General features: G+C 39.5%; 51 protein-coding genes (2 of these 51 running past the window's edge). 30 read left to right on the forward strand and 21 right to left on the reverse strand.

What is annotated here, in order from left to right; genetic code table 11:
• On the forward strand, positions 1 to 693 hold the 3' portion of the coding sequence (locus tag ACOQO5_RS02395; protein ID WP_420580080.1) for an ion transporter. Its footprint begins 144 nt before the window's first position; only the last 693 of its 837 coding nucleotides appear in the window; its start codon lies off the left edge, out of view; it ends in the stop codon at positions 691 to 693.
• A gap of 6 nt (positions 694 to 699) precedes the next feature.
• On the opposite strand, the gene ACOQO5_RS02400 is transcribed toward ACOQO5_RS02395, so the two are convergent.
• Genes ACOQO5_RS02400 through ACOQO5_RS02410 form a run of 3 tightly spaced genes read right to left on the reverse strand, consistent with a single transcriptional unit; the run spans position 700 to position 5,656 of the window.
• Positions 700 to 2,808, reverse strand: coding sequence for a PDC sensor domain-containing protein (locus ACOQO5_RS02400; protein ID WP_420580081.1), 2,109 nt, complete (start codon positions 2,806 to 2,808; stop codon positions 700 to 702).
• Between the two features lie 16 nt (positions 2,809 to 2,824).
• Entirely contained in the window at positions 2,825 to 4,933 is a 2,109-nt protein-coding gene (locus ACOQO5_RS02405; protein WP_420580082.1) for a hypothetical protein, read from the reverse strand.
• Between the two features lie 30 nt (positions 4,934 to 4,963).
• Positions 4,964 to 5,656, reverse strand: a complete 693-nt coding sequence (locus ACOQO5_RS02410; RefSeq protein ID WP_420580083.1) for a hypothetical protein — start codon at positions 5,654 to 5,656, stop codon at positions 4,964 to 4,966.
• A gap of 197 nt (positions 5,657 to 5,853) precedes the next feature.
• Here ACOQO5_RS02410 and ACOQO5_RS02415 point away from each other — a divergent pair, with 197 nt between their 5' ends.
• From ACOQO5_RS02415 to ACOQO5_RS02425, 3 genes are all read left to right on the forward strand, one after another.
• A complete protein-coding gene (locus ACOQO5_RS02415; protein WP_420580084.1) occupies positions 5,854 to 7,512 on the forward strand; it encodes a S41 family peptidase in 1,659 nt (552 codons plus the stop codon).
• A 46-nt stretch (positions 7,513 to 7,558) separates the two neighbouring features.
• Entirely contained in the window at positions 7,559 to 8,473 is a 915-nt protein-coding gene (locus ACOQO5_RS02420; RefSeq protein WP_420580085.1) for a bile acid:sodium symporter family protein, read from the forward strand.
• 85 nt (positions 8,474 to 8,558) lie between these two features.
• Positions 8,559 to 8,777 (forward strand): hypothetical protein, encoded by a 219-nt coding sequence (locus tag ACOQO5_RS02425; protein ID WP_420580086.1) that lies wholly within the window; start codon positions 8,559 to 8,561, stop codon positions 8,775 to 8,777.
• Between the two features lie 322 nt (positions 8,778 to 9,099).
• On the opposite strand, the gene hemB is transcribed toward ACOQO5_RS02425, so the two are convergent.
• Positions 9,100 to 10,071, reverse strand: a complete 972-nt coding sequence (hemB, locus tag ACOQO5_RS02430; RefSeq protein ID WP_420580087.1) for a porphobilinogen synthase — start codon at positions 10,069 to 10,071, stop codon at positions 9,100 to 9,102.
• 257 nt (positions 10,072 to 10,328) lie between these two features.
• Here hemB and ACOQO5_RS02435 point away from each other — a divergent pair, with 257 nt between their 5' ends.
• From ACOQO5_RS02435 to ACOQO5_RS02455, 5 genes are all read left to right on the forward strand, one after another.
• On the forward strand, positions 10,329 to 11,504 hold the full coding sequence (locus tag ACOQO5_RS02435; RefSeq protein ID WP_420580088.1) for an aspartyl protease family protein: 1,176 nt from the start codon (positions 10,329 to 10,331) through the stop codon (positions 11,502 to 11,504).
• A gap of 177 nt (positions 11,505 to 11,681) precedes the next feature.
• Positions 11,682 to 15,050, forward strand: coding sequence for a methylmalonyl-CoA mutase family protein (locus tag ACOQO5_RS02440; RefSeq protein ID WP_420580089.1), 3,369 nt, complete (start codon positions 11,682 to 11,684; stop codon positions 15,048 to 15,050).
• A gap of 22 nt (positions 15,051 to 15,072) precedes the next feature.
• Positions 15,073 to 15,900 carry a helix-turn-helix domain-containing protein gene (locus tag ACOQO5_RS02445; RefSeq protein WP_420580090.1) on the forward strand — a complete coding sequence of 276 codons (828 nt, stop codon included), beginning with the start codon at positions 15,073 to 15,075 and terminating at the stop codon, positions 15,898 to 15,900.
• 122 nt (positions 15,901 to 16,022) lie between these two features.
• Positions 16,023 to 16,724, forward strand: coding sequence for a hypothetical protein (locus tag ACOQO5_RS02450; protein WP_420580091.1), 702 nt, complete (start codon positions 16,023 to 16,025; stop codon positions 16,722 to 16,724).
• 252 nt (positions 16,725 to 16,976) lie between these two features.
• The gene (locus tag ACOQO5_RS02455) at positions 16,977 to 17,549 is read left to right on the forward strand and encodes a hypothetical protein (protein ID WP_420580092.1); all 573 of its coding nucleotides are present in this window, start codon (positions 16,977 to 16,979) and stop codon (positions 17,547 to 17,549) included.
• Between the two features lie 126 nt (positions 17,550 to 17,675).
• Here the strand turns inward: ACOQO5_RS02455 and ACOQO5_RS02460 are convergent, their stop codons facing one another.
• Positions 17,676 to 18,584, reverse strand: a complete 909-nt coding sequence (locus tag ACOQO5_RS02460; RefSeq protein WP_420580093.1) for a DMT family transporter — start codon at positions 18,582 to 18,584, stop codon at positions 17,676 to 17,678.
• A gap of 86 nt (positions 18,585 to 18,670) precedes the next feature.
• Positions 18,671 to 18,847, reverse strand: coding sequence for a hypothetical protein (locus tag ACOQO5_RS02465; RefSeq protein ID WP_420580094.1), 177 nt, complete (start codon positions 18,845 to 18,847; stop codon positions 18,671 to 18,673).
• Between the two features lie 150 nt (positions 18,848 to 18,997).
• On the opposite strand from ACOQO5_RS02465, the gene ACOQO5_RS02470 reads away from it, so the two are divergent.
• Positions 18,998 to 19,909 carry a LysR family transcriptional regulator gene (locus ACOQO5_RS02470; RefSeq protein ID WP_420580095.1) on the forward strand — a complete coding sequence of 304 codons (912 nt, stop codon included), beginning with the start codon at positions 18,998 to 19,000 and terminating at the stop codon, positions 19,907 to 19,909.
• 304 nt (positions 19,910 to 20,213) lie between these two features.
• Here ACOQO5_RS02470 and ACOQO5_RS02475 read toward each other — a convergent pair whose 3' ends face one another.
• Both ACOQO5_RS02475 and ACOQO5_RS02480 read right to left on the reverse strand, forming a co-directional pair.
• On the reverse strand, positions 20,214 to 20,801 hold the full coding sequence (locus ACOQO5_RS02475; RefSeq protein ID WP_420580096.1) for a transposase: 588 nt from the start codon (positions 20,799 to 20,801) through the stop codon (positions 20,214 to 20,216).
• Between the two features lie 205 nt (positions 20,802 to 21,006).
• Complete coding sequence (locus ACOQO5_RS02480; protein WP_420580192.1) at positions 21,007 to 21,423, reverse strand: histidine triad nucleotide-binding protein; 417 nt, start codon at positions 21,421 to 21,423, stop codon at positions 21,007 to 21,009.
• 148 nt (positions 21,424 to 21,571) lie between these two features.
• Between ACOQO5_RS02480 and ACOQO5_RS02485 the strand changes: the two genes are divergently transcribed.
• Together ACOQO5_RS02485 and ACOQO5_RS02490 are read left to right on the forward strand one after the other, a co-directional pair.
• Positions 21,572 to 23,737, forward strand: a complete 2,166-nt coding sequence (locus ACOQO5_RS02485; protein WP_420580097.1) for a S9 family peptidase — start codon at positions 21,572 to 21,574, stop codon at positions 23,735 to 23,737.
• A 3-nt stretch (positions 23,738 to 23,740) separates the two neighbouring features.
• Positions 23,741 to 24,166 (forward strand): secondary thiamine-phosphate synthase enzyme YjbQ, encoded by a 426-nt coding sequence (locus tag ACOQO5_RS02490; protein WP_420580098.1) that lies wholly within the window; start codon positions 23,741 to 23,743, stop codon positions 24,164 to 24,166.
• Here ACOQO5_RS02490 and ACOQO5_RS02495 read toward each other — a convergent pair.
• From ACOQO5_RS02495 to ACOQO5_RS02505, 3 genes are all read right to left on the reverse strand, one after another.
• The gene (locus tag ACOQO5_RS02495) at positions 24,163 to 25,641 is read right to left on the reverse strand and encodes a T9SS type A sorting domain-containing protein (protein WP_420580099.1); all 1,479 of its coding nucleotides are present in this window, start codon (positions 25,639 to 25,641) and stop codon (positions 24,163 to 24,165) included. The genes ACOQO5_RS02490 and ACOQO5_RS02495 overlap by 4 nt on opposite strands.
• A 291-nt stretch (positions 25,642 to 25,932) precedes the next feature.
• Positions 25,933 to 28,743 carry a DNA polymerase I gene (gene polA, locus ACOQO5_RS02500; RefSeq protein ID WP_420580100.1) on the reverse strand — a complete coding sequence of 937 codons (2,811 nt, stop codon included), beginning with the start codon at positions 28,741 to 28,743 and terminating at the stop codon, positions 25,933 to 25,935.
• Between the two features lie 304 nt (positions 28,744 to 29,047).
• Complete coding sequence (locus ACOQO5_RS02505; protein WP_420580101.1) at positions 29,048 to 29,527, reverse strand: hypothetical protein; 480 nt, start codon at positions 29,525 to 29,527, stop codon at positions 29,048 to 29,050.
• Between the two features lie 83 nt (positions 29,528 to 29,610).
• Here ACOQO5_RS02505 and ACOQO5_RS02510 point away from each other — a divergent pair, with 83 nt between their 5' ends.
• The 9 genes from ACOQO5_RS02510 (at position 29,611) to ACOQO5_RS02550 (ending at position 38,073) form a co-directional block, all read left to right on the forward strand.
• On the forward strand, positions 29,611 to 30,519 hold the full coding sequence (locus tag ACOQO5_RS02510) for a M20/M25/M40 family metallo-hydrolase (protein ID WP_420580193.1): 909 nt from the start codon (positions 29,611 to 29,613) through the stop codon (positions 30,517 to 30,519).
• Positions 30,516 to 31,046, forward strand: coding sequence for a hypoxanthine phosphoribosyltransferase (gene hpt, locus ACOQO5_RS02515; RefSeq protein ID WP_420580102.1), 531 nt, complete (start codon positions 30,516 to 30,518; stop codon positions 31,044 to 31,046). The genes ACOQO5_RS02510 and hpt overlap by 4 nt, the downstream gene beginning before the upstream one ends.
• Before the next feature lie 73 nt (positions 31,047 to 31,119).
• Complete coding sequence (locus ACOQO5_RS02520; protein WP_420580103.1) at positions 31,120 to 31,692, forward strand: adenylate kinase; 573 nt, start codon at positions 31,120 to 31,122, stop codon at positions 31,690 to 31,692.
• Positions 31,693 to 31,895: 203 nt separating this feature from the next.
• Positions 31,896 to 32,888, forward strand: coding sequence for a GTPase ObgE (gene obgE / locus ACOQO5_RS02525; RefSeq protein WP_420580104.1), 993 nt, complete (start codon positions 31,896 to 31,898; stop codon positions 32,886 to 32,888).
• A 105-nt stretch (positions 32,889 to 32,993) separates the two neighbouring features.
• On the forward strand, positions 32,994 to 33,584 hold the full coding sequence (locus ACOQO5_RS02530) for a nucleotide exchange factor GrpE (protein WP_420580105.1): 591 nt from the start codon (positions 32,994 to 32,996) through the stop codon (positions 33,582 to 33,584).
• 2 nt (positions 33,585 to 33,586) lie between these two features.
• Positions 33,587 to 34,723, forward strand: coding sequence for a molecular chaperone DnaJ (gene dnaJ / locus ACOQO5_RS02535; protein WP_420580106.1), 1,137 nt, complete (start codon positions 33,587 to 33,589; stop codon positions 34,721 to 34,723).
• Positions 34,724 to 34,902: 179 nt separating this feature from the next.
• On the forward strand, positions 34,903 to 35,793 hold the full coding sequence (locus tag ACOQO5_RS02540) for a hypothetical protein (protein ID WP_420580107.1): 891 nt from the start codon (positions 34,903 to 34,905) through the stop codon (positions 35,791 to 35,793).
• 65 nt (positions 35,794 to 35,858) lie between these two features.
• Positions 35,859 to 36,773 carry an ABC transporter ATP-binding protein gene (locus ACOQO5_RS02545; RefSeq protein WP_420580108.1) on the forward strand — a complete coding sequence of 305 codons (915 nt, stop codon included), beginning with the start codon at positions 35,859 to 35,861 and terminating at the stop codon, positions 36,771 to 36,773.
• The gene (locus ACOQO5_RS02550) at positions 36,766 to 38,073 is read left to right on the forward strand and encodes an ABC transporter permease (protein WP_420580109.1); all 1,308 of its coding nucleotides are present in this window, start codon (positions 36,766 to 36,768) and stop codon (positions 38,071 to 38,073) included. The genes ACOQO5_RS02545 and ACOQO5_RS02550 overlap by 8 nt, the downstream gene beginning before the upstream one ends.
• A gap of 43 nt (positions 38,074 to 38,116) precedes the next feature.
• Here the strand turns inward: ACOQO5_RS02550 and ACOQO5_RS02555 are convergent, their stop codons facing one another.
• Entirely contained in the window at positions 38,117 to 38,611 is a 495-nt protein-coding gene (locus ACOQO5_RS02555; protein ID WP_420580110.1) for an NUMOD4 domain-containing protein, read from the reverse strand.
• 167 nt (positions 38,612 to 38,778) lie between these two features.
• Here ACOQO5_RS02555 and ACOQO5_RS02560 point away from each other — a divergent pair, with 167 nt between their 5' ends.
• The 4 genes from ACOQO5_RS02560 to ppk2 (ACOQO5_RS02575) all read left to right on the forward strand — a co-directional run bounded on the left by ACOQO5_RS02560 (position 38,779) and on the right by ppk2 (ACOQO5_RS02575) (position 42,507).
• Positions 38,779 to 40,449: a formate--tetrahydrofolate ligase gene (locus tag ACOQO5_RS02560; protein WP_420580194.1), complete on the forward strand. Its 1,671-nt coding sequence runs from the start codon at positions 38,779 to 38,781 to the stop codon at positions 40,447 to 40,449.
• A gap of 99 nt (positions 40,450 to 40,548) precedes the next feature.
• The gene (locus tag ACOQO5_RS02565; protein ID WP_420580111.1) at positions 40,549 to 40,854 is read left to right on the forward strand and encodes a DUF4286 family protein; all 306 of its coding nucleotides are present in this window, start codon (positions 40,549 to 40,551) and stop codon (positions 40,852 to 40,854) included.
• A 14-nt stretch (positions 40,855 to 40,868) separates the two neighbouring features.
• The gene (ppk2, locus tag ACOQO5_RS02570; RefSeq protein WP_420580112.1) at positions 40,869 to 41,717 is read left to right on the forward strand and encodes a polyphosphate kinase 2; all 849 of its coding nucleotides are present in this window, start codon (positions 40,869 to 40,871) and stop codon (positions 41,715 to 41,717) included.
• A 10-nt stretch (positions 41,718 to 41,727) separates the two neighbouring features.
• Positions 41,728 to 42,507 carry a polyphosphate kinase 2 gene (ppk2, locus tag ACOQO5_RS02575; RefSeq protein WP_420580113.1) on the forward strand — a complete coding sequence of 260 codons (780 nt, stop codon included), beginning with the start codon at positions 41,728 to 41,730 and terminating at the stop codon, positions 42,505 to 42,507.
• On the opposite strand, the gene ACOQO5_RS02580 is transcribed toward ppk2 (ACOQO5_RS02575), so the two are convergent.
• Positions 42,500 to 42,958, reverse strand: coding sequence for a GNAT family N-acetyltransferase (locus ACOQO5_RS02580; protein WP_420580114.1), 459 nt, complete (start codon positions 42,956 to 42,958; stop codon positions 42,500 to 42,502). The two genes, ppk2 (ACOQO5_RS02575) and ACOQO5_RS02580, sit on opposite strands and share 8 nt — an antisense overlap.
• 18 nt (positions 42,959 to 42,976) lie before the next feature.
• The gene (gene serS / locus ACOQO5_RS02585; protein WP_420580115.1) at positions 42,977 to 44,251 is read right to left on the reverse strand and encodes a serine--tRNA ligase; all 1,275 of its coding nucleotides are present in this window, start codon (positions 44,249 to 44,251) and stop codon (positions 42,977 to 42,979) included.
• Positions 44,252 to 44,550: 299 nt separating this feature from the next.
• Here serS and rho point away from each other — a divergent pair, with 299 nt between their 5' ends.
• Both rho and ACOQO5_RS02595 read left to right on the forward strand, forming a co-directional pair.
• Positions 44,551 to 46,158 carry a transcription termination factor Rho gene (rho, locus tag ACOQO5_RS02590; RefSeq protein ID WP_420580116.1) on the forward strand — a complete coding sequence of 536 codons (1,608 nt, stop codon included), beginning with the start codon at positions 44,551 to 44,553 and terminating at the stop codon, positions 46,156 to 46,158.
• A 287-nt stretch (positions 46,159 to 46,445) separates the two neighbouring features.
• Positions 46,446 to 47,183 (forward strand): hypothetical protein, encoded by a 738-nt coding sequence (locus ACOQO5_RS02595; RefSeq protein WP_420580117.1) that lies wholly within the window; start codon positions 46,446 to 46,448, stop codon positions 47,181 to 47,183.
• Positions 47,184 to 47,253: 70 nt separating this feature from the next.
• On the opposite strand, the gene recG is transcribed toward ACOQO5_RS02595, so the two are convergent.
• From recG to mutY, 5 genes are read right to left on the reverse strand one after another with little or no spacing between them, the layout of a single operon-like run.
• Entirely contained in the window at positions 47,254 to 49,350 is a 2,097-nt protein-coding gene (gene recG / locus ACOQO5_RS02600) for an ATP-dependent DNA helicase RecG (protein WP_420580118.1), read from the reverse strand.
• Between the two features lie 9 nt (positions 49,351 to 49,359).
• Positions 49,360 to 49,935, reverse strand: a complete 576-nt coding sequence (gene gldD, locus ACOQO5_RS02605) for a gliding motility lipoprotein GldD (RefSeq protein ID WP_420580119.1) — start codon at positions 49,933 to 49,935, stop codon at positions 49,360 to 49,362.
• The gene (gene gldE / locus ACOQO5_RS02610; RefSeq protein ID WP_420580120.1) at positions 49,932 to 51,254 is read right to left on the reverse strand and encodes a gliding motility-associated protein GldE; all 1,323 of its coding nucleotides are present in this window, start codon (positions 51,252 to 51,254) and stop codon (positions 49,932 to 49,934) included. The genes gldD and gldE overlap by 4 nt, the downstream gene beginning before the upstream one ends.
• A 22-nt stretch (positions 51,255 to 51,276) precedes the next feature.
• Entirely contained in the window at positions 51,277 to 51,723 is a 447-nt protein-coding gene (locus ACOQO5_RS02615; RefSeq protein ID WP_420580121.1) for a single-stranded DNA-binding protein, read from the reverse strand.
• A gap of 36 nt (positions 51,724 to 51,759) precedes the next feature.
• A complete protein-coding gene (gene mutY / locus ACOQO5_RS02620; protein WP_420580122.1) occupies positions 51,760 to 52,842 on the reverse strand; it encodes an A/G-specific adenine glycosylase in 1,083 nt (360 codons plus the stop codon).
• Between the two features lie 105 nt (positions 52,843 to 52,947).
• On the opposite strand from mutY, the gene ACOQO5_RS02625 reads away from it, so the two are divergent.
• A complete protein-coding gene (locus ACOQO5_RS02625; protein ID WP_348180714.1) occupies positions 52,948 to 53,238 on the forward strand; it encodes an HU family DNA-binding protein in 291 nt (96 codons plus the stop codon).
• Positions 53,239 to 53,683: 445 nt separating this feature from the next.
• Positions 53,684 to 55,234 (forward strand): Rne/Rng family ribonuclease, encoded by a 1,551-nt coding sequence (locus tag ACOQO5_RS02630; RefSeq protein ID WP_420580123.1) that lies wholly within the window; start codon positions 53,684 to 53,686, stop codon positions 55,232 to 55,234.
• Positions 55,235 to 55,252: 18 nt separating this feature from the next.
• Here ACOQO5_RS02630 and ACOQO5_RS02635 read toward each other — a convergent pair whose 3' ends face one another.
• On the reverse strand, positions 55,253 to 55,885 hold the full coding sequence (locus ACOQO5_RS02635; RefSeq protein WP_420580124.1) for a porin family protein: 633 nt from the start codon (positions 55,883 to 55,885) through the stop codon (positions 55,253 to 55,255).
• An 88-nt stretch (positions 55,886 to 55,973) separates the two neighbouring features.
• On the opposite strand from ACOQO5_RS02635, the gene ACOQO5_RS02640 reads away from it, so the two are divergent.
• Positions 55,974 to 57,002, forward strand: a complete 1,029-nt coding sequence (locus ACOQO5_RS02640; RefSeq protein ID WP_420580125.1) for a gliding motility lipoprotein GldB — start codon at positions 55,974 to 55,976, stop codon at positions 57,000 to 57,002.
• Here ACOQO5_RS02640 and ACOQO5_RS02645 read toward each other — a convergent pair.
• Positions 56,995 to 57,671: the 3' portion of a glycosyltransferase family 4 protein gene (locus ACOQO5_RS02645; protein WP_420580126.1), read on the reverse strand. Its footprint extends 496 nt past the window's final position; only the last 677 of its 1,173 coding nucleotides appear in the window; the start codon falls outside the window, past its right edge; the stop codon is at positions 56,995 to 56,997. The two genes, ACOQO5_RS02640 and ACOQO5_RS02645, sit on opposite strands and share 8 nt — an antisense overlap.

Consider the following 57,671-nt stretch of genomic DNA (forward strand, 5'->3'; position numbering starts at 1 on the left):
AGTGTCAATGACATAGAGGCTCACTACGGCAAAGAACTTAGAATGATAGAATGGGGCTTTACTTTTCTCTTTTCCGTCGAATACATTGCTCGAATATTATCTTCCCCAAGGCCTTTAAAATATGTCACCAGTTTTATGGGCATTGTAGATTTACTCTCTCTGATTCCTACTTATCTCAGTTTCTTTTTCGTCGGTACCCACTCTTTATCTGTGATTCGATCTTTTAGATTGATTCGTGTGTTCAGAATCTTAAAGCTCACACACTTTATGGGTGGAGCACAGCAACTAGGTACTGCGCTTTGGAGTAGCAGACACAAAATTGTCGTGTTTATGGGAACCGTAGTGTGTATAGTTGTGATAGCTGGCACCATGATGTATTTGATTGAAGGTGGCGAAAATGGTTTTACTAGCATTCCTAAAAGCATCTATTGGGCTATTGTGACAATTACTACAGTAGGATATGGTGACATTGCACCTCAGACCATTTTTGGCCAGACTGCTGCTTCGGTATTGATGATCCTCGGATATGCAATCATTGCTGTCCCCACTGGAATTGTGACTAGCCAAATGATGGCAGATGCCAAGAAAATTGGGACGATCACTTGCTCAAATTGTGGGGAAGAAGACCTGCCCAATCACTCGAGGTTTTGCTTAAATTGTGGTGCTGGATTTCGTCGGAAGTCAGAATCCTAGTTCACATTAAGTATAGAAAACGAGAAGAGTTATTGCCATCCAGGTGAAAAGTAAAACTGGCCAGTAAGAAATTTTAACCAACAGATTGTCTTGATAGTGTAAAAACCGTTTCTCATTCTTACTCTTGATAAAAGCTACTACATTGATGGCAAGCAATGCCATAATCACATACATGGTTAAATAAAAACTCTCTATGTAAGTAAGGGATGGTGTATTCAAACGCCTTCTAAGGTCTATGTGTGCTACCAGAAGCACAAAAAAGAATCCGGCACAACTCTGTACAGCGCCCATCATGCTTACGCCAGACTTATCATTTTTGTCCTTCGTATTGCTATAAAATATGAGGAAGATCATGGAAGCGACCACAAGAATAGGTATGATATTCATGACTAGAACGTTTAACAATCTACGTTTTAGGTTGATGGAGAATTTCATTATCGGAAATTCATTTAGACCACTAAATTTCTGGTGACCAAAACGATCATGAAAATTGACCAAATCAAATGAAAACTGCGTGGATAGCAGTTCTGAGTCATTTAAATAAATGTCTTGGTTGATACCTGGCGTACTATATGGCAATATATCAGAGTAACCATCCACATCTGGCACCAAGAGTATCCCAGAATCTACATCGGGATACATGATTTCGATTTTCACATCTCGGACATCGAATGGGTATTTTGAGTAGTCAAAAGGCATTTTCAACATCACCTTTACTGACCATGTATGTGTTATATAATTCTTGTCTTCTTTTTCTGAAATTTTAGTGATCAAAGTACGCCCAGCTAGAGCTTCCTGTGGAAACCTCAATCCGGCATCATAAAATCTTGCAAGCTGTTTGGGCCACTTTTGCCACACTTCTCCCCGAATAATGACATTATAAGAATCTCTAAACTCAAATTCTTCTACAAAAATACCAGTAGCTACTGGTATGAATTTTTGTAAGCCCAGCTTGAATACTTTTTGATTTTCGCTGTTTATAAATGCACCAAGGCTCGTTCTACTATCAATAAAAACTTCGGCATCATTCCCTTGTGCGTCATCATAATTGAGGTTGAGATACCACATCACAACAATGTTCCCGACAATCACGACAGAGAGGTAAATAGAAATGGACCAGAGCTTCCTTCTTGTGGAGGTATTTTTTTTGATCAGCAGCAATAACAATAAAAAAACAACTCCTGATACGCTCAAACAAATCCGCACCAATTTAAATTGAACAAGCCTTGCTCCTCCCAGTAGATCTGAAGAATTGAAAATCACGATGGTTTTCCAGTTCACATTAGGAATTTCTGCATAGAAGATATAGGACTGTTTTCCGGAATATCTACTATAGCTCATATTTCCACTTTTAGTCAAAGAAATGACATCAACAAAATCTTCAAATCCAAGCACTTCAGCCATTGTGGGCAATGACAAGTCAAGTATGTATTCCGATATGGGATGGGCAACGAGGTTTCCGGCTTCTGAAAAAACCATGATCGTTCCGGTCTGACCTACGGCTAGAGAATCCATTTTTGCTCCCATTTTTTTTAGATCCAAAGTCAGGGAAATGACACCAGAAGGCTGAGATTCGTCATCCAAATAAAATGGTATACCGTAATCTGCTACCAACAACTTTGCACCCGTTCCGAAATAGGGGTCTGTCCAATAAGGTCCATTTTCTTTCAAGGGCCCTAGATACCACTCGTTGGTCGCAATGGTATCCGAAGTATAATCATATTTTTCTTCTAGCTGGATCACTCTACCTTGACGCTTATCATAATAGGGTGAAAAAAGTTCAAATGTATCTTCGACCACTACTGGCTCATAGGCCACAGTAACCCCCTGAAGGTAATAGAGGTCTCTACTTGTACTTTCCACCAACTCTATTGTCTCCTCCTGAGACAGATTTTGAGACTCTACTATATCTTTTACTCTTTCTCCTTCGGCGATAATTTCATCTAAAATGGAAATAATCTCTTCTTGAACAAGATCTAAAGACTCCTGACCCAAACGCACGCTTTCTTTTTCACGACTGTTCATATAATCCATGTACTCATAGATAAAATATGAACTGACCAAAGTGAGTGCTATTGTTAAAAGAATATATGTCTTGCTTCTAATATAAATCATGTAATTGAGCAATCATCTAGTTATAAAATACTAATAGTGTAATCATCATCCAACAAAATAAAAGTACTGGCCAATAAGAAATTTTTACAATCAGGTTGTCTTCATAGTGAAGCAATCCGGATTGAGTTTTGCTCTTAGTGAATGCAACCACATTAATCGCCAATAAGGCCAAAATAACATACATGGTAAGGTAAAAGCTTTCTATATAAGTTAGTGAAGGTGTACTCAAACGTCTTCGGAGGCCTATGTGAGCTACAAGAAGTACAAAGAAGAATCCGGCCGAACTTTGCACTGCTCCCATCATACTCACACCTGACTTATCATCTTCATCCTTAGTGAGACTATAAAAAATCAGAAATATCATCGAAGCGACTACCAAAATTGGAATAATATTCATAACCATCACGTTCAACAATCTTCGCTTGAGATTTATCGAATATTTCATGATTGGAAATTGACTCAATCCATTGAACTTTTTGTTTCCAAAACGATCATGGAAATTCACCAAATTGAATGAAAATTGAGTGGACAACAGTTGCGAATCATTTAAGTAAATATCCTTATTGATTCCTGGAGAGCTATACGGGAGAATGTCTGAGTAGCCATCTACATCTGGAACAAGTAAAATACCCGATTCCACATCCGGATACATAATTTCGATTTTTACATCTCGAACATCAAACGGATATTTTGAATAGTCAAACGGCATTTTGAGCATTACCTTTACCGTCCAGGTATGAGTTACAAAATTCTTGTCTTCTTTTTCTGAAATCTTTGTAATTAATGTTCTCCCTGCTAAAGCTTCTTGAGGAAAACGGATCCCCGCGTCATAAAATCTTGCTAAATGTTTGGGCCATTTTTGCCAGACTTCTCCTCTAATAATCACATTGTAAGAGTCTCTAAACTCAAATTCTTCTACAAAAATACCTGTAGCGACCGGAATAAACTTTTGCAAGCCCAGTTGTGATACTTTTAGGTTCTCGTTGTTTATAAAAGCGGCTAAGCTGGTTCGGTTGTCTATGAAGATTTCGTTGCTTGTACTACGAGAATTGTTAAAATTGAGATTGAGATACCACATCACCATGATATTAACCACAATAATGATCGAGAGATACACAGAAATGGACCAAAGCTTTCGGTTGATACTCGCTTTAGGGTTGATAATAAAAAGAAAAATCATGAAAACTATACCTGACAAACCATGACAAATCCTAATCAATTTGAAATGCAGCTTTTCCGCAGGCCCAAGCAAATCCTCAGAATTGAAAACCACAAGGGTTTTCCATTGCACATGAGGAATTTCAGCATAGAAGGCATAAACCGTCCTTCCCAAATAACTAGTGTAGTCTGTATAACCTTCCTTAGTCAGTAGCATGATATCCACCATATCTGCCAAGCCCAATTCCTCAGCTATAGATTGTAAATCTACATCTAGTATGTATTCGGAAATGGGATGAGCAACAACGTGGCCACTTTCGGAAAAAATCATAGCCGTACCAGTCGAACCAATTGCCAGAGAATCCATTTTTGCCCCGAGCTTTTTGAGATCCATAATAAGAGATATGACACCAGAGGGCTTCTTAGACCCTTCAAGGTAAAACGGCAGTCCATAATCCGCTACTAAAACTTTTGCTGCTGTACCAAAGAAAGGATCGCTCCACTCTGGTCCTTCGTTTTGGAGAGGGCCATAATACCAAATATTTGTTGAAACCGTATCTGCAGTGTAATTATACTTTTCCTCAAGCTGAATAACTCTACCTTGATGTTTGTCATAAAAAGGAGCGAAAAACGCTCTCGTAGAGTCAAACTCATACGGTTCATAGGCAATAGCCACTGCCTGGAGGTAAAACAAATCCCTGCTACTTTTTTCAACTAGACTCCGTACTTCTTCTGCTGTCAAGTTCTGGTTTTCGACAATCTCTTTTAACTTGGCTCCTTCTTCAATTACACCATTCAGGATGTCTTCAACTTGACTATGCGCTTTTTGCAATGATTCATTCCCTGCTTCAATGCTATTCTCTCCTCTCTCATTCATATAGCTCATCAAATCATATATGAAAAAAGCAGTAAGTGCTACTAGCACTAGAGTGATGACAATAAAAGTTTTGTTACGAAAATTAATCATGAAACCCAGTCGGTTGCCCAAAGAAATACATTAACCATCGTTTCTTGATCCGTTGTATTTGAATCTTCTGGAAATACCCAAACCGAAAGTATAATCATTTCCAGCATCCAATAAGTATCCACCATTCAAATCAATTTGTGTTTCAGAGTTAATGAGGTAAATAAAAGAAGTGTGCAATTGCTTCCAATCTTCATGATGCCAGTATTCACCTGTCACAGTCACCTTATTACCAATTGCATAGGCTAAAGTGAGATCACCAAAATATCCTCCTGATGTATATCCAACATTAAAGTAACCCGTCAGGTTATCGGTGAGTCCTTTTTCAAATGAAGCTCGATAACCAATTAGATTTAACACATCATTCTCTATACCCACATCCATCGTAAATCCAACACCCAACTTTCCATCTTGTGGTTTAATCATCATCCACTTCAACCCAGCAATTACTTCTCTACTTTCTAATGTAGGAATCAAAAACCTAATTTCAGTAGACTTCGAAATAGAAGCCCTAATAAAAGCATCATACGCCCATTCGTTGCCTTTAATATCAGAATATTGAGCTCCTTGTTCCCATTGAAAACTATTTTCTGGCAATACCCAAGGCCCGATAGAAAGTGTTGGTCTTTCTGTGGATATTGACTCTTGAGCTATTGTATGCTGAGTTACGAGCAATAGCCCAAAGGAAAAAAGTAAGAGTTTAGATCTAAAGAAGATACTAGCCATGGTTTGAGTAATTTGTACGAATCCATTAATTTAAAACTTATCTGCTTCTTTATTATCTATTATAGAAATAATTCAAATCCATCGTTATAAAAGCTGCTTACCCAATTAATTCTTATTTTTGAATGACCAATTCTTGAAAATTACCATTTGGTAATTCCATTGGCAACAAATTTTCATTTTCTCGTTTAGATAAATATATGAAGTTGAAGGGTAAGGTAAAAAATGTTATAGCGCTGGGACTGGCAGTACCTACACTACTGCTTGGAATCTTTGCGTTTTCCTCAGAAGACAAACATTTTGAAATGGCGAAGAACCTTGAAATTTTCGCCTCACTTTATTCCGAAGTGAATAAATATTATGTGGATGATGTAAACCCTAATCAATTAATCAGGACAAGCATAGATGCCATGCTTGAAAAATTAGACCCATATACTGTCTATATTCCAGAAGATGATATTGAAGATTTCAGAACTAATGCTACTGGAGAATATGGAGGACTGGGAATTCAATCCAACAAAATCAATGAAAAGCATGTGGTATTGAACCTATATGAGAATTCTCCTGCTATGAAGGCAGGTATAAAAATAGGCGATGTAATCACTGCAGTGGATGGCGTTCCATTGGCCAATTTATCCGACGAGCAAGCAGGCAAATTAATGAAAGGCCAATCCGGCTCAGATATAAAAGTTGACATTTTGAGAAATGATAAGGAAGCACTTAGTTTTCTTACAAAAAGAGAGAAAATTATAATTCCAAACATCAGTTATAGTACTGTCCTTGAAAATTCTACTGGCTATTTAAGATTGAGTGAATTCACTAGAGACGCCGCTGAAGATGTTAAAAAAACCGTTCTTGAACTGAAGGAGGATGGGGCTACAAGCCTTATTATTGACTTAAGAGAAAATCCAGGCGGACTTTTAAATGAAGCTGTGGATATCTGCAATTTGTTTGTTCCCAAGGGTTCCAAAATTGTTGATACAAAAGGAAAAATAGAGGCACAAAGTCACTCCTACGAGGCTAACGCAGAACCATTAGATTTAAACATCCCTATTGCTGTGATTATTAACAATGGAAGTGCTTCGGCTTCCGAAATTGTTTCGGGTGTATTACAAGATTATGATCGTGGAGTAGTAATAGGACAAAAATCATATGGCAAAGGCCTTGTTCAGGTGTCAAGAAAATTGTCATTTAATTCACAGCTAAAAGTGACAACGGCAAAATACTACATTCCAAGTGGCAGGTGTATTCAAGCATTAGACTATGCCAAGAGGAAAGCAGATGGTAGTGCTACTAAAATGGCTGATTCATTGAAAACCGAATTTCGGACTACAAACAATAGAGTAGTATACGATGGAGATGGAATAGATCCTGATATCTTCATCGAAGAAGTTACTTCCTCATCATACGCCAAAAACTTATCAGAAAGTGGCTTGATTTTCGACTACGCAACCAAGTATTATTTTGATCATGATAGCATAGACTCTCCGCAAAATTTTAAGTTGTCTGATGAAGAGTATTTAGATTTTGTCGAATGGATGGAATCCAAAAGTTTTGACAATCCTTCTCAAGTAGAAAACACTTTGGAAGTATTGAAGCAAGCTGCGACAGAAGATGATGTTTATAACAAGTTGATCACTGAAATTGAAGACATAACTGCCTCTGTTGAAAAAATAAAATCTAACGGACTCACAGCTTTTGAATCAGAGATCAAGTCCATGCTAGAAAGGCAAATCATATTAAGGTATTATTACACCTCTGGTCTGGTAGAAGCAGCTCTCAACAAAGACAAAGAAATAAAGGAGGCACTCCGTGTTTTAGCTGACTCTGAAGCTTACACTGCAAAACTCGCCGGTTAGATTATCTCATCGTGATCTAATATATTACGCTTTCATTCCGACTCTTATGTACGAAAACCTGGATCATGTTGTCCTCTCTTTCAATAAAGAATCTTTGCTTTTGCTGAATGCATGCATTGCTCTCATCATGTTCGGGGTAGCACTTGATCTTAAAATAGAGGACTTTAAATATTTATTAAAATCGCCAAAAGCTATATTCGTTGGATTAACATCTCAGCTTATTCTTCTTCCGCTGCTCACTTTTGTTTTAGTGTACTTTCTAGAACCATCGCCCAGTATGGCTTTGGGCATGATGTTGGTTGCAGCATGTCCCGGTGGAAATGTCTCTAATTTTTACGCGAGCCTCTCTAATGGCAATATAGCTTTATCAGTAAGCCTTACGGCCATTACCTCTTCCATTGCATTTTTGGCTACGCCACTAAATTTTATGTTTTGGGCCAATCAATACGGACCAACCGCTGCAATTTTACAAGCAGTAGAACTTGACCTGCTAGATGTGATCGTAACGGTTGTTTTTATACTTGTTATTCCGCTATCGCTAGGCATGTATGTCAGTAAAAAATTTCCAAAAACCACAATAAGAATAGCTAAACCAATAAAGCGCCTTTCTATTTTAATTTTTGCTGGATTCGTGGTTGGTGCACTATCGTCAAATTTTGACCACTTCGTCAATTACATCCTGAATTTTCTGTTTCTAGTTCTGATTCATAATGCTCTAGCCTTAACCACAGGCTTTTCATTATCTAAAATTTTTAATCTAGGGCAAGCTGATACAAGGAGTATAACAATTGAAACAGGAATTCAAAATTCTGGTCTTGCTCTGGTTATCATCTTTGAGTATTTCAATGGATTGGGAGGCATGGCCATAATAGCCGCCTGGTGGGGGGTCTGGCACTTGATTTCAGGAGCTCTCATTTCATGGCAATGGTCCTCACGCCCATCACTGGCAATGCCCCAATAATTTTACTTTTACACCATTTTTTATAATTCCTTGTTTTTTGTATTTTTGGAATATTCCATTTACTAATTCTACTATCCCGACTAGAATGAAGACTGAGTTTATTTGGTACAATCCTGCTGAAAAAGAGTATCAGTTCGGAGACAAAGAACAATACATAGACGTTATTAGAAATAGTAACCAGTCTCACAATTTTGTCATTTTAGACCGATTCTCTAACCTCACGGTAGACTTCAGAAATAAGCTGATATCCAGGCTTAGATTTCTCAACTCAATGAGCAAATCTGGCGTTATGGAGTTTATTTAGACCCTTAGAATTTCTTGTCTCTCAAATGCGCTCATTGATCGAAGCTAATCTTCCTTTGATCGAATCACCGTTTTTTCATAGGAAGTGATCGAGTCTGATTACCTATCTGTCGAATATAAAATTTATATAAGGAATTGCTTGATATACTTGTATCAAGAAAGCGCAGTTTATGAGAATCCAAGTTCGTTAGTAGAACTTGGGTTTTCTTTTAAACTCAAGAAATTACCGCAAGGTCCGAATTAATTAGCTATTGGAAAGATTCGGAATAGGTCGTATGAATTGGAATTTTGAAACACTTTCTCAGATTTTGGGAAGGTGTTTTTTATTTCATCAACTGAGCAGCTTCCTTAGCAAAATAGGTCAATATTACTTTAGCTCCAGCTCGTTTCATACTCAGTAGGGCCTCCATCATAGTAGCATCATTATCTAGCCAACCTTTTTGTGCCGCAGCTTTAATCATAGCATATTCACCAGAAACGTTATAGGCAGTAACTGGAAGATCAAAATTATCTCTCAAAAGCTTTATCACATCCAAATAAGCCAAAGCAGGTTTGACCATAAGAAAATCAGCACCTTCTTCTTCGTCCAACTCCGCTTCTATGATAGCTTCACGCAAATTAGCAGGGTTCATCTGATAAGTTTTCTTATCGCCAGACTTAGGTGCAGAATCCAGAGCATCTCGAAAAGGTCCATAAAAAGCACTGGCATACTTCGCGGTATAAGACATAATTGAAGTATCCTCAAAACCATTGTCGTCCAAAATATCTCTAATGTATTCAACTCTCCCATCCATCATGTCCGATGGGCCTATAATATCTATTCCCGTTTCTGCTTGAGCCAGAGCCATAGCCCCCAATATTTCCAGCGATTCATCATTGAGTATATTGCCATCTTCATCCACGATCCCATCATGTCCATCCGTACTATATGGATCCATTGCTACATCCGTCATTATGCATGCCTCGGGAAATTTACTTTTGATTTCATCAAGAGCCATTAAGTAGAAAAAATCGGGGTTGTGGCTCTGAGTTGCCAGTTTATCCTTATACTTTTCATCTACTACAGGAAAAATATCAAAAGACCTAATTCCGAGATTCATACAAGTCTCTATTTCCTTCAGCATCAAGTCAACAGACAGCCTATGTATACCGGGCATCGATTCCACCTCAATTGATTTGGAATTACCCTCCAGCAAAAACATCGGATACATAAAATCCGAAGTAGAGAGCTTATTCTCTTCTACCATACTTCTAATCGCTGCAGTTTTTCTATTTCTTCTCGGTCGTCTTAGCATAGGGCTTTTTTTGCAAATGTAAAAAGATGACAGGAAACCCGTAGCCTAATCATTTTCTATGCAGTAAGAATTTGACATTCATCATAATTATCTGCCGCTTGTATAGCTATTTGACGTTTTTTATTGTAAATTATTAGTTTCTGTAAGGGATTCTTCTGTCCCGAATTGTTAAATACTCAGACACTGAGGCGAGAGATATGAAACAATTTAGAACATACTGCTTATTATTTTTCTTACTTTTTATAGGAAGGTTAGGTATGTCCCAACAGATAGGATTTGATATGCCACCAGATGTCCACAAGGTCATCATTCCTTTCGAGCGGTACAACAACCTTATGGTAATTCCGGTCACGATCAATCATTCTTTAACCCTTAAATTTATTTTAGATACAGGAGTTCAATATCCAATTCTCACCGAGAAAATGTTCGGGGATTACCTTAATCTAAACTACACTCGAAATATTACCATTCAAGGTCCTGGTTCTGCAGATTCTATAAAAGCCAAAGTCGCTCAGCAAATAACGCTCAGTCTGCCCGGAGGTATAGACTCTGGAATAAATCAAGCGCTCCTAGTACTTGAAGAAGATTATTTAAAGCTTAGAAATAATTTGGGGACAGATGTATTCGGAGTGATCGGGTATGATATTTTTAGTCGATTCATTGTCGAAATTAATTATGATGAAAACTATTTAGTGCTACACGAACCGAAGAAATTTCGAGCAAAAAGATCCTATAAAAGAATTCCTATGAAGGTGGTCAATACAAAACCATATATTGAATTGACCATAATGAAAAATGAAAATGAAGGACGTCGTATGCACTTGATGGTTGATTCGGGAGCTAGTCACGCGGTTTTGCTGGACAATCCTGAAGACGATTCATTAATTCCAAAACAGAACATTACCTCTGTGATTGGACGAGGACTTGGGGGAAATATTAAAGGATATCTCGGCCGAATGACTTCCATAAAAATGGGGAAATTTGAATTTGAAGAACCTATTGCTTCCTTTCCTGTTAGTGGTGATTATGGAGAAGCCATAAAAAGAGGCAGTAGAAATGGCACCGTAGGAGGGGAATTACTAAGCAGGTTCAATGTAGCGTTCGACTATTTTGGAGGCTACCTTTATTTGAGAAAGAGCAAAATGTATCATCAGGGATTCGAGCATGATATGAGCGGAATGAATATAGCTGCCTATGGAGAACAGTTAAATGAACTAAAAGTCAATCACGTACGTGATGACTCGCCAGCATACCGAGCAGGGATTCGTCAAGGTGATCAAATTGAATCTATTAATGGTTATTCTCTGGAAAGTTTAAAATTTTCCGATTTCTCTACTTTACTTAGAAATAAACCAGGTAAAAAAATTGTTATAAAGTATGTAAGAGACGGTGAGGTTCAAAAAACTTCATTTAAGCTTGAAAGATACATTTAGATCCCTTTGTCAGTTTTAGCGAAAATTCTCGTTTCAGAAATTCTGTTTTTCAACAAATAGACCTAATAATTCAGGCTATTCAATAGTTAAATGGCTTTTTAGCAAGACTCCTTTTTATAATTCAATCAGCGAAAAATAATTTATTAGTTAGTTTTGCGGTCTTAAAAATTCACAGGTATGACCCAAGACAAAATCGCTCCATATCAACCCAAAAATCACATTCGTATCGTTACTGCAGCTTCGCTATTTGATGGCCATGATGCAGCGATCAATATTATGCGAAGAATCATCCAATCTACGGGAGTAGAAGTGATTCACCTTGGGCATAATCGATCTGTAAATGAAATTGTGAATTGTGCCATTCAAGAGGATGCACAAGCCATAGCCATTACTTCGTATCAAGGTGGACATGTCGAGTATTTTAAGTACATGTACGATCTACTCAAGGAAAATGGAAGTGGACATATCAAAATTTTCGGTGGCGGTGGTGGAACCATTCTGCCTACTGAAATTGATGAATTGCATCAATATGGGATTTCAAGAATCTATTCTCCAGACGATGGTCGTGCCATGGGACTACAAGGCATGATTAATGATATGGTCAAATCCAGTGACTTTGCTATTGGAGAAAACTTAAATGGTGAATTCAAACAAGTAAATGAACAAGATGCCAAATCAATAGCCCGAATTATTTCGGCGGCTGAAAACTTTCCCGAGCAATCCGCTGATTTGCTAAAAGATATTGATCAAAAGTCTGAAACCTCGAAAACCCCGGTTTTAGGAATTACTGGTACAGGAGGTGCAGGAAAATCTTCTCTCGTAGATGAACTGGTTAGGAGATTCCTCATTGATTTCGAAGACAAAAAAATTGCCATTATTTCTGTAGATCCCTCAAAAAGAAAAACTGGAGGAGCCTTACTTGGTGACCGTATTCGGATGAATGCGATCAACAATTCAAGAGTCTACATGAGATCACTTGCGACCAGACAATCGAACCTGGCACTTTCAAAATATGTGCAAGAAGCTGTAAATGTGGTGAAAACAGCGGGTTATGATTTAGTGATTCTTGAAACCAGTGGCATTGGCCAATCTGACACTGAAATTATCGAGCATTCTGATCTCTCACTTTATGTAATGACTCCTGAATATGGAGCAGCTACTCAGCTGGAAAAAATCGACATGTTGGACTTCGCAGACATCATCGCGCTCAACAAATTCGACAAAAGAGGAGCGCTTGACGCCCTCCGTGATGTAAAAAAACAATATCAACGAAACCATCAGCTCTTCGATGCTAACGTAGATGACCTACCAGTTTTTGGAACCATAGCGTCTCAGTTCAATGACCCAGGCATGAACAAACTCTACAGAGTGATCATGGACTCCGTGGCGGAGAAAACTGGCGCCGATTTAAAATCTTCTTTTCAGGCATCTGAAGAAATGTCGGAGAAGGTATTTATCATTCCTCCTAAAAGAACTCGATACCTTTCTGAAATTTCAGATAGTATCAGAGAGTACGATCAGTGGGTAGAGAAGCAAAGAGAAATCGCACAAAATCTTTATGGAATTGACAAAACCATGCGTTTGTCACAGGATGAAGAACTCAATAAAAAACTAAAGGAGCTCTATAAAGAGACTTCACTTGATTTCGACCCAAGAAACCAGCAAATCCTTGACGAATGGCAAGCCAAAGTAGACAATTACAATTCAGAAGAGTTTGTCTATCAGGTAAGAGGCAAAGACATCAAAGTGCAAACCAAGACGGAGTCTCTATCCCACACGAAAATTCCAAAGGTATCCTTGCCAAAATATGAAGGCTGGGGAGACGTTTTGAAATGGAATCTACAGGAAAATGTGCCGGGTGAATTTCCGTATACCGCAGGCGTATTCCCTTTCAAAAGACAAGGCGAAGATCCTACTAGAATGTTTGCCGGCGAAGGCGGGCCTGAAAGAACAAATAGAAGGTTCCATTATGTATCCAAAGGGCTCCCTGCTGCCAGACTTTCTACTGCCTTTGACTCAGTAACACTCTATGGTGAAGATCCAGATCACCGTCCGGATATTTATGGTAAAATCGGAAACTCAGGGGTAAACATTTGCTGCCTGGACGATGCCAAAAAGTTATACTCAGGCTTCAATCTTTCGGCACCGACCACTTCGGTGTCCATGACTATCAATGGTCCTGCAGCGACCATTGCAGCCTTCTTCATGAATGCCGCTATTGACCAGCAGTGCGAGTTGTACATCCAAGAAAATGGATTAGAAAAAGAAGTAGAAAAGAAAATTGCAGCCATTTATAAAGGCAGAGCAGAAAAGCGCCCAAGATATAATGGCGATTTGCCTGAAGGAAATGATGGCTTAGGCCTAATGCTCCTTGGCGTAACAGGAGATCAAGTCTTGGATGCTGACGTTTACAACAAAATAAAAACGGAGACACTGGCCAAAGTAAGAGGAACGGTACAGGCCGACATTTTGAAGGAAGATCAAGCGCAGAATACTTGTATTTTCTCTACAGAATTTTCTCTGCGAGTGATGGGTGATGTACAGCAGTACTTCATCGATCAGAATGTTAGAAACTTCTATTCGGTTTCTATTTCGGGTTATCACATTGCTGAGGCTGGTGCCAATCCAATTACTCAATTGGCTCTGACGCTTTCTAATGGATTCACATTTGTTGAATACTATGTGTCTCGTGGCATGGACATCAACAAATTCGCACCAAACTTATCTTTCTTCTTCTCGAACGGCATCGACCCAGAATATGCAGTAATCGGACGTGTGGCCAGGAGAATTTGGGCGAAAGCCATGAAACTGAAATATGGGGCTGATAGCCGATCGCAGATGTTGAAGTATCACATCCAAACCAGTGGAAGATCCCTTCACGCTCAGGAGATAGACTTCAACGATATCAGGACCACTTTACAAGCGCTATATGCCATCTATGACAACTGCAATTCGTTGCATACCAACGCATACGATGAGGCGATCACTACTCCTACAGAAGAATCCGTGAGACGTGCCATGGCCATCCAGTTGATCATCAATAGAGAGCTGGGGTTGGCTAAAAATGAGAACCCAATTCAGGGCTCATTTATCATAGAAGAACTGACTGATTTGGTAGAAGAAGCGGTATTGGCAGAATTCGATAGAATCACTGAAAGAGGCGGCGTATTGGGTGCCATGGAGACCATGTATCAGCGCAGTAAGATTCAAGAAGAAAGCTTGTACTACGAGACTTTGAAGCATACCGGTGAGTTCCCGATTATTGGTGTGAATACATTCTTATCTTCTAAAGGCTCGCCAACTGTTATTCCTCAGGAAGTCATTCGAGCAACAACTGATGAGAAAGAGTATCAAATTGAAATGCTCCAGAATTTGCACGAGTTTAGCACTGAGGAAGCTGCCGATGCATTGAAGAAATTGCAGGAAACTGCGGTACACAATGAAAACATTTTTGAGGCCTTGATGGAATGTGTGAAACATTGTTCTCTAGGACAGATTACGAATGCACTGTTTGAAGTAGGCGGTCAGTATAGGAGAAATATGTGATTTTTTGCAAATTGCCTCTCTTATGAGAGATTCCAACAGCCTATTCCGATACCAAGAAGCTAACCTACCACCAGATTTGGAGCCCTACATCAATAAGATGTGGTATTCCCATGTAGGTGTGGAGCAGTTAGAAGAGCCCTATCTGCCGAGACCATTTCCATTTTTTGTAGTTCTGCTCAAGGGGAAGGTACGCATCGAAAGAGTAGGAATAGATGAAACCAACTCACCGCTTATTTCCATTAATGGGACCATGAAGGAGTCCAGAGCGGTTTTGCATTTTAAGGATCCCATTGAATCAATAGGTATAGACCTGACATCTCATGGATTTTTGAGCTTGTTTGGTGAATCCCCCTATGGTTTTAGAGGAAAAACATTTGCTATCAACAACTTCTTGTCCATGGATGAGCAAGAAGTAATAGAAGCCATTAATGAAGTGAAAAAAGTAGAAAATAAACTTTCACTATTACTGGATTACCTGAGACCTCATTTCAAATCGATTGATTTCAATCAAAATATCAGCCATGCTTACCTAGCCTCCATCGTACCATCATGTAATTATCAAGTAGGTGAATTGGCGGACAAGATGTGTGTCTCAGAAAAAACCCTCAACCGCCTCTGCAAAGAATTTGTAGGCACGTCACCAAAAAACTACATCAATATTGTGCGAGTTAACCAAGCCTATGCCATAGCCAAGGTCAATCCTCAAAAGCCAGTACATGAGATTGCTCATCAGTTTGGCTTCTACGATGTTCAGCACATGGCGAAAACATTTAAGCACTACCTTGGGCTAAATCTCTTTGGTTTTAGAAACAATCGCTCGTCTGAAGCCTCTTCGATTTGGGCTAATTAATCTATTATTTTAATAATGTCCGTTTTTTACCACTGGGAGATTTAACCCAATAACTAGTTTTGCCTAAAGGCTTGAGAGAAAGGTGGTTTATTTTTAACTACATAATAGATTAAAACTTAATCATGAAACAATCCTTTTTAATTTTCCTGTATTTAATTGCCATTTTACCCTTCACCGGATGTAGTGAAGACGAAGACGGAAACGACGACAACGTAGCTATAGAAAACCCCATGGTTCTCCTGGAGCCAACAATTCCTTCGGCTATGTCTTCTTCGAGCGACCCTTATGCGCAGGCAGCTAATGCTATGGTCATAAGCGCCACGTCATTTGCTTCCATTGGAGCTTCCTTTTTCACAGACATAGAAAACGCATCACCGGCAACGTCATCACTGCCGGGTGGCATAGGCACTTGTTCATATTATGAATATTCGGCTGGTGGAAGCACAGTGGCCTATCAAGCCTGTGAAGATGAAACCAAATATTATCTGGATGTGTACTATCAACAATCAACGACGCTGGATCAAGTTCTCGCACTTGAACAGAAAAAAGATGGTTCATCTGGCACTATGGAACTGACTTCAGGTGTTTCCTATGTGGTCAGCTGGTCTGTTTCTAATGATGAACTTACCATGAGTATTGAATACAACAATGTACTCGTTTATAAACTTGTCAGCGATCAAAATACCGGCAGTGGCTCTGTGGTTTACTATGATGAAACCGATACTGGAGCGAAGCAAGTATTTGAATGGGATGCTAGCGGAGCAGGTACTTACACCTCATACGACAGTAGCGGAAGCATTGTGGACACAGCTAGTTGGTCATAACCAAAGCATGCAGCATTTTATAATCACAACTGATTAGGCTGTCTCAATAGCGTGGTGTACTGTCAGGCTGAGGTTCTCGAAGCCTTGCTGCTTTCTCGTAGCCAGACATTTCGAGAGCCTCAATGCGACACTTCTTGGGGGTTTTTTGCTTTTGAGACAGCCTCATTTTCATTTTTACAATTCCGATCGAACCTACATTCCTTTTGTTCATCAAACTTCACTATTTTTCAATACCAAAAAGTCATACACACAATGAGCAACATCAAATGGACCAATCACCTGATCGAATTTTTTACAGTCGTGCTAGGGATTCTTCTGGCCTTTGGGCTCAACACCTATTACAACGGCAAGGTAGAAGAAGAACGTGCCCGACATTTTCTTGAAGGTATTCGCCTTGAAATTGAAGAAAACACTGAAGAGGTTGCTGAAAAACTAGCTTATCATGAGGGCATACGTGATACTCTATACACGGATCCATCAAAGGTTGTTTTGAGACTTAAAGCATCAAGGGTCAAAAATTTTGCCTGGCAAATTGCCCAGGAAAATTCAATCAGCCAGCATATACCATATGAGTTATACAGCAAGCTAGCAGAAATTTATGAAGCGCAAGAAAATCTTCAGCAAACCAATAAGGAGGCAAGTAACATTATGTCTCATGTGAATGTCCTTAGCCCATTTTACATTGTAGGCGTTGACGTGAGTGAAGAAGAGGCCAGGGCATTTAGTCAGGACTATAAAAAAGGATGGACACCCATATTTGAGGATTTTATTTCTGCCGAAAAGGAACTTTTATTTCTGTACAACGAAGCGCTGTCACAATTCTAAATAAAACAGCAGCCGACTCGACTAGTCGGCTGCCTATCTATACCAAACTAAGATAAACCTAAATCACCTGTGGTGATTATCCTGTGGCTGACGAAAGCATTGCTTTGTCAGGGTTATGAAACTTAATTAAGTCACTTTAATTGCTTTCCTGCCTAAAGGAATGCTTATAGTCTTGTTGGCTATCATTATTCCAACGAGAATTAGTGCCGCCCCTATAATGGCCTCTACGGCTAATATTTCATCTAAGAATATTACACCTAAAGCCACACCATAAATGGGCATTAAGTAGGTCACCAGAGACAAATAAGATGCACTTGCGCTCGCTAATATTTTATAATAAATCACGAAAGCTAAAGCTGTTCCCAGGGTTCCCAATATGACTAGTGATCCAATAGACTCCCACGAAAGTGTAGTCCAGGCGACGGGGCCTTCAACCATTAAGGCAAATGGGATCAAGTAGATGGACGTAACTAGAAGTTGTGAGCTCGGCGCATAGAGTGGTTTTTCATTCATCAGGTGCAATCTTGAATAAACCAGTGCAACACCATAGGATACGGCTGCCACAGCCACAGCTACAATCCCTAATACCGAAGCATCTACTCCAGATACCAGCTCTGGCGACACCAGTACCAACAAGCCAATAAAGCCCAGAGTCGTTCCAACAATTCGTTCTATAGTCATGCGTTCGTCTGCAATAGCAAAATTGGCAATCAGCACTGTAGCCAAAGGTGTCAGTCCATTTAGAATAGAAGCAATAGAACTATCGATGTATTGTTCCCCCCAATTGATCAAAGCAAATGGTACGGCATGAGCAAAGAAACCGGCTATGGTCACGTGTTTCCAAAATGTCCAGGACCGATTGAACTCATAACCCTTGATCAAAAGCCAAATATGAAGCAGTACAGCCGCCAAACCAATCCTTAATGCAGCAAGGGTAATTGGTGAAATTTCGACCACAGCAATTTTGATAAACAAAAAAGAAGGCCCCCAAAGGGTAGCCAAAAATAAGAGTGAGAGTAGATTTTTTAGTTTCATCAGTGTGTTGATTTGTTGGTAAAAGTATGGCTATCGCCAACCGTATGACATCCCGTTGGCGATAGCACCAACGAGACTTTCGTTGGCTATTTGATGAAAGACATGAGTCCTACATGAGGAGTCTTTACTTCTTTGAGATATTCTACCAAGTCGAATTCACTCGTAGCCGTAGTTCGCTTTTGTAGTTTCTCTGGTTGCTCGATCTGAATGCACCCATGTCCATTCAGCTTCGCAATTTTCAAATGTAGTGCTGGTGTTTCCATATCGATTATGTTTAAAGTTTGATGGAATATGTTCCACCTTAAAAATTAAATGATGAGGAATGAAACGCCGACTCCAATTTTTCGTTCTATGAATTGGATGAATTGATTTAGTCAATTCCATGAATAAAACTAATACCTCAAAACAAACCAATGGAACTACGTCATCTCAAATTGGTAAGGGAGGTTGCTGATAAAGGCAGCCTAACCAAAGCCATGGAAAACCTTTATCTTTCTCAATCGGCCCTCAGCCATCAGCTCAAAGAAATTGAGACTCATCTGGGTGCTCAGCTTTTTCATCGTGTCAATAAGAAACTGATACTGACTGGGGCTGGTCAAATCGTGTTAGACTCTGCCAAAAAAATTCTAAGCGAAATTGATAAAACTGAAAACTCTGTCAAAAAATATGTGAATGGTGACAAGGGCTTAGTTCGACTGGCCACTCAGTGTTATACCTGCTATCACTGGCTGCCTACTTTGATGATTGATTTCAATAAAGAATTTCCAAAAGTAGATATTGAAATATTTCCTGGCGTGACTGAAAACCCAGACAAACTTATTTTGAATGGAGAGCTAGACTTAGCCATCACAAGCGATCACAACGATCACCCGTCCTTGACCTATACCGAATTATTCAGGGATGAAATGATGGTGGTGGTACCAGCTGGCCACGAATGGACCAAAAAACCCTATGTAGAAGCAGAAGATTTTCGTGAACAAAATGTGTTTATTCATTCTTACCCTATCGAGTCTGTTACGCTATTCAATCAGGTGCTCATGCCTGAAGGTGTGAAACCAAAAAAGGTCATGCCGATACAGGTCACCGACGCCGTATTACAAATGATCAAAGCTGGCCTGGGGGTTCAAGTCATGGCTCGCTGGATGGTGGATCCATATTTGACGGACAATAATTTGGAGCTGGTTCCTGTGACTAAAAAAGGACTATATAGAACTTGGTACGCTGCTCACCTCAATCAGCCAGAGGCACCTGCTTACATCAATAATTTCATCGAGCACCTGCGGTGCAATATTGGAGGGGTATGTGAGTGTGAAGGGGATTGTTGACCGAAAGTCAAATCCCTCAGAGTCCTCTTCGAGTGACTCTGAGGATAATTGAGTATTGTTTAAGGGCATGGAACAGGAATAGAGTCTCCATTGTTATCAATAAGTTCATTTCCATTCCCATCCTCAGCATAGCATATTGTATCTTCTTCATTATCACATGCGCATAAACAAATGATCAGAACTAAAGAGCACGCAAACATTTTCATAATTTGTTGCTTAAATTTCATAGAACTTAAAAGGGCCAAATAACAATTATTTATCTCAAAACTAGTACATCAATTTCAAATTAACCACGCCCTCAGAGTCACTCGACAGAGGACTCTGAGCTCCCAGGCACAAGCTCTCTAAAATCAACTAAACTATATTTCGCCTTCTTTCCGCATTCATAAAATCCTGCACTTGAATGAGGGTAGTCTGTATAATCTTCAACTATTCTCCACTTCTTGCTCACAGGATTGAGATGGATATAATCCAACACCCTCCCTACCTCACTTGAATCAATCGGCTTGGCATCAAATGACAATCTAAACACCTGATGTTTCTTTCCTTTTTCCTTCTCCTTTGCAGTCACCCCTGCTTTGAGCACATCCAGTAGTCTTACTTTGCCATTCTCCTTTAACCGCTTCACAATTTCATAAGCCAAAAACCTTTTTGATTCAGCGATGACCAAACTTAAATTCTTCACTTCTGAATTTACATGCAACAGCAGATGGAAGTGATTGGGCATGATAACATAGCCACAAAGGTTACAGCCTTTTTTTCTTAGTTTTTCAAACCAAAAAGGTAAGTAGTCATAGATATTGGTTTCTGCAAAAAGATTTAACCATTTGTAACAAGTGAAGGTGATGAAAAAGAAAGTATCCCTTTCAATATGATTTAGGTGAGTTGGCATGATCAAATATATGAAGCTTTTCGAAATCGAAACTCAGAGTCCCTTGCAGGTGACTCTGAGTGAATATTAGTAAGATGATTAAACCTTTCAGAGATTTACTTTGAATCTGAAACCTTACAGGTTTGAAAATCAGTAAAGACTGGTATCCTAATCCTTCCAGTCCTCAGAGAATGGTTCCTAAAGGTTCACAAGAATTCGCCTCAATTCACTCCTTCTCATCTCTAAAAGACTGATCCACCATTGGCCCAAGCTTCATTCCACCCAACAAGTGCATGTGCAGATGAAAGACACTCTGGCCAGAATCTTCATTGGTATTGATGCTAAGCCGATATCCAGTATTTGCGATACCATCTTCTGCTGCCAGCTGTTTGGCTACCAGATGCATTCTACCTACTACTTGGACATCCTCTTCTTCTAAATCATTGATTGTTGGAATTCTTTTTTTGGGTACGATAAGATAGTGCACTGGGGCTTGAGGGCGAAGCGGAACAAATGCAATAATCTCATTATCCTCGTACACAATAGTCGCAGGCAACTCACGATTGATAATTTTGGTGAAAGGTGAATCTTTGGATAGTTTCTCTTCTTTCTTTTGGGTGTACTCCGCAGACTGCCCCCACAACTGACACGGCAAACACAATAAGGCAATCATCAAATAGGATTTCATAAAATAAATTTGAGGTTAACACTAAAACTACCCATCATCGGAATTCCATTAGGCACATTGCCCCATTATTTTATATTTGTGATCAGTCAAACAACCAAAAACTATGAAATTACACATCTCAGTATTATTACTGCTCATCTCTATTTGCTCATCCGCTCAAAAGAAACTCACGGTTTCTGACATTTATGAAAAAGGCCTTTTCAAAGAAGAAACGATGAAAAGCCTCAACTGGATGAATGATGGACAGTACTATACCGCCCTTGAGGAAAATCAGATTTTAAGATATGATGTAACTACAGGCCAATCGGATTCGGTAATTATTGATGGCAAGGCCTTGAATCTAAAAATTGATGATTACGACTTCACTCCTGATGAATCAAAAGTGTTGCTGCTCACAGACAAACAGAAGGTTTTTAGAAGATCCTATACCGCAGAATATTACATTTATACTTTTGAAGGAGAGGAGTTAAAACAGCTTTCACCAAATGGCAGACAATCGTATGCCACTATTTCTCCAGACAACAAAAATGTGGCCTTCGTTCGCGACAACAATTTGTTCTTTGTGAAGCTGGTAAACATGAGTGAACACCAGGTGACCAAGGATGGGGAAAAAGGAAGGATCATCAACGGCTCGACCGACTGGGTATATGAAGAAGAATTGTACATAGCTAAGGCTTTCTTCTGGTCGCCTAACTCCGAAAAACTGGCTTTTTATCGGTTCGACGAAAGTGAAGTAAAAGAGTACAATCTGCAATACTGGGACAACGGAGCCCTCTATCCACGAGACTACAGATACAAATACCCAAAGGCGGGAGAGAAAAACTCCATCGTAACCATCAAAGTCTACAATCTCAAGGATAACACTACGCAGACGGTAGACCTAGGAGAAGAAACCGACATCTACATTCCAAATATCCAATGGACCAAAGACCCAGATATTCTGGCTATTAAACGGCTCAATCGCTTACAAAATAGGCAAGATATATTTCACTACAGCACCAAATTCAAATCAGCTACTAACATTTTGACTGATAAAAGCAAAACTTATATTCATGCCACTTATACAAATGAGTGGATTTATCTCGACAATGGCACTCACTTTCTGATGTCCTCAGAACGAGAAGGGTACAAACACTTTTATATTCACAGGATGGATGGTCAGCTGGAATATAAAGCCACCTCAGGGGCTTTTAATGCAGAGAAACTTCTCGCCTTAGACCAGCGAACCAAAACTCCGATTCTCTATTATACCTCCACCGAAAATGGATCGACAGAACGTCATGTGTATCGAGTAGATTTTAAAGGGAAAGGGAAACTTCAACTAAGCTCCAAGCCTGGAGTGAATACAGCTGACATCAGCAAAGATTTCAAATACTACATCAGTTTTAATAGCTCAGCATCAAGTCCCAAAGAAGTCTCTCTCTACATGACCAAAGGCAATAAGTTGGTCAAGGTGTTGAAGGACAATGCCAAGCTCAAGGAAACAATAGCTGAATACGGATTGACAGAAAAGATCATGTTCGAAATCGAAGCAGCAGACAAAAAACTGCTTAACGCCTACATGATTCAGCCAGCCAACATGGACAGCACCAAAAAATACCCTTTACTACTTTATCAATACAGTGGCCCCGGCAAACAACGCATTAAAAATGATTGGTACGGAGACAAGCACTTCATGTGGCACCAGTTACTCGCTCAGCAAGGTTATATAGTAGTCGGCATAGATTGTCGAGGAACCGGCGGAAAAAGCGAAGAGTTTAAAAAAATGACCTACATGAAAATGGGAAAGTTGGAGGCTGAAGATCAGGTTGCCGCTGCCAAATACTTGGGCTCACTGCCATTCGTTGACGAGAACAGAATAGGAATCTGGGGCTGGAGTTATGGAGGATATATTTCAACATTGGCACTCGAAACTGGGCCTGACATTTTCAAGGCCGGAATTGCAGTCTCACCATTTTTATGGAAATATTATGATACCATATATTCAGAAAGGTACTTGAGAAGGCCTCAGGACAACCCTGATGGGTACAACGAATATTCAATTGTGAGAAATGCAGGTAAATTAAGATCTGAATACTTGCTCATTCATGGTACCGGTGACGACAATGTGCATTTTCAAAATGCTGTAACACTGCAAAACGAGCTCATCATGCAAGGCAAGCAGTTTGATTCTTTCTATTATCCGGACAACAATCATTCATTGATTGGGAAGAAAACCAAAGTTCATCTGTATACGATGATGATGGATTTTATTTTGGAGAACTTGTAAGATATGCCCTCCTTCCAAAAAGAAATATCGCTCAACCCACGTTCTCGCGGATTTCATTTAGTTACAGATGAAATTCTTGAGGCAATACCAGAAATTCAAAATATCTCTATCGGAATTTTGCAGGTGTTTATCAAACACACCTCTGCCAGCTTGACCATCAATGAAAATGCTGACCCTACCGTACGACAAGATTTTGAAAGTCACTTCAATGAATATGTGCCAGAAAACGCATCCTACTACAGACATACCTATGAAGGCCCTGACGACATGCCAGCACATATCAAATCATCACTTCTAGGTAGTTCAATTTCTATTCCTATTAGCTACGGCAAACCCAATCTGGGTACATGGCAGGGCATCTACCTATGTGAGCACCGAGACTATGGCGGTTCTAGAAAAATAATAATTACTGTACTAGGAGGTGTTTAATTCACTCTAAGTTTTTGTGAATATTGACCTAAAGAAGTTGTGATTTTAACCACATATATACCAGGTTTAAGACCCATTTCTGAAGAGTTAACCCTTATTTTATTAAGCTCTTCGTTATAGTCCAAGTTAAAACTTGATCCGCCAGAAAGGTCATAAATAGATATACTTTCTATTTTTTCGTCTTGAAAGGAAATAAAGAAATCTTCTCCCGTTGCCAAAGGCATGGGGTAAACAACTATCTTATTTGCTTGACTCAAATGGAAGTTGACCATTTTAATGGAGAAGAACTCATTTGAACCGTCATAGTCAACTTGTTGCAATTGATAATAATAAATTCCCTTCTGAGGTGGATAGTCTGTCCATTGGTAAGAAATTGCCTCATTAGTTGTGCCGTTTCCTGCAACTCTGTCTACGATTTCAAAACCGATTCCATCACTTGATCGAAGAATATTAAAATAATCATTGTTCAACTCACTTGATGTTTGCCATGAAAGTTGTATTTGATCCAGCTCGGCAATAATCTTAAAAGAGACTAGCGTGACTGGCATACCACTACAGGCTGAACCACAGCATCCGCCACTGCCTCCACTACAGTCTTCATCTCCACCACCTGTCACCACAGGATCCTCACCCTCATAGTCACCTCCCACGACCATTCCTCCTCCATCGACTGTGGTATTACCTCCACCGGTATTGTCATAATCTCCATCAACTACTAACGTGCCACCATTGCTAATGTCTACTGTTCCATTACCCGTATTGTCAAAATTACCAGTAACATACATATGGGAGTTGTTCAAACTGACATCTGCTCCACTTCCTGCATCCACATGACCTTTGATATCTATGGTTGAATTATTTGTGAAATTCATTACTGCACTACCATTCATTGACATGGCCGTTTGACTTACACCATCTGCAAACCCTACCCCAACATCAATATCAGAATTGTCGATTGAGGTAGTTCCATCAGCTACATACAACTCACCTCCAATGCTAAAATCTGAATTAGTCACTGTCGCATCTTCAAACTCAAAATCTCCAGTTCCTGTTGTAGTGAAACTACTAGAAGACATTGTCATCGTAGCTAAATTTGTGTTAAAAGAAGCGGATGAAAAAGTACTTCCAGATATCACGATATCCGAACCATTAAAATTGGCTGCGCCTGTGACCGTTGCATTAACACCGTTCATTGTGAAATCACCTCCTCCACCTGAGTCAAACGTACCTGATATCGAATAAGTGCCACCAGTGAGTGTATTTAGACCGCCGTAGCCCTCATTAAAATTTCCAGCGACAACATCAGCTCCTGTGGCTATAAGAGTGGAGCCTCCTCTGATAGTCAATGTTCCTGTTACCGTCATCGTGACGCCTGGGTCGACGGTGAGGGTGTTTCCCGTAATATTAAGATTACCAGATGTGGTACAATCACTTGAAATTGTACCACTCGTTGGGCATTGTGTGAAACCGCGCATACTGCTTACCAGTATGCAGGTGCATAATAATAATTTTCTCTTCATTATTCTCTTTCAGCTGCTTCTTTACTTTTCTCGAGGTTAGGCTGGATATTGGAGGTGGGAGCGCAAAGGAGACTCAATTATTTTAAATAAAAAGCAATTTTCGACGAATTATTCCTATTGCCTGATAAATAACATTTATCAGTTTAAAACAACCTAAATTTTAAATTGTCCCTTAAAATAGTACAATTAATGCCTGCTATAAATCAGCATGGAATATGCAAAATTACATGTGTGATTTAATGAAAATCAGTGTGCCTCCAACCAATTCTTACCTGTCCCCATGCCTACTTCCATTGGTACGTCCAGCGGAATTGCATTTTTCATCAAATCTTCCACCTTTTCTTGAAGCATGGAGAGTTCATCTTTATGCGCATCAAAAACCAATTCATCATGTACCTGCATGATCATTTTGGATTTCAGTTTTTCTTTTTTCATCCAGTCGTGGATGTTGATCATGGCGACTTTGATGATGTCGGCAGCACTACCCTGGATGGGAGCGTTCACGGCGTTTCGTTCGGCAAATCCGCGGACCGTAGCATTCCTAGAATTGATATCTCGGAGATACCTGCGTCGGCCCAAAATGGTTTCCACATATTCATGCTCCTTGGCAAAATTCACCTGGTCATCCATATACCGCTTGATGTTTGGAAACTGAGTGAAATACGAATCTATAATCTCGGCTGCCTCTGATCTGGAAATACCAATATTCTGCGATAGACCAAAGGCAGAAATACCATAAATCAACCCAAAGTTGACCTCCTTAGCCTTTCGTCGAATATCAGGAGTCATTTCTGCCATTGGCACATCAAATACTTTTGAAGCCGTGGTTGCATGAATATCTTGACCATTCTTGAAGGCTTCAATCATGTGCTCATCTTTGGCAAAAGCAGCTATGATTCTCAATTCAATCTGCGAATAATCCGCAGCAAACAATATATAATCTTTGCTCCTTGGTACAAAGGCCTTTCTGATTTCTCTTCCTTTGGCTGTTCTTATCGGTATATTTTGAAGGTTCGGATTATTCGAGCTCAGTCGACCAGTAGCCGCGACTGCTTGTCTATAGTCTGTATGGATCAAGCCATCCTTTTTACTAATTAAAAGAGGTAATGCATCTACATAAGTAGATTTCAATTTTTGATATTCACGGAATTCTAAAATCCGCTCGGCTATCTCATGTTCACCAGCCAGTTTGGATAAAATTTCTTCCCCCGTAGCATATTGACCAGTCTTCGTCTTTTTAGGCTTATCAACCAATTTCATTTGATCAAACAGAATTTCACCCATTTGTTTTGGTGAATTGATATTGAATTCCTGGCCAGCTAATTCATAGATTTTATCCTGAGCAGTAATACTCAATGCATTGAGGTCCTTAGACATTTCACCTAAGACTTCTGTATCAATTTTCACTCCTGCATACTCCATACCTGCCAATACTACACTCAAAGGCTCCTCCACCTCGTGAAGTAATTTTTCAAGGCTTCTTTCTTTGATTTCCTCTTCCAGTTTGAGCTTGAGCTGCAGGGTAATATCTGCATCCTCAGCTGCATAGTCTACTACCTCTTCCACGGGAATATCTCGCATGTTCTTTTGAGATTTTCCTTTTCCAATCAAGTCTTCTATCGGAACAGCTGTGTAGTTCAGATAGTTTTCGGCCAACACGTCCATCTTATGTCTGGACTCAGGATCGATCAGATAGTGAGCCAGCATGGTATCAAACATTTTGCCTTTCACCTCTACTCCATAGTTTTTAATCACCTGAATATCATATTTGAGATTCTGGCCTACTTTCTGAATGTTCTCATTTTCTAAAACAGACCTAAACTCTTCCACAATTCTATGTGCCTCCTTTTGATCTGAGGGTATCGGTACATAATAAGCTTCACCAGGCACATATGCGAATGCTATTCCAACCAATTCTGCTTCCTCCGGGTTGACACTGGTCGTCTCAGTATCAAAACAGTATTCGTCTTGAAGCGACAAATACTTGACCAAGGACTTCCTCAGTTCAGGGGTATCTATACAGTGATATTCATGTTTGTGATTCTTTAAATTCTTTTTCTCCTGAACTGTGGTTTGTGCTTGTACTTCTACTGCAGCATCCCCGAACAATCCCAATTGTGAAGAGGCAGAAGCTTTCTTTTTGGCTACTTGTTTTGTGGTTGTAGTCGGTGCATCGTCAATGTCAAAAATTCTTTTGAGCATAGTCCTGAATTCTAGCTCTTCAAAAATCTCTTTGACTTTCGCCTCATTTGGTTCGCAATGCTCGAGATCCGCAGCATTAAATTCAATAGGCACATCAATTTTGATAGTAGCCAATTCTTTAGATAAAATACCCTGGGAACCAAATTCTTCTACTTTCTCTTTCATCTTGCCCTTGAGATCTGCCGTATTTTCAAGCAGCCCTTCTACCGTACCATAAGCCTTCAAAAACTTGATCGCCGTCTTTTTACCAACTCCGGGAATACCTGGAATATTATCAGCTGCATCTCCTTCCAGGCCTAAAATGTCCCTTACTTGGTCCACTTTTTCAATATCAAACTTGGCCAATACTTCAGGTATACCCAATACATCCACTCCATTACCCATATAGGCAGGCTTGTATAGATAAATATGTTCTTCAACCAACTGAGCATAGTCCTTATCTGGCGTCATCATAAAGACTTCAAAATTGTCGCGTGCCGCCGCCTTGGCCAATGTGCCGATTACATCATCCGCTTCAAACCCATCCATTTGGAGAATAGGAATATTAAAAGCTTTCAAAATATCCTTGATAATTGGCGTTGCTGCTCTAATATCTTCTGGCGTCTCCTCTCTGTGTGCCTTATATTCCGGAAACTGCTCATGACGAAATGTAGGTGCACTCGTGTCAAATGCCACACCTATATGGGTAGGTTTTTCTTTTCGAAGTATTTCTAATAGAGAATTCATAAACCCAAAAACAGCACTGGTATTAATGCCTTTTGAATTGATTCTAGGATTTTTACTAAAAGCAAAATGGGCACGATAAATAAGGGCGAATGCGTCTAGCAGGAACAGTTTCTTTTCAGGTCTACTCATGTGAGTAAAGGTAAGAAAATGATCTGAACAGTAGCTACAAGCCTCGATGGATTGAAGTAGAACTTTAGAATTTTTATTGGTTAAGTGGAGGTACGACTTGAGGGCCAAAACTCAACGATACTTCAATGCCATAGGATGAATCCCTAAACAAAAAGATAAGCATCGAGGCGAGCCTCCTATATTAAGCCCAAATTTCCCGAACCAGTGGAAGTACGACTGGCCTCACTCAGGTGGGCTGCTTTTCATACCACAGGGGTCATATGAACAGTAAACCTCTAGCATGGAGTCGTAGTTCCACTCCACCTCACAAATCAAGAAAAGGAATCAAATGACCAACAAACTTCACAGCCCAAGTCATTGGGTAGCCCCAAAAAATACTGCTCATCCACATGTATTTGATGATGTCTTTTTTCTTACCACCGAAAGCATTGACTAATATCGCCCCTCCTAATGGAGACAATAAGACTGGCGTCAGAAAAGACATTCCTGCCACACCATATTTCAGCCACAGCTCTACATACTTCCTGTTTTTTTTAGTGAAGACTTTTTTGTCTTTCGATCTAAAAACTCGCTGTGTAAAATGTCTGATATAAGTACCAAAGTAAGTGAAAACGTAAACGGTGGTCATCATGCCTAAAATAGTCAGCGTCCCCGTGAAAAAAACACTATACCCGTACGAAGCGCCTATAATTGGTCCAAACACAAATTTGAAACCACTAGAACCATAAATCATTAAGTATATAAGAATTTCTTCGAGCATAGATTTTTCTGTATTCAGCAGCAAAATTACTCGTGCCTGTTTGATTTAGTTCAAAAACAATGATTTTTGTGCTTCGATTTTCAAAACAATACATGCAGGCTTCGGATATCTCCTTATTAGAAACACTTTGTAATACCTTCGCTCCTTCAGGCAATGAATCCGCTATGACGGACTTTCTTATTGACTATGTCAATAAAAATAAAGGAAGCTGGAAGGTGCAACCAGGATTGGTTTATGGAGAAGAATTTCAGGATTGTTTGATTTTAAAATTTGGGAAGCCTCGGACCGCCATTTTTGCTCACATAGATTCAATTGGCTTCACGGTTCGATATGAAAATCAACTTATTCCGATCGGAGGCCCTGAAACTGAAACAGGTTATTCCCTGGTGGGAAACGACGCCATGGGTCCTATCGAATGCAAGCTGAAAGTTGAAGAAGGAGATTTATTTTATGACTTCGGTAGAGGAATAGAATCAGGTACTGATTTGGTGTTCAAGTCAGATTTTAGAGATACTGAAGACTATGTTCAATCATGCTATCTGGACAACCGCCTAGGTGTTTTAAATGCTCTGAAAGTAGCTGAAACACTGGAAGACGGGCTAATCATATTTTCTTGCTGGGAAGAACATGGAGGAGGCACGGTTCCATTCCTTTGTAAATGGATGTACGAAAACTATCAAATCAAGCAAGCCTTGGTGTCTGATATTACGTGGGTAACCGAAGGTGTCACTCACGGCAATGGAGTGGCCATATCTCTAAGAGACATGAGCATTCCACGCAAAGAATATGTGGATAAAATAGTTGAACTGGCAGAAGCATCTGGAGTCAAATATCAGATTGAAGTGGAAAGAAGCGGGGGTAGTGACGGGCGCGAAATTCAACAATCACCCTACCCAATTGACTGGTGTTTTGTAGGTGCTCCGGAAGATCACGTACATTCGCCCGACGAGATGGTACACAAAGCTGACATAGACGCCATGATCAATCTTTATGAATATTTGATGAAACACCTATGATCCAAATTGGAGACAAACAATTCGTAGAATATCTGACTGCAGATCAATTAGAATCTTACGTCATATCCTTGTCAATGCAAATTGACAAAGATTATAAAGGGAAAGACTTGCTCATTCTTGGCATCTTAAATGGCTCTTTCCTGTTTGTAGCGGACCTGGTTAAATACATGACCATAGATCCAGAAATCAGTTTTTTGAAGTTTGCATCCTACGAGGGCACTTCGTCAACAGGAAATGTAAAAGACCTGATTGGGATCAATGAAGACCTTACTGGCAAACATGTTTTAATTGTTGAGGATATAGTAGATAGCGGCACTACTTTAGCCCATATAATGAGTCTGCTCAAAGATAAAGGCGCAGCGTCCATTCAGATAGCAACCTTATTTTTCAAACCAGAGGCCTACAAACAAGACATTGAACTTCGGTACATCGGGAAAGAAATCCCTAACCTATTCGTGGTCGGTTATGGGATGGACTATCAAAGCAAGGGTAGAAATCTTACAGGTTTGTATCAATTGAAGCCCTAATTTCACCCCAATTAATTTATTATATTTGCCCCTTTTTTGAAGAACACTAATAATACTCACTAATATATAAATCATGCTAAACATCGTATTATTCGGCCCTCCCGGTGCTGGCAAAGGCACACAGAGTGAAAAAATAATAGATCAATATAAGTTGGTACACCTTTCCACGGGTGATTTATTTAGAAAGCACTTGGGCGAAGGAACTGAACTAGGCAAACTAGCTCAGAAATACATGGATGAAGGAAACCTCGTTCCAGATGAAGTAGTCATCGGAATGGTGAAAGATAAAATTGCTACTACAATTGATCCACAAGGATTCATATTTGACGGGTTTCCAAGAACAGTGGCACAGGCAGTTGCTTTGGAAGACATGCTGAATGATTTCGACACCTCGATCAGTGGTATGATTGCCCTGGAGGTACCAGATGAAGAATTGAAAACCAGATTGCTCGAAAGAGGTAAAACCTCTGGTAGAGCAGACGATCAGGATGAAACCAAGATTGACAATCGAATTCAGGTATACAAAAACGAAACGTTACCTGTAGCAGAGTTTTACGAGAAGCAAGGTAAGTACAACAAAATCCATGGGGTAGGCGCCATCGAAGAAATTTATCTGGCCATCCGCCGAGTGATGGACGGATTGTAAAAAGACAATTCACAAATATCAAATGAGAAAGTCCAAACGAAGTAGTTAGGGCTTTCTCATTTATTGTTTAAGGGTATATTAAGGCGCGAAGCAATCTCCCTTCGAATAAACAAACTACTTTTGTCACTTCGACGAGAGGAGAAGTCTTATTTATTTCCATGAGATTTTCAGTGCGTCAATATGACATTTAAAATAGCAAGCAAGTGGCATCTTCAAACTTCATTGATCATGTAAGATTTTGTTCCCGTTCGGGAAATGGTGGGCCTGGCTCAGTACATTTCAGAAGAGAAAAGCACGTACCCAAAGGCGGCCCTGATGGCGGCAACGGTGGGCGCGGTGGGCATATCATCCTTCGTGGCAATCGTCAACTCTGGACTTTGCTCCATTTGAGATATAAGAAACATGCCATCGCCGAAAATGGCAAACCTGGCGAAGGAGGAAACAGAAGTGGGTCTGAGGGGCAGGACATTATTCTCGAAGTACCACTAGGTACGATAGCCAAAGATGCTGAAACCGGCGAAAAGAGAGTAGAAATACTAGAAGATGGTCAGGAGATTATCCTTACTCCAGGTGGGCGAGGAGGCCTGGGCAACGACAACTTCAAGAACGCAACCAATCAAACCCCACACTACGCCCAACCTGGAGAACCCGGAATAGAAGAGTGGATTATTTTGGAATTGAAAGTGCTGGCGGATGTAGGACTCGTAGGTTTCCCAAATGCCGGTAAGTCAACGCTGCTTTCCGTCCTTTCAGAAGCAAAGCCTGAGATTGCTAATTATCCATTTACCACCTTAGTGCCTAATCTGGGTGTGGTGGCTTATAGGGATCACAAGTCATTCGTAATGGCCGATATTCCAGGTATCATCGAAGGGGCCGCCGAAGGAAAAGGCCTTGGTATTCGTTTCTTGAGGCATATCGAAAGAAACTCCATTCTACTGTTTATGGTACCAGCCGATGCCGACGACATCAAGAAAGAATATGAAATTCTGCTCAAAGAGCTGACCAAATACAACCCAGAACTTTTGGACAAGCAGCGAATGCTTGCCATCACGAAATCAGACATGCTCGATGATGAATTGATGGAAGAAATGAAAAAAGAAGTACCAACCGAACTGCCTTCGATTTTCATATCCAGTGTAGCTCAAAAAAACCTTGACCCACTGAAGGATATGATCTGGCAAGCCATCAACGCTTAACCTGACAAGAATTTACCGAAACAAACAATTTTAGGACATTCTGTCACAGAATTTCCATTGGCAAAGTAATTGCCAAACCAATAGCGCATTTAATTGTGAATACTAATGGCAAAAAATAATAAAAAAGCTGACAAGAAGTCGGAAGAGACAGTAGTGGAAGAACCGCAGATAAAGAACGAAGAAAACGTGGAAGAAACTGTGGAAGAGCAAGAGGAGCAGAAGGAAGAACCAAAGGAAGAATTAAGTGCTGAAGAAAAACTTCAAGCCGAGGTAGCCGAGTCCAAAGACAAGTACCTCAGATTGTATTCTGAATTTGAAAACTTCAGAAGAAGAACTTCTAAAGAAAAGTTAGAACTAACCAGTACGGCCAATGCAAATTTGATTAAAGATTTGCTAGCAGTATTAGATGATTTCGAAAGAGCAGAAAAATCGATGACCGAAGATGCAGATATCAAGTCTGTGAAAGAAGGAGTCGATCTGATTTATAATAAATTCAAAAGTGTCCTTGAGCAAAAAGGATTGAAAAAAATCGAAGCCGACAAAGGTTCCGAGTTTGATGTAGAGTATCACGAAGCCATCACACAAATCCCAGCACCAGAAGAGGAGTTGAAAGGAAAAGTTGTGGATGTAGTTGAAAAAGGTTATCAACTGAATGACAAGGTGATCAGATTTGCGAAAGTGGTAACCGGAGCATAATTATGGCAAAAAGAGATTATTACGAAGTTCTGGGTGTATCTAAGTCTGCTTCTGCAGATGAGATAAAAAAAGCCTACCGAAAGCTAGCGATCAAATTTCACCCGGATAAGAACCCCGACGATAAACAGGCGGAAGAAAACTTCAAAGAAGCAGCAGAAGCTTATGAAGTACTTAGCGATGCTCAGAAAAAACAACGCTACGACCAATTTGGCCATGCCGGAATGGGTGGAGCTGCCGGCGGCGGCGGCTTTGGCGGTGGAGGTATGTCTATGGACGATATCTTTTCACAATTTGGTGACATCTTCGGTGGCGGAGGAGGAGGTGGAAGCCCTTTCGACAGCTTCTTCGGAGGCGGTGGTGGTGGCCGAGGTCGAGCACGCAAAGGCACAAACCTTCGTATCAAACTGAAACTTACGCTGGAGGACATCGCCCATGGCGTAGAAAAGAAAATTAAAGTAAATCGTCTAGTTGTTGCCGATGGGGTTACTTTCAAGACCTGTCAGTCTTGTAATGGAAGTGGTCAGGTAAAGAAAGTGGTGAATACTATGCTGGGCCAAATGGTCTCTGCATCGACTTGCCCGACTTGTAACGGAGCCGGTCAAAGCATTGACAAGAAACCTAATGGTGTTGATAATTCTGGATTGACCTATAAAGACGAAGTCATTCCAGTAAAGATTCCTGCTGGCGTAGTAGACGGCATGCAACTATCCATGTCTGGCAAAGGAAATGAAGCACCAGGCGGAGGAATGCCAGGAGACCTATTGATCGTGATCGAAGAGCAAGAAGGCGAAGAGCTGAAGCGAGAAGGGAACAACATCGTCTTTGACTTGTACCTGAACTTTGTAGATGCGGTTTTGGGAACTTCTGTTGAAGTACCAACAATCGATGGTAAAGTAAAAATCAAGATCGATCAAGGCACTCAAAGTGGTAAAATCTTGAGGCTCCGTGGAAAAGGCATTAAAGACATTAATGGTTACGGCAAAGGAGATCAGTTAATCCATGTGAATATATGGACACCGAAGACGTTGTCGAAAGACGAAAAGCAGAAGCTCGAAAGCATGAGAGATTCAGACAACTTCGCACCAAATCCCGGTAAAGGAGAGAAAGGTTTCTTCGAAAAAATCAAAGAATTCTTTTAGGATCTTTGATAGACGCACAAATAAGACCTCTTACTATCATCGAATAGTAAGGGGTCTTTTTTTGGTACATAACGGTATAAATTTTTGATTTCGGCAGATTCATTCTATTTTCGACGGTTGAATCTCGATAATCGTCGAACGAATCGAACCAGAATGAGAAAAATTCCGTACGTAGGGACATGCTAAGGGTTTATATTGTTGTAATAGCAACATTGGTTTGTGGGTTGAAGGGGCATTGCCAGTTAAAAAAGTTCTACACAGTGAAGGACGAAGCCTCTTTTGATACGGTCGCTTTTTCATTGAAAGCAACCTCGGGTACTTGTTTCATAAACCCCTCTGACAATAACGACCCCGTCACCATTTACGGAAACCCCTCCTTTTCCGAAGTTAACCCTACCTTCCACACGGAAATCAACAACAATCGTAATGCAGTCAACCTAATCCTGGAAGACTATAATCAAAAAGGACTAAGTCAAGCGATCTCTTACAGTATGTTTGGCAATGAAAAATCCGAGAAAAATTTCTGGAAAGTATTCTTGGCAGATCAAAAAATTTACAACCTCGATTTAAAATACGGCGTAGGTGATGCTTTTGTGAACTTATCCGATCTGTCAGTATCCAAATTCAAAATAGAATCAGGTAGTGCCAATGTGAAAATCATGTATGATGACAATGCTATGAATAAATGTGCCATGGATACCTTTTATGTCAATGTAGATGTTGGCAATATCATGACCAAAAATGTGAATAAGTCCAATGCCAACATAATTATCGCAGATGTTGGGTTTGGTACAGCTGTATTGGACTTCAGCAAAGGAGTAGAAAAAGCTTGTAAAATCAATGTGAGTGTTGGCGCTGGAAAACTGAAAATCATTGTACCAGAAAATGACTACCCGGCCATTGTCCATTTCAAAAGCTCACCCCTTTGCAACATTTCTCTTAGCCAGGCTTTCGAAGAAGTTTCTGAAAATGTCTATGTCAATCGCAGCTATTCCGCTAGCGCAAAAAATTTGATGGAATTCAACGTAGACGTCGCCTTAGGGAATATCATCTTCGAATACGTGAAGTAATTTTTACACAACTGTAATATTTTCCGACTTTTTGCTACTCATGTAGCAAATCAAAAACAATCGACTTGAACTTAGTAAAAATCAATGGTGTCTCTAAATCCTATGGAGATCATCAAGCCTTAGACAACATAGACTTTGGCATCCCAGAAAACAGTGTTTTCGGACTATTAGGGCCAAATGGTGCTGGAAAAACCACACTGATCAGAATCATCACTCAAATCATCATGCCCGACAGTGGACAGGTGCTTTTCAAAGATGTACCTATGTTAGCTGAAGATGTACGAAAAATTGGTTACCTACCAGAAGAAAGGGGGTTATACAAAAAAATGAAAGTGTCCGATCAGCTGATTTTTCTGGCGCGACTGAAAGGAATGAGCCGACCAGATGCTGTAGCCTCTATCAAACATTGGATGGAAAAGCTGGACATCATGGCTTGGCACAACAAAAATGTGGAAGACCTGTCCAAGGGTATGCAGCAAAAGATTCAATTTATTGCTACGGTAGTTCATAACCCATCCTTGATTATTCTTGACGAACCTTTTTCTGGGTTTGATCCTGTAAATGCCAATCTGATTAAAGATGAAATTCTGGAATTGAAGGAGAAAGGCGCTACTATTATTTTTTCTACGCACCGCATGGAATCAGTGGAGGAGCTTTGTGATCAAATCACATTAATCCATCATTCCAAAATCTTGATTAATGGAGCCAAAAAAGACATCAAGAATAAGTACCGAAACAATACATTTATTACAGAATACATAGGTGACATTCCTATTTCTGACAATGGTTTTGAAGTACTCCATACCAAATCATTAGATGATGATATAGTTCGCTCTGAAGTGAAAATTGCTGAAAACCACTCAGTGAATGACTTGGTAGATTTTATCACCTCAAAAACGAAGATCGTTTCTATCAACGAGAAAATTCCTTCCATTAATGACATTTTTATTTCCACTGTAAAGCCTACCAACCATGAATAAGATCTCACTCATCATCGCACGCGAGTACATCGCAAGAGTTAAGAAAAAGTCATTTATCATTATGACTATTTTAGGTCCTATCCTCTTTGCAGGAATGATGGGAATAGTGATTTGGTCGGCCACGCGAGAAGGAGATCAGAAACTGATTCAGGTTATTGATGAAACTGGTCTATTTGAAAATAAAATAGAAAACACAGAAACTATCACCTATCAATTTATCCAGGCGGATTTAGAAGAAACCAAAGAGTCACTCTTAAGGAGTGATGCCATATTTGGTTTGCTCCATATTCCCAATTTAAATTTAGATAAACCGGAAGGCATAAAATTCTATTCCACTCAAAGTCCAGGAATAGCCGTAGAAGGAGGAATTGAAAAAAGAATCCGTGGAATTATTGAAGACGAAAAATTAGCCAATTCGGGATTGGATCAAGAGTTGATAGACAATCTTAGAGCACATGTGGATATTCACATCATCAACTTATCAGAATCCGGTGATGAAAGCGAAAGCAATTCAGGTATTGCTTTTGGTGTGGGATACGTTTCTTCTTTCTTGCTTTACATGTTCATATTTATTTATGGCATGCAAATCATGAGAGGCGTTACCCAGGAGAAAACTAGCAGAATCATAGAGGTAATGATCGCTTCAGTTCGACCGTTTCAGTTGATGATGGGTAAGATTTTGGGTATTGCAGCTGTTGGACTTACGCAGTTCGTGCTATGGGCAGTGATGACTACTGCACTCACTTCAGCCACTTCTTCCTTTATTTTAGATCAGCCTGCAGCTACCGAACAGTTCGCCAATGAAGCGGGTATGGATACTGAAGGCATGAGCGCTCAGGACAAAGCTTTTGACATTTCGAAGGTGCTAGACAAAATTGAACTACCAACCATCCTAGCTAGCTTTTTGATCTACTTTCTAGGCGGTTATTTACTCTATGGCGCACTGCTTGCAGCTATCGGCTCTGCGGTAGACAGCGAGGCGGATTCGCAACAGTTTATGCTTCCGGTTACCTTACCACTCATATTTTCTATGATGATGATTTCTATTGTCATTCAAGAGCCGCATGGTACCATGGCTTTTTGGTTATCCATGATTCCATTCACTTCACCAGTCATCATGATGATGCGATTGCCATTTGACGTGCCATTATGGGAGTTGGTGCTTTCAGTTTCATTACTCATAGCAGGCTTCTGTGGAACTACCTGGATGGCTGGCAGAATCTACCGTATTGGAATTTTTATGCATGGGACTAAGGTCAATTACAAAACGTTGGCCAAGTGGTTTGTGATGAAGATCTAACAAAAAAGGGCAGCTATTCAGCTGCCCTTTTTACTTATCCATACTAGGCCAATTTTCTTGGACGACCTTTAAAGATCGTTCCTGCTTTAAACCCATTTTTATACTTCTCTTTGCGCGTACGCCAAACCTTAAAGTTATTTTTATTGCCCACTTCAAACTGAAACGCCATATGCTCTGACGGCGATACCCATTCCAGATTCGAGCTGTCATTGTTTTTTGGATCATTGTCCAAATGAACAATCATCGTATACTCTTTAGGTAGGATATTAATACAAAAGGCAGAAGCTACTTCTCGGTGAGGGTAAACGGTCTTTCTTTTCTTTTCATCATTGAGTAAATCCATGAAATAACATTTGCAAGTTTTATTCCACCGTTGCTTCATCACTTTTTCCTTCAAGAAAATGTCCTTATTTGAACCGGCGTGAAATGTCTTTCGTGCCTTTCGACGAACTCTTCCTAAATTGGAAATTTCATAATTAGAAAAACCTTCGATGGTTTTCCATACTTCTGGCATTCGTTCGATCTTGTGCGCTTCCATAATGAGGTGGTTTAAGATTTACTTGAATAAATGTAAAAACAGCTTTAGCCAATTGTAAAAAAGTTCGATGAACCTCTGGAAAAAATTGATAACTTGGTTACTAAACAAGACTAAGGGTTTTTAGAAATGAAGAAAACCCTTAAATGAAACAAACAACATTACTACCCATGAACTCTGATTTAGAAATTTCTAAAAAGGCAACATTATTGCCTATTAGTGAAATTGGCGACAAGCTAAACGTCCTTTCCGAAGACCTAATTCCATACGGGAAATCCAAAGCCAAAATTCCACTCACGTATATTGACAAAGAAAAATATGACAAAAACAACCTGATCCTAGTTTCGGCCATTTCGCCCACGCCAGCAGGAGAAGGTAAAACCACCATGTCGATTGGGTTGACTGAAGCTCTCAACAAAATCGGAAAAAAGACGACTGTAGTTTTAAGAGAACCATCACTTGGACCTGTGTTTGGAATCAAAGGAGGTGCCACTGGAGGAGGATATTCTCAGGTGTTACCCATGGAAGATATTAATCTTCATTTTACAGGTGACTTTTCAGCCATTGAAAAATCTAACAACCTTCTCGCTGCCCTTATTGATAATAATATTCAGAACAAAAAGAACTCCCTTGGCATAGACCCTAGAACCGTCACTTGGAAAAGAGTCATGGATATGAATGACCGGTCATTGAGAAACCTAATTGTAGGATTAGGAGGAACAACCTCAGGCGTTCCAAGAGAAACCGGGTTTGATATTACCGCAGCATCCGAAATTATGGCGATTTTATGCCTTGCAGAGAATTTTTCTGACCTCAAGAAAAGACTCGGCAATATCTTCATAGGATTTACTTATGACAAACAACCCGTCTATGCTCGAGACCTAAAAGCCCACGGTGCCATGGCTGCATTACTCAAAGATGCCATCATGCCCAACCTGGTGCAAACCATGGAAGGAAATCCAGCTATTATTCATGGTGGGCCGTTCGCCAATATCGCTCAGGGCACTAATTCTATTATTGCCACGAAGACTGGCTTATCCTTGTCCGATTATGTAGTAACCGAGGCAGGGTTTGGATTTGATCTAGGAGCAGAAAAATTCTTTGATATTAAATGTGTGTCTGGTGGACTTTCGCCAAAAGCGGTTGTATTGGTAGCCACCGTCCGCGCACTAAAATATCATGGCGGTGTTCCAGTGGGTGATTTACAAAAGGAAAATGTAGAGGCGCTGGACAAAGGACTAGCCAATCTGGAAAAGCATATTGAGAATATTGCCTTGTTCAACATATTGCCTGTGGTGGCCATCAACAAGTTTACCTCTGATACCGATGCTGAAATTGAGCATATTCGTACTAGATGTGAAGAACTTGGTGTCAAAGTAGAGGTAGCAGATGTTTGGGCCAAGGGAGGAGATGGCGCCATAGAATTAGCCAAAGACGTAGCCGCAACTGTAGAAGCTAACCATGTGAAATTCAACCCAATGTATGATTGGTCACTACCTGTTGAAGAAAAGATAGACATTATCGCAAAGAAAATCTATGGAGCCAAAGCCATAGACTATACCGCAAAAGCAAAGGCCAATCTCAGAAAAATCGAACGGCTGGGATTAACAAACTTACCTGTCTGCATTGCTAAGACCCAAAAATCATTGTCGGATAATCCTGCTCTTTTGGGAAGACCAAAGGATTTTGTAGTGACTGTCAGGGAAATTGAAATTGCCGCTGGAGCCGGGTTCTTAGTCCCTATAACGGGAGACATCATGCGTATGCCTGGGCTTCCAGCATTTCCAGCCTCAGAAAAAATTGACATTACCGATGACGGCACTATTGAAGGGTTGTTTTAGATAATCTTTATACATCTTTCACTTCCAAATGTGCTGTAAATCACTTTTTGTGCTGCTATTACTCATTTGGCAAGACCAATTTCTAAATATATTTGACCTATGATTTTATACAACGTAACAGTAAGCCTAGATGAAAATATAGAGGCTGATTGGCTGGCCTGGATGAAAGAGGATCACATTCCCAAAGTGATGGACACAGGGATGTTCGTTGACCGAAAAATTTTCAAACTGTTGTCGCACGAACAAGAGGGGGCCATCACTTATGCCATCCAATATTTTGCAGATAGTATCAAACATATCAATGAATATCAGGAGAAATATGCCGAAGCTCTGCAAGCAGATCACACTGAAAAATTCAAAGATAAGTTTGTTGCTTTTCGAACCATGCTTGAGCATGTAGATTAGTAATATTTTGTGCCATGAAATTCACTGCTACTCAGTTATTGGAATGCAAAAACAGAAAGCAATTAATTGAAATTGCGAATCAAAATCAAATTGAATTAAATGACGTTCTTGAAAAACTGAAGTACGAAATAGAATTGGCCAATTTACAAACCGAATTGGTTAACCTTCAACAATGGATTAAAAAAACAAACAAAAGAGTTTGTGTCATTTTTGAAGGTCGTGATGCAGCAGGAAAAGGGGGAGCAATCAAAAGATTCAAAGAACACTTAAACCCAAGAAATTCAAGAGTAGTTGCCCTTACCAAACCAACAGAAGTGGAAAAAGGCCAATGGTATTTTAGAAGATATATAAAGGAGCTGCCTAATCCCGGTGAAATGGTGTTCTTTGATCGAAGTTGGTACAACAGAGCAGTAGTTGAACCTGTGATGGACTTCTGCTCTGAAAATCAATATCAAAAATTTATGATCCAAGTGCCCGAGTTTGAGCACTTACTCTATGAAGACAATATAAGTATCATTAAGTTTTGGTTTTCTATTTCTAAAAAAGAACAAAAGCAGAGATTCGATGCTCGTATGAGTAACCCATTGAAAAGATGGAAATTTAGCCCTGTAGATATGAAAGGACAGGAGCTTTGGGACAAATACACACACTATAAGGAACAGATGTTTAGCAAGACTCACACCAATTTCTGTCCATGGACTATTGTGAAAACCAATAATAAGAAAGAAGCTCGGCTAGAAAGCATTAGACATGTACTGTCTCAATTTGATTATGATAAAAAAGGTGAAGCTAACATTCAGCTTCTTCCAGACCCAAATGTGATCGTGAGATATCATAGAAGTGCTGTTCAAATAGACATTTAACCCTGCGCTGATGAAAAGGGACTTAACAAAAAAGGAAGTTGAACTTATTAACTCAAAACAAGGGTTAGAAGCCTTATTCAGAACCAAGTCCATAAATCTGGAAAAAGTGCTGAGTAAAGTACTTTATGAAGATGAGCTAAAATCTCTACAAGCGGAGCTCATAAAGCTTCAAACTTGGGTAATAAAGAATAACAAAAAAATAGTCGTCATCTTCGAAGGACGCGATGCAGCTGGTAAAGGAGGAGCGATCAGAAGAATTACTGAGCATTTAAATCCCCGGCATTATCGTATCACTGCCCTGAATATCCCGACAGAAGATGAACGCAACCAATGGTTTTTACAGCGCTACATCAATCACCTACCAAAGCCAGGAGAAATGGTGTTCTTTGATCGAAGCTGGTATAACCGGGCTATTGTGGAACCAGTGAATGGATTTTGTACAGAAGAAGAATACAAGACCTTCATGACTCAAGTCAATGAATTTGAAAAAATGCTCATTCACTCGGACACCTTTTTAATAAAATTTTACTTTTCTATCACTAAAAAAGAACAGGCCAAAAGGTTTAAAGAAATAAAACGAAGTCCACTAAAGCGTTGGAAAATGACACCAGTAGATGAAAAGTCTCAAGAACTGTGGGATGATTACACGTACTATAAAAAAGCTATGTTCAAAAAAACAAATACCGAACATGTCCCTTGGACTATAGTGGATGCAAATAAAAAGGTGAATGCCAGATTAGAAACAATCAAACACATTCTCAAAACCATTCCTTACAAGTACACTATTTAGATCGATCTTCGAAGTCAATGTGGCAATTGAGCCACTCTTCGTCGAAGGAAGTGTTGTATTTCTTATAGAAATTGATGGCAGGTTCATTCCAGTCAAGTACTTGCCACATCATACCGCTTGCGCCTTCTGCTTTTCCAAAATCCAACATTTTGTCGAAGAGTAATTTCCCTCCGCCTTTGCCACGCAGTGCTTCAGTCACTATCAGATCTTCAAGATACAATCGCTTGCCTTTCCAGGTAGAATAGCGCCAGTAGTAAACTGCTGCTCCTACAACGGCACCGCCTAGCTCAATCACGAAAAACCCAAAAACAGGAGAAGGGCCAAAGCCCTCCTTCTTCATTCTATCTATGGTATTGGATACCTGATCTTCGGCATTTTCATAAATCGCTAATTCTCGAATTAGTTCAAGTAATCTTGGAAGATCTGCTTGGGTTCCCTTTCTTAGAATCATGCCTATTGTTCGAGTCTGCTACGAAATAGTTTCAAAGCCAGCATACTGATGCAATGCAGCTGGTATTTTAATACCCTCAGCGGTTTGTCCATTTTCAAGTATAGCAGCTATGATTCTTGGCAGTGCCAATGCACTACCATTCAAAGTATGAAGTAAGTGTTTTTTGTTTTCCGCATCACGGTATCTCAACTTCAAACGATTCGATTGATAGTTTTTGAAATTGCTCACAGAACTCACTTCTAACCATCTCTTTTGAGCTGCAGAGTACACTTCAAAATCGTAAGTAATATTTGAAGTAAAGCCTAAATCACCCGCGCACAATTTCAATATTCTATAGGGCAGCTCTAGTCTTTTCAAAAGTCCCTCTACATGATCTCTCATTTCCATCAAAGTATCAAATGATTTATCAGGATGCTGAACCTGGACAATCTCAACTTTATCAAACTGATGCAATCTGTTCAATCCTCTGACGTGCGCACCCCACGATCCTGCTTCTCTTCTAAAACAAGGAGTGAATCCTACATTTTTGATCGGTAGGTCCTTTTCTTCTACAATCACATCTCTATATAGGTTAGTGATCGGCACTTCAGCTGTAGGTATCAAATACAAATCAGAATCAGAGATATGATACATCTGACCTTCCTTATCAGGTAACTGGCCTGTTCCGCGACCTGACGCTTCATTGATTACTACAGGCGGCTGCACTTCATCATATCCATGATGATCAGCTTCATCTAAGAAGAAATTGATCAATGCACGCTGGAGTCTAGCCCCTTTTCCTTTATACACCGGAAATCCTGCGCCAGTGATTTTTACACCCAAATCAAAATCTATAATGTCATAGTTTTTGATCAATTCCCAGTGTGGTAAAGCGTTATCACCAAGCTCAGGCAATTTATCTACCGTAAATAACACCTCATTGTCATCCTCAGTGTTTCCAGCAGGCACCTCAATGTTTGGAATGTTTGGAATTTGATATAATTTCTCATCCAGTGATTGGACGGTTTCTTCCAAAATCTGACTCAATTCCTTCGTCTTTGCTTTTAGTTCAGAAGTTTTTGCTTTGGCTTCATTAGCCTCTTCTTGCTTTCCTTCTTTCATCAATAGTCCAATCGACTTAGAGATTTTATTAGACTCGGCCAATAGCTCATCTAGTTCAGCTTGCGTGTTTTTTCTTTTTTCGTCTAGCGCCAATACTTCATCTAACATAGCCTCAGCGTCTGCCAAGCCTCTTTTTTCTAATCCTGCGATGAATTCAGGCTTGTTTTCTCTAATGTCTGAAACAATTAACATAAGGTTCTCAATTTTTTGAATGGCAAATTTATATGATCAAATGAGACGCACCTCATAGAACCCTAAAGAATACTAGGTCAAAAACACAGATTTTACTGATTTAGAGCCGTTACAAATATTTTTGAGTAAATTTGTGTTATAATATTTGTTGTCATATAATTGTGGCACTTATATGCATTTGGGCTTAGATAGCTATCCAGCTAATCACTATGAGCCAATCTTCATTACTATAATATTTCAAAAATATTTCATTTCAAGACGCTTATATCATTAAGCACAATTTCTACTAATTAATTATCATGTATAAAATTGAAGAATTGAATGACAGGCTGCTATCTGAGCTTAAAGAAATTGCAGAAAGTCTGGGCATCAAAAACTACAAGAAAGCCGCGAAGAAGGATCTGATATACAAAATTCTAGACGAGCAGGCCATCAACCCTAAGCCTGCAGCCGATATGAAGGCTGAAGAAAAGAAAAAAGAACAGCCTGCTGAAAAAGCAGACAAGAAAAAAGAATCAAAACCAGAGAAAAAGAAATCAAAGTCATCTGATGACTTGCTAGGAGATTTCAATCTGGAAGCTGAGTCATCAAAAAAATCTGATTCAAAAGAAAAGTCCAATAATCCGAAAGGAGATAAGAAGGACGACAACAAAGCAGAAGGAAAAGATCGCGCTCCAAGAGACAAGGAAGAACGAAAAGACCGTGGGGATCGCAACGACAGAGGAGATAGAAAAGATAGAAGACCAGACCAAAAGTCTAAGAGAGCGGAATACAACGAAAAAGTAAAAGAATTTGACGGTGTCATCGAGAACGGTGGTGTACTCGAAATCATGCAAGATGGCTACGGTTTCTTAAGATCGGGAGATTACAATTATCTCGCCAGCCCGGATGATATCTACGTTTCTCCTTCCCAAATCAAACTATTTGGTTTGAAAACAGGAGATTCTGTATTGGGTCAAATCAGACCTCCTAAAGATGGAGAAAAATATTTCGCTTTGTTAAGAGTTAGTTCTGTAAACGGAAAGACTACTGAAGAAATCAGAGACCGAGTTCCTTTCGAATACTTAACTCCTCTTTTCCCAGAAGAAAAACTGAATTTGAGCTACAAGCCTAGTGATTACTCTACCAGAGTAATGGATATGTTCTCGCCGATTGGTAAAGGACAAAGAGGTATGATCGTAGCGCAGCCTAAAACGGGTAAAACTGTATTACTTAAAAATGTAGCCAACGCTATTGCTGAAAATCACCCTGAAGTTTATCTGATGATCTTGTTGATCGATGAAAGACCTGAGGAAGTAACTGACATGGCAAGAAGCGTAAAAGCTGAAGTCATTGCTTCTACTTTTGATGAGCAGGCAGAAAGACATGTGAAAGTGGCAAACATCGTTCTTGAAAAAGCAAAGAGAATGGTAGAATGTGGTCACGACGTAGTTATCCTCTTGGATTCTATTACTCGTCTGGCAAGAGCGCACAACACCGTGGTACCATCAAGTGGTAAGATTCTTTCGGGTGGTGTGGATGCTAATGCACTTCACAAACCTAAGAGATTCTTCGGAGCAGCAAGAAATGTAGAAAACGGTGGGTCGTTGACTATTCTTGCCACTGCCCTGATTGAAACAGGATCTAAGATGGATGAAGTGATCTTTGAAGAATTCAAAGGTACTGGTAACATGGAGCTTCAGTTGGACAGAAAACTATCCAACAAGCGTGTGTACCCTGCTATCGATATTCCAGCTTCTGGTACTCGAAGAGAAGATCTATTGATCGACAAAGAAGAGCTACAAAGAATCTGGATTTTGAGAAAATTCATGGACGATATGAATTCAAGCGAAGCCATGGAATTCTTGCTTGGCAAGATGAAAGGCACAAGAAACAACCAGGAATTTTTGGTTTCTATGAACGGCTAAAACCGTTAGACAAAATACTTGAAAAAGCCATTCGATCCTGGTAGCAATCGGGACTGAATGGCTTTTTGCATTTTATACAGTCCAAATTATAATATTCTAATGCGAGGGTCGCCTAGTTAATCGTTTGAACTGATTGTTTTTTTTTATAAATTTAATTCCGCTTATCTCATACAGAAGTTCAATTTATCTATATTTGGAAATAAGCTGTGCCAACTGATGACTTGATTCATTTGTTGATATTTTAAGGCAAACATTATTAGAATCCACTTTACTTAAAGCTTAACGCTATGAATAAAATTGATCAAGGCTTACTAGATACCTGGAATATGTATGGCACTTATGCTTCATACGCTATTGCAGCTGTCGGTTTGTTGATCCTAATCGGTCATCTATTCAAACTTATGATCACCAAAGACCACAAGGAAAAATATGATTACATCAACATGTATGAAATCAATTTACTTTGGTATAGTGCACTTCTAATCATTATTGCATTGGCTGTGTATGCCAATACGCTAGTGGCAGAATCTGGCATGATGTGGTTCTTTGTTCGACTGTTTGTTACTACCATGTTTGCCATTATTGCTGGTGTTATTGTTCAGAATATTCTTAAATTTTACTATCCATTTTATATTGAAAAAAGGTTGAAGCTGCTAAGGTTTTCTCCACGGATCTCCCCTGATGGTCGAGCGATGAAACTTTTAAGTGAAGAGGAAGAGGATGTTTATTTGGATGAAGGAATGCAGGCGGAAGAGGATGCATTCTCTGTTGATTACGATGTTTGGATAGATGAAGAGTCAGGATATACCAAAATCGAAAAATATAACGGTAGACTTCATGCCTTGAAATGTAATGAATGTAACTATCAAACTTTGAAAGTAGATAAGGAAGAAATCGTTTCGTCGGCTACATTGGAAGCGGATGGGGAATTGGTAAAATATTTTACCTGCGGATATTGCGGACACAAGGAGAAAAAATCTTACACCATTGCAAGATTGAAAGCGCCAACTGAAACAGAATCATAAGATTTATTTCAGACAAAAACTTAAGCCATCTCGCCCAGATACCTATCGGAGCGGGATGGTTTTTTTATGCCTACGAAATAGCACTCCATTTTAGAGTAGCTATTTGATTTTTACTCAGATGTCGGGCCATTCGGCTATGGGCAGCGAGCTTTAATTCTGGGTCTTCAAATACGATCTTCTCCGCTAGGGCTCTTGCTTTCTTAAGCAATTCACCATCAGTCGTCAAATCTGCAACTTTCAGATCGAGCAATCCACTCTGTTGAGTCCCCATCAAGTCACCAGGGCCCCTCAGCTCCAGGTCCTTTTCCGCAATTTCAAACCCATCGGTAGTTGCTACCATACAACCGATTCTTTCTCTGGCTTCTTTGGATATTTTACTTCCTGTCATCAGAATACAATAAGATTGATCCGCTCCTCGGCCTACTCTACCTCGGAGTTGATGAAGCTGGGAAAGTCCGAATCTCTCAGAATTTTCAATAACCATCACTGAGGCGTTAGGCACATTTACTCCTACTTCTATCACAGTGGTAGCTACCATAATCTTCGTTTCCCCTCGAACAAATCGGTCCATTTCAAAATCTTTATCCTTGGCTTTCATCCTACCATGTAGGATACTCAAAGGTACCTTCGGAAACGCTCTTGATATACTTTCATAACCATCCATCAAATCCTTGTAATCCAGAGTGCTCGACTCTTCAATCAATGGATAAACCACATATACTTGTCTCCCTAAATCAATCTCCCGTTGGATAAACCCAAATAGCTTTAATCTTGATGAATCATACAAATGGGAAGTTTTTATTGGCTTCCTGCCTTTGGGTAGTTCACGAATAGTAGAAACTTCAAGGTCACCATAGAGCGTCATAGCTAGTGTCCTTGGAATCGGCGTCGCTGTCATCACCAGTACATGAGGATATACGTGTTTGTTTTTCTGCCATAGTTTTGCTCGCTGTGCTACACCAAACCTATGCTGCTCATCTATCACTGCCAACCCTAGTCGATCAAACTGAACATCATTTTCAATAAGCGCATGTGTGCCTACCAGAATACTCATTTCTCCCGATGCCAATTCTTCAAGGTATTTCTTTCTCAGACTTTTTTTAGTGGAGCCCGTTATCAAACCAATTTTTAGTCCGAGCTTATCACAATACTCTTCAAGTCCTTGAAAGTGTTGAATCGCCAAAATCTCTGTAGGCGCCATGATGGTGGTTTGAAATCCACTTCCTATCGCAATCAACATACAAACAAACGCAGTAATGGTTTTTCCGCTACCCACATCACCCTGTAAAAGTCGATTCATCTGATAGCCAGATTGTAAGTCAGTATAGATTTCCTTAATCACCTGCTTCTGGGAATCGGTCAACTCAAACGGTATGTGCTTTTCATAAAACTCACGAACCAAATGGCTCTTCTGAAAAATGATGCCTTTGTGAACTTCTTTTTGATCTGACTTCTCTCTAAATATTTTTAGTTGGATGAAAAACAATTCATCAAATTTGAGTCGTTCCAGCGCTTTGATTCTAGATGACAAGTTTCGCGGAAAATGTATGTCTCTGATTGCCGTATTTAAATCTACCAACCCCATTTGAACTCGAATGGCTTCATCAACGGTCTCCGGAATTCCGAATCCTTTCGTTTTGATTAGCTCCATTTGCAGCTTAGTAATAGCCTTGCTGTCTAGAAACTTTCGTTTGAGCTTTTCAGTCGTAGGATAAATGGGAAGCATTGTTTTTTTACCCGCTTCATTAGCTGGTGTTAAGACTTCAACCTCAGGGTGACTAATTGAAAACTTAGTTTGAAAGAGAGACGGCTTGCCATAAACGATATAAGGTATTCCAGGCTTTAGTTTAGTTTTCATCCATTTCACACCCTTGAACCAAATCAGTTCGATTTGCCCAGTAGCGTCGTTAAAAACAGCAGTCAGACGCTGTTTTCTTGCAGCACCCACAACTTCTACCCGCGCTATTGCACCTTTTATCTGTACGCTTTCACTATCTGGCTGAATTTGACTGATCGTTTGAAACTGGGATCGATCCTCATACCTAAAAGGAAAATGGTGAATAAGATCATGAAATGTCTGAATACCGAGTTCTTCATTCAGGAGTTTGGCCTTAGCAGGCCCGACACCTTTAAGAAATTCTATTTTGGTATCCATGAAGCTCGACATGCCTATGGATTATTGATCCCAAGTAAGTGTGTTGAGCATATGCAGCATGTCCATTTTTACATAGTTGATCACCGGACGAAGTGAATCATTTTGGGTGGCAGTTTTAAAATACAATGCACAACGTAAAAAATGATTTGTTGAATCAGTGACGTGAAACTGAAATTGTGTAGGCACCTCACCAGACAATTCCATAATGGTTGCTTTAATTCCATTGTTCAATGTGATGATAGATTCGTCGATAGCGTAGGCTTTCACTTTATGCTCAGAAGTCAACTTATACGAATCCATCAGGTATTCTTCTAGTGTTTTTCTGTCATTCTTTACCGGCTTATAAGTCACCTGAATATTCGCCCCAAGTTTTTCGTAATGCAGATCAAACCAATATCGTTCGGCTATCCAGGAACTATCTTTCAATATTTTTGCTTGTGTGGAGTATTCCATCTGAAATGGAAATGAATCCGCAAGCATTTGATACTGTGCCGGCATCAGATCAATTCTATTGTAGCCTTTAGGCTTAGGATTGAAATTATTACTTCCGCAGCCTACGGTTACTACCATCAATACCCAAACCCACCTTGTCATCATCTCGTAATATGTACTCTTACTTTTTTTATTCTTTTATCATTCACCGCCACGGTTGTAAAGGCAAAATTTTCAAAGACTATTTTCTCTCCAGCATTTGGGAGCATAGCATTAATCTCTAATATCAAACCGCCAAGCGACTCACTTTCACCCTTCACCTGATCGAATGCCTTATGATCAATGCCAGCAAGCTTACAAAAATCCATCAAGGATGTTTTGCCTTCAAAAATAAAAGTATTGTTGTCCAACTTACTATATGCCACATCCGAATCCTCATCAAACTCATCATTGATTTCACCTACTATTTCTTCGATTACATCCTCCATAGTAATCAAACCAGAAGTCCCTCCATACTCATCAACTACAATAGCGATATGTATTCTCTTTTCTTGAAAGTCCTTGAAAAGTGTGTCAATCTTTTTTGTCTCTGGGACAAAAAAACCTGGCCTCAATAATTCCTGCCATTTGAAATTTTCCTCCTCACTGACATATGGCAATAGGTCTTTGATATAAAGAATCCCTTCTATTTTATCAATTGTTTCCTTGAACACAGGAATTCTAGAGTAGCCAGTTTTATTGATTTGGTTCATTAGTTCATGAAAATCTGTTTCCAAATCTATGGCGGTAATGTCCATTCTGGACTTCATGATCTGTTTTACTGACAGGGTTCCAAAATTCACGATCCCTTTGAGAATACCTTTTTCTTCTTCCGTAGTTTCATCCTCAGCTGCCAAATCAAGTGCTTGATTCAAATCTTCTACAGACACTCGATATCCCTTCCTTTCGATCCGCCGCTCTAAAACATTACTTACTTTTATGAGCAACCAGGCCAAAGGCTGAAAAACCTTGAATGAAATGGAAAGTAATGTTGCCGTCCTTTTGGCAAATGCCATATTATTCTGATTAGCATACACTTTAGGCACAATTTCACCTAAAAAAACCATAAGAAAAGTAATGACCACTGTAAGCACAGCAATGATTGCCCCACCTGACAATACATCCCCCAATAATGCTGCAGTGACATAAGTAGACAACATGACTATTGAGATATTGATGAAGTTATTCAATATTAGAATGGTAGCAAGAAGTTGCTTCGGGTGACTCAACAATCTGGCGATCTTTTTTCTGCTTCTAGCATTCGCTTCTTCTTCATCCAAGAACTGATCATGGCTCAATGAAAAATAAGCCACTTCAGATCCTGATACCAGAGCAGAACCAAGGAATAAGAGACCTATGCCAATCAGACTAAAAACCAGCAAATAAAACTCACCGCTAGTAAATAAAGCTGTCAATATAAAATTTCCCGGGAGTGGGTCGTCCATTAGAGTATATTACAGTTTTTGATTAGAACGGTAGATCGTCAATTTCGTTCGATTCTTCTACCGGAGCCGAAGCACTAGAAGTATCGCTATTAGAACTGTTTTCAGCACTTGCAGCAGGAGCTCCTCCTTCAGATCGTGAGGGTCCACCTAATAGAGTCATTTCACGACCAACCACTTCAGTAATATATTTAGTTACACCTTCTTTGTCTTCATAAGAACGTGAAGTCAGCTTACCTTCAATATAAACCTGATTGCCTTTATTTAAATATTTCTCAGCAATTTCGGCCAAAGGAGTCCAAAGCACCACATTGTGCCACTCCGTATTAGTTACTTTTTCGCCTTGCTTATTTTTATAAGTCTCACTTGTTGCGATCGAAAAATTTGCTACAGCACGACCATTTTCTAAATGTCTAACTTCTGGGTCTTTACCCAAATTGCCTAAAAGGATTACTTTGTTTACTCCTGCCATTTTTTATTGTTAATAAGGTTGATTCTGGTGTTTAATTTACTGACAAAACTCATTATTCAAAAACAATTCAATTGGTTTTGGAACCGCATACTCTCCTATTTCATCGATCGAAATATCCATCATTTGTTTCTCTTTCTTCATATTTTGCCAAGCCTCCATCGACTTAAACTCAAATACCTGAAAATGAATATGCAACTTCTGGTGTGTCAATTGATGAACGATTTCTTTAGAACTATGCTGAAGTTTTGCTTCAACAAAGTTACTGTTTTTTAGGCTCTTTTCTGTCTCTTGTAAATCGAATTCGAAAAGGCCCGTCCATATATCGCCCGACTTCCTTTTCCGCATCAACACTCGATCGTCAAATGTAAATACCCGATAATTGAAATATCTCTGCTTCACCTTCACGTTCTTAGTTTTAACTGGAAGTACATTAATCATATTTTGCTGATTGGCAAAGCAGTGGCTCACAAACATGCACTCTTCACATTTCGGTGCTTTAGGCGTACACATAGTTGCCCCAAACTCCATTATCGCTTGATTAAAAACACCAGGGTCCTTTGGTGGCATCAATTGTTTCACCCTTTCAAAATAAACTTTGAAACTGCTTGCCTTAGCGATGTCAGCGGTAATCCCAAAAAGTCTTGAGAACACCCTAAAAACGTTGCCATCTACAGACGGTACATATTCATCAAAGCAAATTGAAGCAATAGCTGCAGCAGTATATTTACCAATTCCTTTGAGCTTCTGCAATTCAATATAATTGTCTGGAAAATTTCCAGCATAATCCTTTACAACCATAGCTGCACAAGTGTGCATATTCCTAGCTCGTGAATAGTACCCTAGCCCTTGCCAAAGTTTTAATATTTCATCTAAATCCGCGCTGGCGAATTCTTCAACCGTGCGAAAAGCATTCGTAAATTTTTGGTAGTAAGGCAATCCTTGATTGACTCGTGTTTGTTGCAAAATAATCTCCGACAACCAGACCTTAAAAGGATCCTTTGTCTCCCGCCAAGGCAAGTCACGTTTGTTAATATCGTACCACTCTAATAGTTGAGTAGAAAACCAATCTTCCATGGAATGTCGCTGATCTTCCTTTAAAGGCTTATTAATATTTCTCAATAATTGATTTTTTGTGTTTATTTGCCCTCTGAAATCGCTGAATTTCAGGCAACTAAATTACTTTGTAATTTATTTATCTTATTATTTATACCTAAAAAAATAGAGGTGACAAAGGCAGATGTGATCAACGAGATAGCAGAAAAGACAGGAATTGACCGATTGGACGTTCAGGCATCAGTGGAAGCTTTTTTTTCTGTAGTAAAAAATTCAATGGCGGACGGTGAGAATATTTACGTTCGTGGATTTGGTAGTTTTATCAACAAAAAACGCGCAAAAAAAATAGCACGAAACATCTCTAAGAATACTGCCATCATTATTGATGAGCACTACATTCCAAGTTTTAAGCCTTCTAAGGTATTTATTGAGAAAATAAAAAGCAGCAAGAAGATAGGTTGAACTCCTTTTCCTTCACCACCTAAACCATTCAAATAAGATAGAATATTAGCTTTGACACTTTACTATTTGGTCATTTAAAATTATTTCTTTTTAAGATTAAAAAAAGTGCTATCTTTGCGGACTGTTTGGGGAAGCATTGTCTTTGATTCACAAAGCGTATGGCCACCTGAACCAAAAAGGAATTTAAAAATTGTGTAGGCTGATATTGCTTATTGCAATTTGAAAATATAAAGTGTGGAGATGGATTTCCATCGAAGCGAAGAAATTAAACGAATTTAGAACATTTAACGAATTTAGATTATGCCTTGCGGTAAGAAAAGAAAGAGACATAAGATATCAACTCATAAGAGAAAGAAGAGGCTAAGAAAGAACAGACACAAGAAAAAATAATTGTGCTTTCTTGGGTTGTTTGAATTAATATTTGAACCTATAAAACATTTCAACTTTGAGTAACGAATTAATAATCAATTCAACTCAGAATGGATGTCGAATAGCCCTATTAAAAGATAAAAAATTAGCCGAGTTCCATCAGGACAATGATGGGCATCAATTCAATGTAGGCGACATATACCTGGGATCTGTGAAAAAAGTAGTTCCCGGGCTTAATGCCGCGTTTGTAGACATCGGATATGAAAAAGATGCCTTCCTACACTATTTAGATCTCGGCCCCCAATTGCAATCATTAATGAAATGCACCAAACAGGTGATTTCCGGTAAAATTTCCGGTAAAAACCTGAATGGATTCAAAAGATTGCCCGATATCAATAAATTGGGGAAAATGAACCAGGTTTTAACGAAAAACCAACGTGTTCTCGTACAGGTTGTAAAAGAACCTATATCAACAAAAGGGCCTAGACTATCCAGTGAGTTATCAATAGCAGGAAGATATTTGGTACTCGTACCATTTTCTGATGCTGTAAGCGTTTCCAAAAAAATTGGGGACAGTAATGAAAGGAAGCGTTTGCTTCGACTAATCACCTCTATTAAACCGGAGAATTTCGGTGTCATCATTAGAACGGTGGCTGCCGGAAAAGATGTCGCTGAACTTGACAGAGATTTAAGCGGATTGGTTGAGAAATGGTCTTCAGGAATGCAAAAACTGAAGAAAGTCAAACCAAACGAAAAAGTCATTGGCGAAATGAATCGCGCCAACTCTATTCTAAGAGACGTATTAAATGAATCTTTTGACAGTATTGTCGTAGACGATAAAGCGCTTTACAAAGACGTCAAGAGTTTCATACAAGACATTGCTCCGGATAAAGAAAAGATCGTAAAGCTATATACTGGAAGAGTCAAGATGTTTGAGTCTTACGGAATAGAAAAGCAGCTTAAAGGATTATTTGGTCAATCAGTCAGTATAGATGGAGGTGGTTATCTCATTATCGAACATACTGAAGCACTACATGTAGTAGACGTCAATAGCGGCAACAAGTCCAACGCGGAAGACAATCAGGAAAATACTGCCTTGAAAGTAAACCTTGATGCAGCAAAGGAAATTGCTCGTCAGCTTCGTTTACGCGACATGGGAGGCATCATCGTAGTCGATTTTATCGACATGAGAAAAGCAGAAAATAAAAAGCTGCTCTTCCAGAAGATGAAAGAGGAAATGAAGACTGACCGTTCGAAATTTACGGTGCTTCCTTTATCCAAATTTGGCTTGATGCAAATCACGCGTCAGCGTGTGAGACCTGAGGTAGATATCAAAACTCGTGAGGTTTGTCCTACATGTGATGGTACTGGCAAAATTACTGCATCAATTTTGGTCACTGATCAAGTTGAAAAGGATTTAGAACATTTGATTACTAAGCAAAATGAAAAGAAGCTGACCATTTCATTACATCCCTATTTGTATGCCTTTTTCACCAAAGGCTTCATTTCAAGGCAATGGAAGTGGTACTTCAAATATAAAAGATGGATTACCCTAGTAGAAGATTCGTCTGTGCCAATTACACAGTACAATTTTCTAAATGGGTTAGGAGAAGAGATCGAACTTTAAGTTCGATCTTTTTTTTGCTTAAAACTTTAATCCAACCTTAAGATCTAACATATCCATTTTAGTAATGAGCTCGTTGGTTGCTTGAGATGATTTCACAATATTCACTAAGCCTCTATCGTAGAAAATGCCGCCGTAAATAATTGTATTTACTCCTGCTCCATATTCTATCCCTACACCTCCAGTAAATGAGCAATCGAAGAATTTAAATTCGTCAATAAGTGTGTAGTCTTCTTTAAATGGTTCGTTGAATAATTTAATCTCACCCTTGAAACCAATTTGAAAAAAGGCCTTCAAATCAGGTTGGATCTCACTTGTAAATAATTTTAAGGTAACTGGTAGCTGAAGGTAATGTACTTTATAATCTTCTGTATAGGCACTTCCACCATCTGGGTGTATAGTATATCCCGCACGCTTAGGCGCAAAAATCAACCCTGTACTGAACGCATAGGTCTCGGACAGCATAAAGTCTGCTTCCAACCCAAATTTAAATTTTACCACAGACCCATCTTTGGTAATATCACCAAATGAATCATCCACATATTTCACTCTGTTCATAGAAACACCTGTTCCAACTACAAGGCCCAACTTTGGTTGTGCATACGAAAAGAATGATACTATAATAAGCAAGGAGGCAAGAATAATTTTCTTCATGAGAAATTAAAATAAATAAATAGTTTTGTCATTCTTTAAATAGAACCTCCACGGAGGTCTTACCATTACAAATCTAAAGTCCACAGACTTGAAGCAGCGAACAATTTATCAATTTATTCTAATATTATTTAGTGCCACATTAGGAATTACAGGTCTTGAATCCTGTGAAAGCAATGATTGCGACCAAAAAAACAACTTCAAAGAGATCGAAGTTGACATTAACGTTGAGCGGCTTGAAGATGATTTGAAGAGGTTAAAAGATGTCGACAAAACATTAGCCTTCTTTCATGAAAACAGAATCATGACAGATTTTTTTCTTGATGCCAACCAGTACCCTAATGATACCATTCTGGCCAGACGACTGTATAGGCTATTGCAGCAACCCTCAATTGATACCCTCATTTCAGATTCGAAAACTTATTTTTCGGATTTCGATAAAAATATTGAAGAACTAACTGCCGCCTACCAGTTTATCAAATTTCACTACCCTGACGCTAAAGTGCCAAGAATTCAGACCATTGTTTCTGGTTTCTACAATGATATGTACATCTCAGATTCGCTTATCGTCATAGGACTCGATTATTTTGCAGGGCAAAATGGCCGGTATTTCCCCAATGATATTCCAAGATATATTGTGAAGCGATACATGAAAGAAAGCCTATCTCCTATATTGTTGAGCTTTATTTCAAACGAATTCAACTTGGCAGATCAGTCACATGGCACTCTCTTAGCTGACATGGTGAATCTGGGAAAATCATATTATTTCGTAGAGCAAGCGCTGCCATGTAAAGCAGACTCACTTATTATTGGGTACACTACTCAGGAGATGCACGCAGTCCGAACCAATCAGGAAATCATTTGGGCGAATATTATTGAAAATGAAATGCTCTATGAAACGAGTCATTTCCTAAAGAATAAATTCATTGGCGAAAGGCCAAACATCGCAGAAATTAGTGAGAATTGCCCCGGTCGAGTGGGAGCATGGATTGGCTGGCAAATTGTGAGAAAATACATGGATCAAAATCCCGAAGTGTCCTTTACGCAGCTCATGGCTGAAACTGATGCACATAAAGTTTTTCAGAAGTCAAATTATAAACCCCGAAACGAGGCTAATTAAAAAGCTGCCGGATAAAATCTTGCTGCTTTTTGGACTGAATCTTTAAATCAAATCTCTCTTCTGCCAGACGTCTGGAATTCTCTTGACAGGTTTTGAGTAGATCCGTTTGCCTCAAGAAAGGTGGAATTTTTCGAGCAAAATCTTCCGCCGAGTTCGCTACAAACCCACAGCTTTCACTTTCAATAAGTTCCCCAATCCATCCATCAAAATTAGTGACGACAAGCTTGCCTGCTGCCAACGCATCAAAGAACTTATTTGGACTGCCGGTGTGCAATGATTTAAATGATGCGAATGAAATGATCATCGCGTCTGAAATATTGATCACCTCAAGAATTTGTGACTTATTCATGGGTTCGTAGAATTGGATGTTTGTCAATTCTAAATCACGTGCTTGCTTTTCGACCATTTTTTTCTCAGCACCTTCACCCACCATCAAAAATTTGATCGGCAATTGTTGAACTGCTTTAGCAAAATTCACCCAATGGCTCAAATCATTAGCCAAACCGAATGTGCCTGTATAGCTAATTACAAATTGATCCTTAACATCATATTTCTCAATCCAATTATCTTTTTTGGAAACAAACTCAAATCGTACGCAATCAGAAACATTAGTAACAGTTTGAACTGGGATATTTGGAGCAATCAATTGTAAATGATTCGATATGGATT

Source organism: Reichenbachiella sp. (assembly GCF_965223055.1).
Lineage (GTDB): Bacteria > Bacteroidota > Bacteroidia > Cytophagales > Cyclobacteriaceae > Reichenbachiella.

Bases quoted from the DNA above. Each gene is read 5' to 3' on its own strand.
- ACOQO5_RS02420 (WP_420580085.1), top strand. From the start codon at position 7,559: ATGTACGAAAACCTGGATCATGTTGTCCTCTCTTTCAATAAAGAATCT.
- ACOQO5_RS02435 (WP_420580088.1), top strand. From the start codon at position 10,329: ATGTCCCAACAGATAGGATTTGATATGCCACCAGATGTCCACAAGGTC.
- ACOQO5_RS02425 (WP_420580086.1), top strand. From the start codon at position 8,559: ATGAAGACTGAGTTTATTTGGTACAATCCTGCTGAAAAAGAGTATCAG.
- ACOQO5_RS02495 (WP_420580099.1), bottom strand. From the start codon at position 25,641: ATGCGCGGTTTCACACAATGCCCAACGAGTGGTACAATTTCAAGTGAT.
- ACOQO5_RS02555 (WP_420580110.1), bottom strand. From the start codon at position 38,611: ATGGAAGCGCACAAGATCGAACGAATGCCAGAAGTATGGAAAACCATC.
- ACOQO5_RS02475 (WP_420580096.1), bottom strand. From the start codon at position 20,801: ATGCCAACTCACCTAAATCATATTGAAAGGGATACTTTCTTTTTCATC.
- hemB (WP_420580087.1), bottom strand. From the start codon at position 10,071: ATGCTAAGACGACCGAGAAGAAATAGAAAAACTGCAGCGATTAGAAGT.
- ACOQO5_RS02565 (WP_420580111.1), top strand. From the start codon at position 40,549: ATGATTTTATACAACGTAACAGTAAGCCTAGATGAAAATATAGAGGCT.
- hpt (WP_420580102.1), top strand. From the start codon at position 30,516: ATGATCCAAATTGGAGACAAACAATTCGTAGAATATCTGACTGCAGAT.
- ACOQO5_RS02550 (WP_420580109.1), top strand. From the start codon at position 36,766: ATGAATAAGATCTCACTCATCATCGCACGCGAGTACATCGCAAGAGTT.
- gldE (WP_420580120.1), bottom strand. From the start codon at position 51,254: ATGGACGACCCACTCCCGGGAAATTTTATATTGACAGCTTTATTTACT.
- ACOQO5_RS02635 (WP_420580124.1), bottom strand. From the start codon at position 55,885: ATGAAGAAAATTATTCTTGCCTCCTTGCTTATTATAGTATCATTCTTT.
- ppk2 (WP_420580113.1), top strand. From the start codon at position 41,728: ATGAAAAGGGACTTAACAAAAAAGGAAGTTGAACTTATTAACTCAAAA.
- rho (WP_420580116.1), top strand. From the start codon at position 44,551: ATGTATAAAATTGAAGAATTGAATGACAGGCTGCTATCTGAGCTTAAA.
- ACOQO5_RS02400 (WP_420580081.1), bottom strand. From the start codon at position 2,808: ATGATTTATATTAGAAGCAAGACATATATTCTTTTAACAATAGCACTC.
- ACOQO5_RS02460 (WP_420580093.1), bottom strand. From the start codon at position 18,584: ATGAAACTAAAAAATCTACTCTCACTCTTATTTTTGGCTACCCTTTGG.
- ACOQO5_RS02490 (WP_420580098.1), top strand. From the start codon at position 23,741: ATGCCCTCCTTCCAAAAAGAAATATCGCTCAACCCACGTTCTCGCGGA.
- polA (WP_420580100.1), bottom strand. From the start codon at position 28,743: ATGAGTAGACCTGAAAAGAAACTGTTCCTGCTAGACGCATTCGCCCTT.
- ACOQO5_RS02405 (WP_420580082.1), bottom strand. From the start codon at position 4,933: ATGATTAATTTTCGTAACAAAACTTTTATTGTCATCACTCTAGTGCTA.
- ACOQO5_RS02410 (WP_420580083.1), bottom strand. From the start codon at position 5,656: ATGGCTAGTATCTTCTTTAGATCTAAACTCTTACTTTTTTCCTTTGGG.
- serS (WP_420580115.1), bottom strand. From the start codon at position 44,251: ATGTTAATTGTTTCAGACATTAGAGAAAACAAGCCTGAATTCATCGCA.
- ACOQO5_RS02465 (WP_420580094.1), bottom strand. From the start codon at position 18,847: ATGGAAACACCAGCACTACATTTGAAAATTGCGAAGCTGAATGGACAT.
- recG (WP_420580118.1), bottom strand. From the start codon at position 49,350: ATGTCGAGCTTCATGGATACCAAAATAGAATTTCTTAAAGGTGTCGGG.
- ACOQO5_RS02455 (WP_420580092.1), top strand. From the start codon at position 16,977: ATGAGCAACATCAAATGGACCAATCACCTGATCGAATTTTTTACAGTC.
- ppk2 (WP_420580112.1), top strand. From the start codon at position 40,869: ATGAAATTCACTGCTACTCAGTTATTGGAATGCAAAAACAGAAAGCAA.
- gldD (WP_420580119.1), bottom strand. From the start codon at position 49,935: ATGATGACAAGGTGGGTTTGGGTATTGATGGTAGTAACCGTAGGCTGC.
- ACOQO5_RS02445 (WP_420580090.1), top strand. From the start codon at position 15,073: ATGAGAGATTCCAACAGCCTATTCCGATACCAAGAAGCTAACCTACCA.
- dnaJ (WP_420580106.1), top strand. From the start codon at position 33,587: ATGGCAAAAAGAGATTATTACGAAGTTCTGGGTGTATCTAAGTCTGCT.
- ACOQO5_RS02560 (WP_420580194.1), top strand. From the start codon at position 38,779: ATGAACTCTGATTTAGAAATTTCTAAAAAGGCAACATTATTGCCTATT.
- ACOQO5_RS02615 (WP_420580121.1), bottom strand. From the start codon at position 51,723: ATGGCAGGAGTAAACAAAGTAATCCTTTTAGGCAATTTGGGTAAAGAC.
- ACOQO5_RS02520 (WP_420580103.1), top strand. From the start codon at position 31,120: ATGCTAAACATCGTATTATTCGGCCCTCCCGGTGCTGGCAAAGGCACA.
- ACOQO5_RS02415 (WP_420580084.1), top strand. From the start codon at position 5,854: ATGAAGTTGAAGGGTAAGGTAAAAAATGTTATAGCGCTGGGACTGGCA.
- ACOQO5_RS02540 (WP_420580107.1), top strand. From the start codon at position 34,903: ATGCTAAGGGTTTATATTGTTGTAATAGCAACATTGGTTTGTGGGTTG.
- ACOQO5_RS02485 (WP_420580097.1), top strand. From the start codon at position 21,572: ATGAAATTACACATCTCAGTATTATTACTGCTCATCTCTATTTGCTCA.
- ACOQO5_RS02530 (WP_420580105.1), top strand. From the start codon at position 32,994: ATGGCAAAAAATAATAAAAAAGCTGACAAGAAGTCGGAAGAGACAGTA.
- ACOQO5_RS02595 (WP_420580117.1), top strand. From the start codon at position 46,446: ATGAATAAAATTGATCAAGGCTTACTAGATACCTGGAATATGTATGGC.
- ACOQO5_RS02450 (WP_420580091.1), top strand. From the start codon at position 16,023: ATGAAACAATCCTTTTTAATTTTCCTGTATTTAATTGCCATTTTACCC.
- ACOQO5_RS02470 (WP_420580095.1), top strand. From the start codon at position 18,998: ATGGAACTACGTCATCTCAAATTGGTAAGGGAGGTTGCTGATAAAGGC.
- ACOQO5_RS02580 (WP_420580114.1), bottom strand. From the start codon at position 42,958: ATGATTCTAAGAAAGGGAACCCAAGCAGATCTTCCAAGATTACTTGAA.
- ACOQO5_RS02440 (WP_420580089.1), top strand. From the start codon at position 11,682: ATGACCCAAGACAAAATCGCTCCATATCAACCCAAAAATCACATTCGT.